This window comes from Streptomyces sp. NPDC017448, assembly GCF_044330565.1.
In the GTDB taxonomy this organism is placed as follows: domain Bacteria; phylum Actinomycetota; class Actinomycetes; order Streptomycetales; family Streptomycetaceae; genus Streptomyces.
The window spans coordinates 57672-109400 of the sequence record NZ_JBIRLM010000015.1 but is presented as its reverse complement, the minus strand read 5'-3'; the positions used below and the strand labels follow the sequence as shown (position 1 = coordinate 109400).

69 protein-coding genes and 1 tRNA gene (2 of these 70 running past the window's edge) are annotated in these 51729 nt (G+C 70.9%); 50 read left to right on the top strand and 20 right to left on the bottom strand.

Features of this window, described 5'->3' with window-relative positions; genetic code table 11:
- Window positions 1-174, top strand: partial view of a hypothetical protein gene (locus ACH4K1_RS23370; protein WP_398091229.1) — the final stretch only. 243 nt of this gene lie to the left of the window's left edge; 174 of the gene's 417 nt are visible here — the last part of the coding sequence; its start codon lies off the left edge, out of view; its stop codon occupies window positions 172-174.
- 176 nt (window positions 175-350) lie between these two features.
- Here the strand turns inward: ACH4K1_RS23370 and ACH4K1_RS23365 are convergent, their stop codons facing one another.
- From ACH4K1_RS23365 to ACH4K1_RS23355, 3 genes are all read right to left on the bottom strand, one after another.
- Window positions 351-884: a hypothetical protein gene (locus ACH4K1_RS23365; protein WP_398091228.1), complete on the bottom strand. Its 534-nt coding sequence runs from the start codon at window positions 882-884 to the stop codon at window positions 351-353.
- A gap of 60 nt (window positions 885-944) precedes the next feature.
- Window positions 945-1157 (bottom strand): hypothetical protein, encoded by a 213-nt coding sequence (locus ACH4K1_RS23360; RefSeq protein ID WP_398091226.1) that lies wholly within the window; start codon window positions 1155-1157, stop codon window positions 945-947.
- A gap of 90 nt (window positions 1158-1247) precedes the next feature.
- Window positions 1248-1511 (bottom strand): hypothetical protein, encoded by a 264-nt coding sequence (locus ACH4K1_RS23355; protein ID WP_398091224.1) that lies wholly within the window; start codon window positions 1509-1511, stop codon window positions 1248-1250.
- 144 nt (window positions 1512-1655) lie between these two features.
- On the opposite strand from ACH4K1_RS23355, the gene ACH4K1_RS23350 reads away from it, so the two are divergent.
- The 13 genes from ACH4K1_RS23350 to ACH4K1_RS23290 all read left to right on the top strand — a co-directional run bounded on the left by ACH4K1_RS23350 (window position 1656) and on the right by ACH4K1_RS23290 (window position 7560).
- Window positions 1656-2105 carry a hypothetical protein gene (locus ACH4K1_RS23350; RefSeq protein WP_398091223.1) on the top strand — a complete coding sequence of 150 codons (450 nt, stop codon included), beginning with the start codon at window positions 1656-1658 and terminating at the stop codon, window positions 2103-2105.
- Between the two features lie 129 nt (window positions 2106-2234).
- On the top strand, window positions 2235-3101 hold the full coding sequence (locus ACH4K1_RS23345) for a protein transporter Sec31 (protein WP_398091221.1): 867 nt from the start codon (window positions 2235-2237) through the stop codon (window positions 3099-3101).
- Window positions 3098-3679 (top strand): hypothetical protein, encoded by a 582-nt coding sequence (locus ACH4K1_RS23340; RefSeq protein ID WP_398091220.1) that lies wholly within the window; start codon window positions 3098-3100, stop codon window positions 3677-3679. Before ACH4K1_RS23345 ends, ACH4K1_RS23340 begins: the two co-directional genes overlap by 4 nt.
- Window positions 3676-4179, top strand: coding sequence for a hypothetical protein (locus ACH4K1_RS23335; protein WP_398091218.1), 504 nt, complete (start codon window positions 3676-3678; stop codon window positions 4177-4179). The genes ACH4K1_RS23340 and ACH4K1_RS23335 overlap by 4 nt, the downstream gene beginning before the upstream one ends.
- A complete protein-coding gene (locus ACH4K1_RS23330; protein WP_398091217.1) occupies window positions 4176-4793 on the top strand; it encodes a hypothetical protein in 618 nt (205 codons plus the stop codon). The genes ACH4K1_RS23335 and ACH4K1_RS23330 overlap by 4 nt, the downstream gene beginning before the upstream one ends.
- Window positions 4794-4868: 75 nt before the next feature.
- On the top strand, window positions 4869-5069 hold the full coding sequence (locus ACH4K1_RS23325) for a hypothetical protein (protein ID WP_398091215.1): 201 nt from the start codon (window positions 4869-4871) through the stop codon (window positions 5067-5069).
- A gap of 84 nt (window positions 5070-5153) precedes the next feature.
- Entirely contained in the window at window positions 5154-5276 is a 123-nt protein-coding gene (locus tag ACH4K1_RS23320; protein ID WP_398091214.1) for a hypothetical protein, read from the top strand.
- A gap of 4 nt (window positions 5277-5280) precedes the next feature.
- Window positions 5281-5703, top strand: a complete 423-nt coding sequence (locus tag ACH4K1_RS23315; RefSeq protein ID WP_398091213.1) for a hypothetical protein — start codon at window positions 5281-5283, stop codon at window positions 5701-5703.
- Window positions 5704-5711: 8 nt separating this feature from the next.
- Window positions 5712-5957, top strand: a complete 246-nt coding sequence (locus ACH4K1_RS23310; protein ID WP_398091211.1) for a hypothetical protein — start codon at window positions 5712-5714, stop codon at window positions 5955-5957.
- 108 nt (window positions 5958-6065) lie between these two features.
- Complete coding sequence (locus ACH4K1_RS23305) at window positions 6066-6488, top strand: DUF6221 family protein (RefSeq protein WP_398091210.1); 423 nt, start codon at window positions 6066-6068, stop codon at window positions 6486-6488.
- A 116-nt stretch (window positions 6489-6604) separates the two neighbouring features.
- Window positions 6605-6871, top strand: a complete 267-nt coding sequence (locus ACH4K1_RS23300) for a MerR family transcriptional regulator (RefSeq protein WP_398091208.1) — start codon at window positions 6605-6607, stop codon at window positions 6869-6871.
- 40 nt (window positions 6872-6911) lie between these two features.
- Entirely contained in the window at window positions 6912-7349 is a 438-nt protein-coding gene (locus tag ACH4K1_RS23295; protein ID WP_398091207.1) for a hypothetical protein, read from the top strand.
- Window positions 7350-7356: 7 nt separating this feature from the next.
- Complete coding sequence (locus ACH4K1_RS23290) at window positions 7357-7560, top strand: hypothetical protein (protein ID WP_398091206.1); 204 nt, start codon at window positions 7357-7359, stop codon at window positions 7558-7560.
- A gap of 89 nt (window positions 7561-7649) precedes the next feature.
- Here ACH4K1_RS23290 and ACH4K1_RS23285 read toward each other — a convergent pair whose 3' ends face one another.
- On the bottom strand, window positions 7650-8255 hold the full coding sequence (locus ACH4K1_RS23285; protein WP_398091205.1) for a hypothetical protein: 606 nt from the start codon (window positions 8253-8255) through the stop codon (window positions 7650-7652).
- Window positions 8256-8329: 74 nt separating this feature from the next.
- Entirely contained in the window at window positions 8330-8911 is a 582-nt protein-coding gene (locus ACH4K1_RS23280; protein WP_398091204.1) for a hypothetical protein, read from the bottom strand.
- Between the two features lie 80 nt (window positions 8912-8991).
- On the opposite strand from ACH4K1_RS23280, the gene ACH4K1_RS23275 reads away from it, so the two are divergent.
- The 23 genes from ACH4K1_RS23275 (at window position 8992) to ACH4K1_RS23165 (ending at window position 28922) form a co-directional block, all read left to right on the top strand.
- Window positions 8992-9318, top strand: a complete 327-nt coding sequence (locus tag ACH4K1_RS23275) for a hypothetical protein (protein WP_398091203.1) — start codon at window positions 8992-8994, stop codon at window positions 9316-9318.
- A 90-nt stretch (window positions 9319-9408) separates the two neighbouring features.
- A complete protein-coding gene (locus ACH4K1_RS23270) occupies window positions 9409-9954 on the top strand; it encodes a hypothetical protein (protein WP_398091201.1) in 546 nt (181 codons plus the stop codon).
- Window positions 9935-11440, top strand: a complete 1506-nt coding sequence (locus ACH4K1_RS23265) for a hypothetical protein (RefSeq protein WP_398091200.1) — start codon at window positions 9935-9937, stop codon at window positions 11438-11440. Before ACH4K1_RS23270 ends, ACH4K1_RS23265 begins: the two co-directional genes overlap by 20 nt.
- A complete protein-coding gene (locus ACH4K1_RS23260; protein ID WP_398091199.1) occupies window positions 11440-11631 on the top strand; it encodes a hypothetical protein in 192 nt (63 codons plus the stop codon). Before ACH4K1_RS23265 ends, ACH4K1_RS23260 begins: the two co-directional genes overlap by 1 nt.
- 20 nt (window positions 11632-11651) lie before the next feature.
- Complete coding sequence (locus ACH4K1_RS23255; protein ID WP_398091198.1) at window positions 11652-13238, top strand: phage portal protein; 1587 nt, start codon at window positions 11652-11654, stop codon at window positions 13236-13238.
- Entirely contained in the window at window positions 13235-14350 is a 1116-nt protein-coding gene (locus ACH4K1_RS23250; RefSeq protein ID WP_398091197.1) for a head maturation protease, ClpP-related, read from the top strand. Before ACH4K1_RS23255 ends, ACH4K1_RS23250 begins: the two co-directional genes overlap by 4 nt.
- Window positions 14347-15711 (top strand): phage major capsid protein, encoded by a 1365-nt coding sequence (locus ACH4K1_RS23245; RefSeq protein ID WP_398091196.1) that lies wholly within the window; start codon window positions 14347-14349, stop codon window positions 15709-15711. Before ACH4K1_RS23250 ends, ACH4K1_RS23245 begins: the two co-directional genes overlap by 4 nt.
- Window positions 15712-15813: 102 nt before the next feature.
- Window positions 15814-16251, top strand: a complete 438-nt coding sequence (locus ACH4K1_RS23240; RefSeq protein WP_398091195.1) for a hypothetical protein — start codon at window positions 15814-15816, stop codon at window positions 16249-16251.
- A gap of 107 nt (window positions 16252-16358) precedes the next feature.
- Entirely contained in the window at window positions 16359-16625 is a 267-nt protein-coding gene (locus ACH4K1_RS23235; protein WP_398091194.1) for a hypothetical protein, read from the top strand.
- Window positions 16625-16846 (top strand): hypothetical protein, encoded by a 222-nt coding sequence (locus ACH4K1_RS23230; protein ID WP_398091193.1) that lies wholly within the window; start codon window positions 16625-16627, stop codon window positions 16844-16846. The genes ACH4K1_RS23235 and ACH4K1_RS23230 overlap by 1 nt, the downstream gene beginning before the upstream one ends.
- Window positions 16847-16861: 15 nt before the next feature.
- Window positions 16862-17917, top strand: a complete 1056-nt coding sequence (locus ACH4K1_RS23225) for a hypothetical protein (protein ID WP_398091192.1) — start codon at window positions 16862-16864, stop codon at window positions 17915-17917.
- A 1-nt stretch (window position 17918) separates the two neighbouring features.
- Window positions 17919-18320 (top strand): hypothetical protein, encoded by a 402-nt coding sequence (locus ACH4K1_RS23220; protein WP_398091191.1) that lies wholly within the window; start codon window positions 17919-17921, stop codon window positions 18318-18320.
- Window positions 18317-18772 (top strand): hypothetical protein, encoded by a 456-nt coding sequence (locus tag ACH4K1_RS23215; RefSeq protein ID WP_398091190.1) that lies wholly within the window; start codon window positions 18317-18319, stop codon window positions 18770-18772. The genes ACH4K1_RS23220 and ACH4K1_RS23215 overlap by 4 nt, the downstream gene beginning before the upstream one ends.
- Complete coding sequence (locus ACH4K1_RS23210) at window positions 18769-19515, top strand: hypothetical protein (RefSeq protein ID WP_398091189.1); 747 nt, start codon at window positions 18769-18771, stop codon at window positions 19513-19515. Before ACH4K1_RS23215 ends, ACH4K1_RS23210 begins: the two co-directional genes overlap by 4 nt.
- Window positions 19515-19952 carry a hypothetical protein gene (locus tag ACH4K1_RS23205; protein ID WP_398091188.1) on the top strand — a complete coding sequence of 146 codons (438 nt, stop codon included), beginning with the start codon at window positions 19515-19517 and terminating at the stop codon, window positions 19950-19952. The genes ACH4K1_RS23210 and ACH4K1_RS23205 overlap by 1 nt, the downstream gene beginning before the upstream one ends.
- A gap of 4 nt (window positions 19953-19956) precedes the next feature.
- Window positions 19957-20370, top strand: a complete 414-nt coding sequence (locus tag ACH4K1_RS23200) for a hypothetical protein (protein WP_398091187.1) — start codon at window positions 19957-19959, stop codon at window positions 20368-20370.
- A 1-nt stretch (window position 20371) separates the two neighbouring features.
- Window positions 20372-20776, top strand: coding sequence for a hypothetical protein (locus tag ACH4K1_RS23195; protein ID WP_398091186.1), 405 nt, complete (start codon window positions 20372-20374; stop codon window positions 20774-20776).
- A gap of 146 nt (window positions 20777-20922) precedes the next feature.
- On the top strand, window positions 20923-23439 hold the full coding sequence (locus ACH4K1_RS23190) for a hypothetical protein (RefSeq protein ID WP_398091185.1): 2517 nt from the start codon (window positions 20923-20925) through the stop codon (window positions 23437-23439).
- A complete protein-coding gene (locus ACH4K1_RS23185; RefSeq protein WP_398091184.1) occupies window positions 23436-26753 on the top strand; it encodes a hypothetical protein in 3318 nt (1105 codons plus the stop codon). The genes ACH4K1_RS23190 and ACH4K1_RS23185 overlap by 4 nt, the downstream gene beginning before the upstream one ends.
- Window positions 26754-26763: 10 nt before the next feature.
- Entirely contained in the window at window positions 26764-27204 is a 441-nt protein-coding gene (locus ACH4K1_RS23180) for a hypothetical protein (protein WP_398091183.1), read from the top strand.
- Window positions 27205-27246: 42 nt separating this feature from the next.
- A complete protein-coding gene (locus ACH4K1_RS23175; RefSeq protein WP_398091181.1) occupies window positions 27247-28146 on the top strand; it encodes a peptidoglycan-binding protein in 900 nt (299 codons plus the stop codon).
- A gap of 47 nt (window positions 28147-28193) precedes the next feature.
- Window positions 28194-28553, top strand: coding sequence for a hypothetical protein (locus ACH4K1_RS23170; RefSeq protein ID WP_398091180.1), 360 nt, complete (start codon window positions 28194-28196; stop codon window positions 28551-28553).
- 21 nt (window positions 28554-28574) lie between these two features.
- A complete protein-coding gene (locus tag ACH4K1_RS23165) occupies window positions 28575-28922 on the top strand; it encodes a hypothetical protein (protein ID WP_398091179.1) in 348 nt (115 codons plus the stop codon).
- 694 nt (window positions 28923-29616) lie between these two features.
- On the opposite strand, the gene ACH4K1_RS23160 is transcribed toward ACH4K1_RS23165, so the two are convergent.
- On the bottom strand, window positions 29617-29841 hold the full coding sequence (locus ACH4K1_RS23160) for a hypothetical protein (RefSeq protein ID WP_398091178.1): 225 nt from the start codon (window positions 29839-29841) through the stop codon (window positions 29617-29619).
- 2 nt (window positions 29842-29843) lie between these two features.
- Window positions 29844-30065, bottom strand: a complete 222-nt coding sequence (locus tag ACH4K1_RS23155; RefSeq protein WP_398091177.1) for a hypothetical protein — start codon at window positions 30063-30065, stop codon at window positions 29844-29846.
- Window positions 30066-30178: 113 nt separating this feature from the next.
- On the opposite strand from ACH4K1_RS23155, the gene ACH4K1_RS23150 reads away from it, so the two are divergent.
- Together ACH4K1_RS23150 and ACH4K1_RS23145 are read left to right on the top strand one after the other, a co-directional pair.
- On the top strand, window positions 30179-30514 hold the full coding sequence (locus tag ACH4K1_RS23150; protein ID WP_398091176.1) for a DUF6011 domain-containing protein: 336 nt from the start codon (window positions 30179-30181) through the stop codon (window positions 30512-30514).
- Between the two features lie 19 nt (window positions 30515-30533).
- Window positions 30534-30863 carry a hypothetical protein gene (locus ACH4K1_RS23145; RefSeq protein WP_398091175.1) on the top strand — a complete coding sequence of 110 codons (330 nt, stop codon included), beginning with the start codon at window positions 30534-30536 and terminating at the stop codon, window positions 30861-30863.
- Window positions 30864-30925: 62 nt separating this feature from the next.
- Here the strand turns inward: ACH4K1_RS23145 and ACH4K1_RS23140 are convergent, their stop codons facing one another.
- Window positions 30926-31132 (bottom strand): hypothetical protein, encoded by a 207-nt coding sequence (locus tag ACH4K1_RS23140; RefSeq protein WP_398091174.1) that lies wholly within the window; start codon window positions 31130-31132, stop codon window positions 30926-30928.
- 133 nt (window positions 31133-31265) lie between these two features.
- Here ACH4K1_RS23140 and ACH4K1_RS23135 point away from each other — a divergent pair, with 133 nt between their 5' ends.
- The 6 genes from ACH4K1_RS23135 (at window position 31266) to ACH4K1_RS23110 (ending at window position 33745) form a co-directional block, all read left to right on the top strand.
- Complete coding sequence (locus tag ACH4K1_RS23135; protein WP_398091173.1) at window positions 31266-31475, top strand: hypothetical protein; 210 nt, start codon at window positions 31266-31268, stop codon at window positions 31473-31475.
- Window positions 31476-31477: 2 nt separating this feature from the next.
- Window positions 31478-32014, top strand: coding sequence for a DUF6879 family protein (locus ACH4K1_RS23130; protein ID WP_398091172.1), 537 nt, complete (start codon window positions 31478-31480; stop codon window positions 32012-32014).
- A complete protein-coding gene (locus tag ACH4K1_RS23125) occupies window positions 32011-32850 on the top strand; it encodes a helix-turn-helix domain-containing protein (protein ID WP_398091171.1) in 840 nt (279 codons plus the stop codon). The genes ACH4K1_RS23130 and ACH4K1_RS23125 overlap by 4 nt, the downstream gene beginning before the upstream one ends.
- Window positions 32851-32997: 147 nt before the next feature.
- Entirely contained in the window at window positions 32998-33177 is a 180-nt protein-coding gene (locus ACH4K1_RS23120; RefSeq protein ID WP_398091170.1) for a hypothetical protein, read from the top strand.
- Window positions 33174-33314: a hypothetical protein gene (locus ACH4K1_RS23115; RefSeq protein WP_398091169.1), complete on the top strand. Its 141-nt coding sequence runs from the start codon at window positions 33174-33176 to the stop codon at window positions 33312-33314. The genes ACH4K1_RS23120 and ACH4K1_RS23115 overlap by 4 nt, the downstream gene beginning before the upstream one ends.
- Before the next feature lie 131 nt (window positions 33315-33445).
- On the top strand, window positions 33446-33745 hold the full coding sequence (locus ACH4K1_RS23110; RefSeq protein WP_398091168.1) for a hypothetical protein: 300 nt from the start codon (window positions 33446-33448) through the stop codon (window positions 33743-33745).
- A gap of 7 nt (window positions 33746-33752) precedes the next feature.
- Here the strand turns inward: ACH4K1_RS23110 and ACH4K1_RS23105 are convergent, their stop codons facing one another.
- Complete coding sequence (locus ACH4K1_RS23105) at window positions 33753-33989, bottom strand: helix-turn-helix domain-containing protein (protein ID WP_398091167.1); 237 nt, start codon at window positions 33987-33989, stop codon at window positions 33753-33755.
- Window positions 33990-34491: 502 nt separating this feature from the next.
- Window positions 34492-34563, bottom strand: a tRNA-Val gene (locus ACH4K1_RS23100).
- Between the two features lie 337 nt (window positions 34564-34900).
- On the opposite strand from ACH4K1_RS23100, the gene ACH4K1_RS23095 reads away from it, so the two are divergent.
- From ACH4K1_RS23095 to ACH4K1_RS23085, 3 genes are all read left to right on the top strand, one after another.
- Window positions 34901-35713, top strand: a complete 813-nt coding sequence (locus ACH4K1_RS23095) for a DUF4097 family beta strand repeat-containing protein (RefSeq protein WP_398091166.1) — start codon at window positions 34901-34903, stop codon at window positions 35711-35713.
- A gap of 71 nt (window positions 35714-35784) precedes the next feature.
- The gene (locus ACH4K1_RS23090) at window positions 35785-37161 is read left to right on the top strand and encodes a hypothetical protein (RefSeq protein ID WP_398091165.1); all 1377 of its coding nucleotides are present in this window, start codon (window positions 35785-35787) and stop codon (window positions 37159-37161) included.
- Window positions 37162-37497: 336 nt separating this feature from the next.
- Window positions 37498-37716 (top strand): zinc ribbon domain-containing protein, encoded by a 219-nt coding sequence (locus tag ACH4K1_RS23085; RefSeq protein WP_030592937.1) that lies wholly within the window; start codon window positions 37498-37500, stop codon window positions 37714-37716.
- Window positions 37717-37760: 44 nt separating this feature from the next.
- Here the strand turns inward: ACH4K1_RS23085 and ACH4K1_RS23080 are convergent, their stop codons facing one another.
- The 4 genes from ACH4K1_RS23080 to ACH4K1_RS23065 all read right to left on the bottom strand — a co-directional run bounded on the left by ACH4K1_RS23080 (window position 37761) and on the right by ACH4K1_RS23065 (window position 43175).
- A complete protein-coding gene (locus ACH4K1_RS23080; protein ID WP_398091164.1) occupies window positions 37761-38420 on the bottom strand; it encodes an O-methyltransferase in 660 nt (219 codons plus the stop codon).
- Between the two features lie 27 nt (window positions 38421-38447).
- Window positions 38448-39242, bottom strand: a complete 795-nt coding sequence (locus ACH4K1_RS23075; RefSeq protein ID WP_398091340.1) for an HAD family hydrolase — start codon at window positions 39240-39242, stop codon at window positions 38448-38450.
- A 107-nt stretch (window positions 39243-39349) separates the two neighbouring features.
- Window positions 39350-41926 carry a phosphoribosyltransferase gene (locus ACH4K1_RS23070; protein WP_398091163.1) on the bottom strand — a complete coding sequence of 859 codons (2577 nt, stop codon included), beginning with the start codon at window positions 41924-41926 and terminating at the stop codon, window positions 39350-39352.
- 10 nt (window positions 41927-41936) lie between these two features.
- Window positions 41937-43175, bottom strand: coding sequence for an HpcH/HpaI aldolase/citrate lyase family protein (locus tag ACH4K1_RS23065; RefSeq protein ID WP_398091162.1), 1239 nt, complete (start codon window positions 43173-43175; stop codon window positions 41937-41939).
- A 212-nt stretch (window positions 43176-43387) separates the two neighbouring features.
- Between ACH4K1_RS23065 and ACH4K1_RS23060 the strand changes: the two genes are divergently transcribed.
- Window positions 43388-44275: a TerD family protein gene (locus ACH4K1_RS23060; protein ID WP_398091161.1), complete on the top strand. Its 888-nt coding sequence runs from the start codon at window positions 43388-43390 to the stop codon at window positions 44273-44275.
- A 145-nt stretch (window positions 44276-44420) separates the two neighbouring features.
- Here ACH4K1_RS23060 and ACH4K1_RS23055 read toward each other — a convergent pair whose 3' ends face one another.
- The 6 genes from ACH4K1_RS23055 to ACH4K1_RS23030 form a co-directional block, all read right to left on the bottom strand.
- Complete coding sequence (locus ACH4K1_RS23055; protein ID WP_398091160.1) at window positions 44421-45155, bottom strand: Tellurium resistance; 735 nt, start codon at window positions 45153-45155, stop codon at window positions 44421-44423.
- A gap of 142 nt (window positions 45156-45297) precedes the next feature.
- Window positions 45298-46446, bottom strand: a complete 1149-nt coding sequence (locus ACH4K1_RS23050; protein ID WP_398091159.1) for a DUF475 domain-containing protein — start codon at window positions 46444-46446, stop codon at window positions 45298-45300.
- A 71-nt stretch (window positions 46447-46517) separates the two neighbouring features.
- On the bottom strand, window positions 46518-47093 hold the full coding sequence (locus ACH4K1_RS23045) for a TerD family protein (RefSeq protein ID WP_007452411.1): 576 nt from the start codon (window positions 47091-47093) through the stop codon (window positions 46518-46520).
- 285 nt (window positions 47094-47378) lie between these two features.
- On the bottom strand, window positions 47379-47954 hold the full coding sequence (locus ACH4K1_RS23040; RefSeq protein ID WP_398091158.1) for a TerD family protein: 576 nt from the start codon (window positions 47952-47954) through the stop codon (window positions 47379-47381).
- Window positions 47955-48092: 138 nt separating this feature from the next.
- On the bottom strand, window positions 48093-48551 hold the full coding sequence (locus ACH4K1_RS23035; protein ID WP_228993415.1) for a peroxiredoxin: 459 nt from the start codon (window positions 48549-48551) through the stop codon (window positions 48093-48095).
- A 196-nt stretch (window positions 48552-48747) separates the two neighbouring features.
- Window positions 48748-49185, bottom strand: coding sequence for a DUF3052 domain-containing protein (locus ACH4K1_RS23030; protein ID WP_073769554.1), 438 nt, complete (start codon window positions 49183-49185; stop codon window positions 48748-48750).
- Window positions 49186-49681: 496 nt separating this feature from the next.
- Here ACH4K1_RS23030 and aceE point away from each other — a divergent pair, with 496 nt between their 5' ends.
- Window positions 49682-51729: the 5' portion of a pyruvate dehydrogenase (acetyl-transferring), homodimeric type gene (gene aceE, locus ACH4K1_RS23025; protein ID WP_398091157.1), read on the top strand. It continues 685 nt past the right edge of the window; 2048 of the gene's 2733 nt are visible here — the first part of the coding sequence; the start codon lies at window positions 49682-49684; its stop codon lies beyond the right edge, outside the window.

Below are 51729 nucleotides of genomic sequence, written 5' to 3'. Positions count from 1 at the left end.
GGGCACCAGGGCAGCCACGCCGACCAGCACGGCATGCGGTGGTGGCTGACCACCGGCCCGGTCGCCACCCACCCGTACCAGGGCGACGGCCACCTCCACCCCTGCACCCAACCCGGGCCCGGCATCTGCGGACGCCCCGAATACGACCACGACCCCATCACTACGGAGGCCTGACCCATGCACCCCACCGACCGCGCCCGCACCGTCTGGCTCCACGGCAAGCCCTACTGGTGGACCACCGAAGACGGACGCCTCGTCCTCCGGCCGGCCCACTGGCTCCTCACCGTCCCCGCCGACCCGCCCCCGGCGCCGGTGCTCGCCGACCTGGTGCAGTGGCTCGCCGCCCAGCCTCACGTCACGGGAACGACGACCGGCTCTTCCCGCCCAGCCCAGGAGACCTCAACCTCACGCGGGACGGGATGACCCCACGCGCCGATGATCAGGAACTCAACCGACTCATGGCCCCGGACTACCGCGTCCTCCGGCAGGCGGCGAGTGAGACCTGACGGGTGGTCGCCGACGGTGACGTGCACACCGGTGGCCACCTCATCCCCCTCGTTGCGCAGCACGAACAGGTTCTTCTGCTCTTGGTGCAAGGACCAGCTAACCGGCGCTGCGGCCGGTGAGACCTCCGGCCGCGCGCCAGGCTGGGACTGCGCGAGCGCCAGCCGTTCTACCATCTCCTCCAGCGCCAACGCCCGACGTTCCGCTGCTTCCGCCTGCCGGCTGGCTATCGCAGACGCTTCCTGCTGGAGAGTGTCCGTTCGAGCCTGAGCCGTCTTCTGCTGGCGGTGCTGGATGTAGGTGTAGAGGATCGCCCCGGCTGCTGGGATCAGTCCCATCCACGTGCCCAAGTCGCCCACTTCAAGGGCTTGATTCATCATGGCCGCGACCATAGACGAGGCAGCCCTGTGACGTGCGGAAAGCCGTGGATACGTGGGCGGTCAGGCCGCGTCCCATTCGTGGGCGCGGCCGCCCCGCCACTCCACCCACGCCGGATCGTCCAGCAGCAGATCCGGATCCAGCAGCCCCGCGTCCGCGAGGAACACGACCAGGTCGTGATCCGAGTGGGCCAGACCCAGGATCCGGCCGCGCACGGTGACGCGCCGGCCGCCCGTGGACGACGGCCGGTGCACGACGATCGGCGCGTGCTCCATACACTCAGGGTGCCGTGACTCGGCGGTCACGGCGGCCCGAGCAGCACGAAGCCCCCGGCCGCCATGGTCGGGGGCTTCGCCACGTGCGCGCTACTCGCCCGCCGGCGGATGCAGATCCGTTCGCCGCCCTGGGCGCAGCACCCGACTGGCGAAGTAGGGACGTGCCACCCGGTAGTCGACCGCCTTCGCCCGGCCGATCTGAACGACCGGTGGGAACGCCGGGTCCTCCCGGGCCAGCTGGGACACGCGCTGGTTGCTCATCCGCGGGACGACTCCGTCGGCAACCAGCCGTCGCGCGAGTTCACGGAACGACATCATCTCGGGCCCTCCTTCGTCGGCCTCGGGCGTGGGCATGGGCACCATTCTTCCTGACCTACTAGGCATTTGCCTAGGAAGTCGCTACGCTCGATCTGGCAACAACAAACGGCCCCGGCCGGCGCTGGAACGCCACATGGCCGGGGCCAGCCATCCCGCCTGACTCAACCAGGAGGAATGACCGTGTCCGACCCTACCGACCGCGCCCAGGCTGAAGAAGCCCTGTGCCGCGCGGCCACCGCCGACCAGGCGGCCACCGCCTCGCGCTTACTCCTCGACATCGCCGACCGGCTCACCACCACCCGGCCCGGCAGCCCGATCCTCCCTCCGCGCCGGCATGCCCTTGCCCTTCGGTACGCGACCGACGAGGCGGGGTTCGACACCCCGGCCAGCCACGCCCTGGAGCGGGCGCTGCTGCGGATGATGCCGGAGATCACCCGGCCCATCACCCGCGGCGAGTACGCCCTCCTGCTTCGTGCCCGCGCCGGCCGGACCACCCGGGCCGAGCGCGTCGCCGAGCTCCACCGCCAGGCCGCCGCCGACTACGCCGGGCGCGCCGCCTGCGAGGCCGAGGCCCGCAACGCAAGCGCCTTCGCCCGCGCGCACGGCAACGCCGCCGCTTCCGCCCGCTGAACCGCCCGGCCGGGCGCCACCGCGCGCCCGGCCGGCCCACGCCCCGGAGCACCTCATGCGCTTCCTGTACCTGCTCGTCTTCGTCTGGGCGGTCGCCTTTCCGACCTTCCTGATCGCGAGGGCCCTCGGATGACCCGCACCCGCACCGTCGAGCGCTCCCGCCTGGTGCCGCACACGATCGACGGCACCACCCACCTCGTCCTCGACCGGTACACGGAGGACGTGCCCCTTCCGCCGCGCGACTGGGACCGCCTCGTGCTGACCGGGGTCACCGCGGCCGCCGCCGTGATCGGCGTCGCCTCGATCGTCTGGTCGACCACGAGCATCGGTAGCCTCCTCGACCTCGTCGTCCCTCTCACCGCCGCCGCGTACGCCGCCGCCCTCGTCTTCGACCTCGTGTGGCTCTCCTGCATGGCCCTGGAGTGGCTGGCCCGCTACGACCAGGAGCGCGCTGTCCTCCCGCGCCGCGCCGGGTACGTCGCCCTCGGCATCGCCATGGGCGCGGTCGGCGCCCACGGCTGGATCTCCGGAGAGTTCGCGATCGGCTGCGTCGCCGCGGCCGTATCCGGCCTCGCGAAGGTGATGTGGACCGTCGTGCTGCGCCACCACGCCAAGCCCCTCGACAGCCACACCCAGCAGTGGGTCGACGCCGAGCGGGCGAAGGCCGGCGGACGTCTCGCGATGGTGTCCGTCCGCCGCGAGCTCACCCGCGCCGAGCAGGCCGTCGCCGCCGAGCGCGCCGCACTCTCCGGAGCCTCCGGAGAGACTCCGGAGGCCGGTCCGGATCATCCGGAGGATCGAGCCGAGCGTCCGGATGCCGAGGAAGCGCCAGCCGCTACCGGGCCGATGACCATTGCGGATGCCGTCCGGACGGCCGTCTCCAGCGGCATCACCGATCCGGACGCCGTCCTCCGCTACGTCCGGAAGGTCGCGGACGCCAACGCCAAGGAGAGCAGCGTCGAGCGGTACCTCCGGACCGTCCGGAGGCCCGCATGAACGCCCGCCAGCCGATCATCCCGACGCGGATCATCCCCGGGGGAGCGCCGCTCCCCGCCGGGCCGCCGCCGCCCGGCGCCGTACCCCCGTGGCGCGCCCCGGCCCCGGCCGCAGCTGCACCGCCGCCGCCTCCGCCCGCACCTCCGGCCGTCCCCGCCCCGCCGCTCCCGCCGCCCGAGCAGGTCTACGTCCACCACGTGAACGTCCACCTGGCCCCGGGCCCGTACTACGAGCCGATCGAGCCCACCCGGTGGGACCGCGTCTGCGCGTGGATGCGGACGATCGGCCGCCCCTGGCAGCTGATCCTCGCGCTCCTGGCCGCCCTCGTCCCGATCCCCGGCGTCGACCACTCCGCCGCGTCGATCTGGGCGTACACCGTCGGCGAAACCCGGGCCGAGTGGGGAGCCGCGTACGGCTACACCCTCGCCCTGGCCCCGTTGGCCTGGGTCGTCATGCGCACCGTCCGCCACGGCGGCACCCTGCGCCGCATCTGGGCCGGCACCGTCGCCGTGATCGGCCTGATCGCCTCCATCGACCTCTTCGACATCGTCACCCTGCTCACTGGAGTCACCCGATGAACGCCACCGGACTCAGCCTCGCGGGCGTCGCCGTCGCCCTCGTGATCATGTGGGCCAATTTCAGGCCCTGGTGGAAGGGCGGCCGCGACCCGAAAGCGCTCGTCCCCTACGGCGCCGGATGGCTCCTCGGCGCCCTCGCCACCGTGTGCGCCGGGGGCGCGCTCGGCTGGGGCGCAGCCGGGATCACCGGGCTGCTCTCCAAGGGCGGCGACACCGCCGTCGGCAGCCTCGTCGGCACCGGCCCCGCCGCCCTCGCCTCCACCCGCATGGGATCGCTCACCCCCGCCGGCGGCATCGTCGTCTGCATCGTCCTCGCCGTCGTGATCTTCCTGCACCGCGCGTCCGGGAAGCTCGACCGCCGGCGCATCATCGGAGGTGTCATCACCGGCGCCGTGCTCGGCGTCCTGCCCGGCATCGCCGCCCAGCTCGACTGGCTCCCCGAGACCGCGAACATGCTCGGCGCGTGGGGCGCGTCCCTCGGCAACAGGGGCGCGGCGTGAAGCGGGCTGCGGCCATCTGGGCCGCCCGCACCGTGACCGCGCAGCGCCTTGCCGCCGGCAGCAGCACCCTGGCCGCGGGGATCGGCTCCCGGGCCGCCGGCTGGATCCGGGCCGGCCGCCGCGACGACCTCACCGGCCTGGCCGCCGCCCTCGGCTGCATCGCCCGCGCCGTGCTCGTCGCCGCCGGGGCCTACCTGCTGTGGCGCATCATCCGCGCCGCCCCCGCACTGCTCTGGGCGCTCGTCCCGGCGTGGTGCTGGGCGGCCCTCCGCGCCGCCCCCCGAACGGCCGCCGACCCCGCCCCGGAGGAGGCTTCCGTCGAGCCCGAGCCGGACCCCCGCGAGGCGGTCCTCCAGATGCTCTACGAGGCCCTCGGCGACCGCCCCTCCATGTACCTCTCCGACCTCCTGAAGCACCTCCAGGAGAAGGGCCACGGGGCGGGCTGGTCAGTGGCCGATCTCCGGGCCCGCCTGGAGGCCCTCGGCATCCCCGTGGAGCAGCGGCTCCGAACCGGCGGCCGGGGGGCCAGCAGAGGGGTCGTCAAGGCGCAGCTGCCACCCCTCCCCGACCCCACCCCGCAGGAGACGTCTACCGCCCCGTCTACCGCCGCCTGACCTGCACATCTACCGCACCGTCTACCGCTATCTACCGGGGCGTCTCCCGCCCATCTACCACCACCAGGAGGACCCGTGACCGACTACGACGAGATGACCAACGCCGACGTGATGTCCGGAGAGGAGATGCGCGAGTACGACCAGGCCGCCGAAGCGCTGCTCGACGCGCAGGACGAAGAACGCTGGGCCGAGGAGGCCGCGGCAGCGGGGCAGCACGACCAGGAGCACGACGACGAGGAGCCGTACGAGGGCCTTACCGACGGCGAAGAACGCTGACCCACCCGCTGACTCCGGGGCGGCCGCATCACTGCCAGGCGACCGGCCGCCCCGGCCCCCATCCCACGAGACAGGACGCACAGCATGGCACTGGAGAAGCAGATCAACATTGGCGACCTCGCCGAGCGCAACAAGGCAAGTCAGCAGAAGCGGGCCGCCGAGAAAGCCGGATCCACCCCCACCGGCCAGCAGCAGACGGGACGATGACCGCATGCCCGACATCCAGCTCCCCGACGACATGGCCGCGTACGGCGGCATCCTCATGGACACCCGTCCCTGGCTCTACGCCGACACCGCCGCCGACGCCCTGCGCCGCCTCTCCCTGTGCACCGACACCGGTCACTCGGAGGGCTGGGAGCGCCCCGAGCACGGGTACCGCGTCACCGGCCACCTCGTCACGATGGCAGCGCGTCTCCCCGAGCTCCTCGGCGACATCGAGTACCTGATCGCCGTGGACGACCAGCGCATCGAGGCGACCGACGGCGCCGACACCCAGACGGAACTGACCGCGCTCTACGCCGAGATCAGGGCAGCGCAGGCCGTCGCGAAGGAGACCGTCGCGGCACTCGGCCGCGTCCACGCCCGCCTCGGCACCCTCAAGGAAAAGCCCACCGCTACGCCGAAGAAGGAATGATGGACAGCATGGGACCCACGCCCACCCGCGACATTCAGGCGGTCATGGAGGCCAGCGCCTATGTGCAGCACGGCTGCTTCACCGCATTCGGCGGCTCCCGCTCCACGTGCATCTGCCCCAAGGCTCCGTGCGGCGGCGTCGCGTACGACACCGAGGACTACGACTGCCCCGAGCACGGTATGAGAGACCCGCTCCAGTACCTGCACTGGGCATCCGAATGCCCGGGGCCCCGCACTGTCACACCCCCGCAGTAGCCTGCCCGCATCACACCCGCAGGATCGCGAGCTGGCTGCCGCGCTACGGGACCGAGGCCCCGGCCGTCACCACGACGACCGGGGCCTCACCCACGAGAGGATGACCCCATGGACGACCTCGTGCAGTTCCTCCGCGCCCGCTACGACGAGGACGCGGAGTTGGCCCGTCAAGCAGCTGAGGTCGGTCCGCTTGCTACCTGGGATTCGAGCCTAGACATCCTGCTGGGGGTGGCCCTGAAAAACCGGCGACGGTGGGCAGGCGCGGGCGGGGCGGACGCTCTCGATGGCGCAGCTGTGGCGCACGCCGCCCGCCACGACCCGGCCCGCGTTCTGGCCGAGGTCGAAGCCAAGCAGCGGATCATCGAGTGCCACGAGCCGTGGACAGCAGCCAACGGTGACATCATCTGCGGGCGCTGCGGCCGAGAGCACGTCGACGGCCGACCGGGCGGGCACTTCCCATGTCAGACTCTCCGACTGCTCGCCCTGCCGTACGCCGCCCACCCCGACTACCAGGACGCCTGGCGGCCGTAGAGCCCCGCCGCTGGACAAGATCGCAATTTAGCGCCACACTGCTGCCACCACCACACGTGTGTCCGCAGAGCCCCTGACCACCGGCCAGGGGCTTTTCCGTGCCCGGAGGGAGGCCCATGGACACCGAGCTCCTCACCACCGCTCAGGCCGCCGCCCACGCGACCCGGGCCCGGCGCTTCTTCAGCGCCGGCGCTGCCGTCATCCGCCCCTCGTCCATCCGCTACTGGGCCACCCGGGGCCACCTCACCCGCGCCGGACTCACCGACGACGGCCGGCCCCTCTACGACCTCGCCGACGTCGCCCGCGCCGAGCTCAAGACGCGCGCCCGCGCCCTCCGCCTCGTCGGCATCCCCGAAGCCGCCACATCGCCCCCACGTACGTGACACGCTTTCCCCTCATCTCAACTCCCTGGGGGGAACACCAATGCGCACCCGCACTACCGCCGCCGCACTCATCACGGCCAGCCTGGTCCTGACGGTCACCGCCTGCGGAACCACGCCCGAGCCGGACGTCCCGGCCGCCGGGCCCCAGCCCAGTACCAGCACGCTCAGCAAGGCCGACCGCGACGCAGCCCTAGCCGCCGCCGGCCTCCCGCCCCGCCCCGACGACGGCACCGCCGCCGCCTTCGTCAGGGCCCTCGACGGCATCAACACCGACATCGCCCACGGCAAGACCCCCAAGGCCGTCAGCCGAGGCATGGACACCTGCGGGGTCATCAAGCGGTTCCCCAACGACAAGGCCAAGCAGGTCGACCAGACCAACAAGCGGTGGAGCAGCCCCACCCACCCGGACGGCCACGGGCTCGCCACAGCCGAGAAGATCCTCGCCGTGAGCCACAAGCACCTCTGCCCCGACTTCTGAAGCACCCATGAGCGAGCCGCAGAAGACCTACCCGTGCTGCGCCATCCCCCTGTTCCTCCTACTGATCCTGGTGATCGCCGGGAGTTGCGCCGGAGGAGCAGACGACGCCGAGGAAACACCAGCCCCGACCGTCCCCACCATCAGAGACCCGGGGTACAGCGACAGCCTCTGCGAAGGCGACGACTACCTCATGTACGACGACTGCCAGTAAGCCGCCGGGGAGCGCCCGGCCAGATGCCCCCGCCGGATCGGGTCGGCGGGGGCGTCGACACGTGCAGAGCCTCCCGCCACGCATCGACGCTACTCGTCTTGCTCTGACCGAACCGCATCAACGTCACGCTGAAGTGCCTGCGCCTGAGATCGGTAGTCGTCCACACGTCGTCTGATGTTGTTGAGTTGGAGCGCCAGCGCATCACGGACGGCAGCATGCCTCTGTTTGCCGCGTCGCAGGTAGCCCAGTGTCTGCGTCATAGTCACGACTACAGGGACTACCGTGACGGCTCCGAAGCCGACCATGGTCGAGACGAGCAGGAAGACGGCCCACTCAGGACGGGGCCCAGGGTCGTCAGCGGCGAGCCAGCGCAGGGCCTCAAACTCCGACAGAAGTAGGACCGCAACGACTGCGGCCCAGAGAGGGTTCAGGAAGGAGGGCGGGAAGGTCTTCAGCCGCTCCACGCCGTCGTCGAGCCGCTCGCTCATTTCCTTGTTGAGCTCGATTATTTGATTCGGAGTCGGGTGCTCTCCGACCTTCTTCAGCAACTTCTCTCCCTCCGTAGCCGTCGACTCGAGGTATTGCGCGCTGGCCAGGTAGATCTTCATCATCTGGTGCACCTCAAGGGCGCCCACCAGCCAGATCACCGGCACTACGGCGGCTATCGTCGCGGCAAAGGGTTCAGTCATCTGCATGCGCCCAGTGTGTCGAGGCTTGCCGGGAGGAGCATCCGGTTTGGGAAAGCCCTGCCCGCCAGTAGCCAGCTTCGTCACTCCTCAGCGGCAGCCAGCACGCCATGTTCATCTCTGCGCCAGACGGCACCAGCCGCGTCCGTGAACTGGAGTACGGGCCGGTTGTTGTCCACCGTAGCCTCCTGCCAGCGAGGCGACTCGAACACAGCTGTTCGTTGAGGCCCGAGTACAGCCACCGGCACTCCACGCCTTCCACTGTCAGGAAGGTGTTGAGATTCAACCTCTACCGCGTTGGCCGCATCGTATGTATCACCGAACCTGACCTTGACGTCCTTTACAGGCTCGTCACTGCCGTTTGCGACCTTGACCCTCCAACGGTCGTAGCCAATCAAGCTGCCAGCGGAATCTCGCTCTCGGTAGCCACTCGTATCGAAGATCATCGTGACTTGCTTGGCCTGGGCCCAGCGGCGTGTCTCTTCGGCTGCGTGAAGTTCAGCACGTTCTAGAGCTAGGTTCTGGGATTGCTCCGCAATGAAGTGCTGTTGCTCACGGATCTGTTGGCGCTGGCTCCTGATGGTCAGACCAGCGAACAGAGCTGCGCCACCCGCGAAGACTGCGGCTATCCAAGTGGGGGCGTCTCCCCAGTCGACTGAACTCATGCGCGCGAGATTACTGCTGCGGCACCCGCACGTCCCAGCGGGCATGTCACGATTCGTTCCCAACCACATAGGGGGACACCATGCGCACCCGTACCGCCGCCGCGTCCATATTCCTGGCCGCCACCCTCACCGCCTGCTCCACCGGCACCAGCAGCCCGGAGCCAGCCACCACGACGTCGACCGCGCCGAAGGCCGATCAGGCCACCACGGTGCAGGCCTGCGTCGACGCCGTCGCCGAACTCCCCGCCGGCCCCGACGGATCCGTCCCCTCCGACCCGGTCCCCGCGGAGTGCGCCGACCTCTCCGACAGCGAGTACCTCGACGCGTACATGGACGGCATCAGCCAGGCCAACCGTGAGGGCGTCGCCGACCTGGAGCAGCAGATCGAGGACGCCGCCGAGCAGTGACTGTGGCGCCGGGGTGGCCCACTCACCTGCGTCTGAGCGCGCGTGTTGGGGTGGGCCATTGGCTACCCTGAGTTCGGAGGGAGGCCGCCAATGGCACACGATCAGCAGCCCGACGAGGACAATCGGCTTCGCGACGGGAAGGGCCGGTACACCCGCAGCATCGAGTCCGTACGCCGCGACGCCGCCGCTGCCGACCTCCGCTCCGAGCGCAAGAGCTACCAGCAGATCGCCGACGAACTGGGGTACAGCGACAAGGGCGAGGCGTGGCGCGGGGTGCAGCGCGCGAAGGCCGACGTCGCCCGAGAGCCCGTCACCAAGCTGATCCGGTCGGAGGCGGCGCAGCTCGACGACCTGTACGTGTCCGCCCTCGAAGTCCTGGAGCGAGACCACGTGATGGTGTCGCACGGGAAGATCGTGAAGGACGACGACGGCACCCCGCTCCTCGACGACGGGCCAAAGCTGGCCGCGATCCGGGAACTGCGCACGATCCGGGAGTCGTACCGGAAGCTGTTCGGCGCCGACGCCCCGTCCCGCGTGAGCGTGGACGCGCAGCAACTCGGCGCGGAAATCAGCGCCCTGTTCGACCGGGTGACGGACGACGACAGCGTGGCGGGCGATGACGGCACCGACGGCTGACCTGGAGCACCTGCGCCACCAGATTGACCAGCTGGTCCGCGCCGGAGACACCCGCCAACTGAAGGTCGTCCGTGACCAGCTGAAGACCCACATCGACCGCCGCGCCCTCGCCCGCCGGACGCAGCGGTACGGGGCGACGCCGGTGCGGTGGGTGCAGGAGCGCCTCCGGCAGACGGTGTGGTCGAAGCAGCGGGAGATCCTCCACGCCGTCCGCGACCACCGGCGCACCGCCGTACGGTCCGGGCACGGCGTCGGGAAGTCCTGGACGGCCGCGCTCGTCGCCTGCTGGTGGCTCGACACCCACCCGCCCGGCGAGGCGTTCGTCGTGTCGACCGCCCCGACGTTCTCCCAGGTGCGGGCGATCTTGTGGCGGTACATCCGTAAGCACCACCGCACCGGCAAGTTGGCCGGCCGCGTGAACCAGACCGAGTGGCTCATCGACGACGAGCTGGTCGGGTACGGGCGGAAGCCGGCGGACACCGACGAGGACGGGTTCCAGGGCATCCACGCCCGGTACGTTCTCGTGATCCTGGACGAGGCGTGCGGGATCCCCGAGCAGCTGTGGACTGCGGCCGACGCGCTGGCGACGGGCCCGGACTGCCGGATCCTTGCGATCGGCAACCCCGACAACCCGGCGTCCCACTTCCGGAAGGTGTGCACCCCGGGATCGGGCTGGCACCAGATGTCGATCAGCGCGTTCGACTCCCCGAACCTGACCGGCGAGACCATCCCCGAGGACATGGCGGCCGCGCTCGTGTCCCGGGAGTGGGTGGAGGAGAAGGCGAGGGACTGGGGCGTCGACAACCCCATCTACCGGGCCAAGGTTTTGGGCGAGTTCAGCACGGACGCGGCGAACCAGGTGGTCCGCCAGTCCGACATCGCGCGCTGCCGGGCCGCGACCGACCACCGGCCGCGCCCGGAGGAGTTGGAGCCCGTTGAGCTCGGTGTCGACGTCGGCGGCGGCGGGGACGAGACGGTGATCCGGGAGCGGCGCGGGCGCCGGGCCGGCCGGGAGTGGTCCGCGCACACGGACCGGCCGGAGGTGATCGCCCCGCTGATCCTCCGCGCGATCAAGGAGTCTGGCGCCACCGCGGTGAAGGTCGACAGCATCGGGATCGGCTTCGGCGTGATCGGCGAACTCCGCAACGCGGCCACCCGCGGCGAGCACACGGCGCACATCATCGGCGTGAACGTCGGCAGTGCCGCCTCCGAGCCCGACAAGTTCATCAACCTCCGCGCCGAGATCTGGTGGTCCCTCGGCCGCGGCCTGTCCGAAGCGGCCGGGTGGGACCTGGCGATGATGGACAACGCCGACACCACGGTGGCGCAGCTCCTCGAACCGCGTTGGGACACCGACCCCAAGGGGCGGATCCGGGTGGAGCCGAAGGACGAGATTCGTAAGCGGCTCGGGCGCAGCCCGGACAACGCCGATGCCCTGCTGCTCGCGTACTACTCCGCGGGCCGCCCCCGAGTGAGGTGGCTGTGATGCCGAAGAAGTTCCTGTCCGTGGTGGCCAGCAGCACCCCCATGTTGAAGAAGTTGCGGCCGACCGCCATGAACACCGCAGGATTCGCGCTAATCTCGGCTGGAAGCTGGAGCATTTTCGGTATGGGCGTCGGGTTGATCACCGGTGGTGTCCTCACCGTCGTCCTCCAGTGGTGGGTCGACAGCGACTGACGGGCAGCGAGGAGGGGGCCATGGGCAAGACACTCATCGGCTCCCTCACCGCCCTCGCACAGCGCACCGCCGTCGACACCCCCATCCCGTTCGTCAGCCGCGGCGCCCAGCGCGCCCTCCCCTTCATGCGACCGGCCGGCGTGGAAGCGCAGATGCGGGCCATGGGTTCGGTCGGCACCCTCTTCTCGATCGTCAACCGCACCAGCAACGCCACCGCCCAGGTCGACTGGAAGCTGTGGCGGAAGGCCAAGTCGGGCAAGAAGGAAGACCGCGTCGAGGTCACCTCGCACGCGGCACTGGACCTGTGGAACAAGCCCAACCCATTCATGCCGCGGCAGGAGTTCGTCGAGACGTTCCAGCAGCACGTCGACCTGGTCGGCGAAGGCTGGTGGGTCATCGCCAAGCACCCGGCGGTGAAGACCCTCCCGCTGGAACTGTGGCCGGTCCGCCCGGACCGCATGACCCCCGTCCCGTCGCAGGAACGGTTCCTCGCCGGGTACGTCTACACGTCGCCCGACGGGGAGCAGATCCCTCTCGAACTCGACGAGGTCATCCAGCTGCGGATGCCCAACCCGCTGGACCCGTACCGCGGGATGGGCCCGGTGCAGGCGATCCTCGCCGACCTCGACGCCACCCGGTACAGCGCGGAGTGGAACCGGAACTTCTTCCTGAACAGCGCGGAGCCCGGCGGGATCATCGAGGTCCCCACCCCGCTCAGCGACCCCGACTTCGACCAGCTGCGGGACCGGTGGAACGAGCAGCACCGGGGCGTCGCCAACGCGCACCGGGTCGCGATCCTGGAGCACGGCAAGTGGATCGACCGGAAGCTCAGCCAGAGGGACATGCAGTTCGCTGAACTCCGAGGTGTGTCCCGGACCGTGATCCGCGAGGCGTTCGGTATTCCCTCGTTCGCGCTCGGCGAGGTCACCGACGTCAACCGCGCCACCGCCGAGGCCAGCAAGGCATGGTTCGCGGAACAGCTCACCGTCCCGCGCCTGGAGCGCATCAAGGGCGCCCTCAACCACGACCTCCTCCCCCTCTTCGGCGCGACCGCGCAGGGCCTGGAGTTCGACTACGAGAACCCCGTGCCGCCGGACCCGGAGACCGAGGCCGCGCAGCTCGTCGCGAAGTCGACGGCAGCGCAGTCCCTCATCGAGGCCGGCGCGTACGGGCCAGAAGTCCTCGCCGCGATCGGGCTGCCCGCCATCGCGTTCGGTCAGCCCGGCGCGGACCCGAACCGTGAGCTCCTCATCAAGCTCGTGACCCGGGCGCCGCTCCTCGCCCCGACGATCCTGCCGATGCTCGGCTTCGACGTTCCCGCCGCCGGTGCCCCAGCCGTGGCCCCGTCCAACTCGTTCAGCGCCCTGGCCGCGCAGCTTCTCGACGGCGACGGCATCGAGGCGGCGATGCGGTGGGTGGTGGTCGCCGAGGACGACGACAACACCTGCGCCCCGTGCGCGGAGAACGCTGGCCGCCTCTACCGCAACCGGGAGCAGGCGTACAAGGACTACCCCGGCGGCGCGGGCTACGTGCGCTGCGTCGGCGCGGAGCACGGCAACGACTGCCGGTGCAAGGTCGTCAAGCGGCGCGCTGGAGGCGACACATGAGCGGAGACCCCATGCCCCTGATCGCGGCCGTCGCCCGGCCGGAACACCTGACCGCCCGTGCCCGGCCGCAGGCCCCGCGTGCCTGGTACGAGATCCGCAACGCCGCCGACGCGGATGAGGCGGAGCTCCTCATCTACGACGAGATCGGCGGCTGGTTCGGGAACACCCCCGGCGAGATCGTCGACGAGCTGCGCGCGGTCACCGCCCCACGGCTCCGCGTCCGCATCAACTCCCCTGGCGGGTCGGTGTTCGACGGGATCGCCATCGCCAACGCGATCCGCCTGCACCCCGCGAACGTCACCGTCCAGGTCGACGGCATCGCCGCCTCCGCCGCGTCCGTCATCGCGATGGCCGGCGACCGCATCGTGATGACCCCGCAGTCGCAGCTGATGATCCACGACGCGTCCGGCATGTGCTTCGGCAACGCGGCGGACATGACCGAGATGGCGGCGCTCCTCGACACCCAGTCCGACAACATCGCCGACGCCTACGCAGAGCGAGCAGGCGGCACCCGCGAGGAGTGGCGCGAGCGGATGCGCGCGGAGTCCTGGTACCTCGCCGCCGAAGCGGTGGCGGCCGGCCTCGCGGACGAGGTGCTGCCGTCCCGCAAGGCGGCTGAGGAGCCGGAGCCCGCGCTCACGAACACCTGGGACCTGTCGGTGTTCCGGTACGCCGGCCGTGAGGAAGCGCCCGCGCCCGCGACCGGCGGGGTCCTCGACTCCGAGGCGCTCGCCACCGTTGGCGAGGGGCCCGTGTGTGACGGCCCGACGCTGCCCGCCCGGCCTGTCCCTTCGCCTCCGCCCGCCCGGGTCGAGATCAAGGGCGAGCACGGCCCCGAGCTGACGTTCACCGCCGGGTCCGTCCTCACCCCCGAGATGGTCGCCCTGCTCCACGCCGCGACCGCGCCCGCCGAGCCGGAGGCCCCGGCCGTCGAGAACCACACCACCGAACCGGAGCCCACCGTGGCCCCGGCCAACGACCAGCCCGACCCCGCAGTGGCGCCCGCCGCAGCGGCTGACGAACCCGCGTGGGCCACAGCAGTGGCCCACCTGATGACTCCGCCGCCCAGCGCGGACGACGAGTTCACCCGCCTGAAGGAGGCACTGCTGTGACCACCACGATGACGATCCCGCGCACCAGCAACGAGCTCGCCGAGATGCTCGGCGACCCGGCGAAGCTTCAGGAGGTGATGGCCTCGAAGGAGACGCTGACGGAGTTCATCACCGCGTACGGGCAGGCGCAGCAGGGCGACGGCACCGAGCTCAACCGCATGGTGGCCGAGGAGACCCAGAAGGTCTTCGCGCAGATGCTCAAGGACAACGACATGCCGGGCGCGGGGAAGGACGCGATCCAGCGTCTCGACCTGGACCCGCAGGCGAAGCGCGGCGGGATGCTCACCTCCCACCGGCAGGGCACCGCCCACAACCCGACCGCCGCCGGAGCCGTCCTCGACAAGAGCTTCGCGAACAGCACCGAGTACATCCGGACGATCTGGCACCGCACGGACCCGACCGCCGAGATCGGCGAGAAGCTGGCGCTGCTCCGCAACGCCGCCTCGTCCGTGTCCCCGGCGGACGGCGGGTTCCTCGTCCCCGAGGTCCTGCGCTCCCAGCTCCTCCAGATCGCCCTGGAGAAGAGCATCGTCCGCCCGCTGGCCACGGTCATCCCGATGGACTCGGCCCGCGTCCCGATGCCGATCATCGACACCACGTCGAACCAGGGCAGCGTGTTCGGCGGGATGATCGCCTACTGGGGCGAGGAAGGCGCAGCCCTGGAGGACTCCAACCCGAAGTTCGGGCGGGTCGACCTCGACGCGAAGAAGCTCACGGGCCTGTCCGCCGTCCCCAACGAGCTGCTCCAGGACTCCATCGTCTCCTTCGCCGCACTCATCGAACGGCTGTGGCCGGAGGCCCTGTCCTTCTCCGAGGACCAGGCGTTCATGAGCGGGAACGGCGTCGGCAAGCCCCTCGGGTTCATGGGCGCGAAGAACAAGGCGGCCGTCGCCGTCACCCGCGGCACCGCCTCGACGATCACGTACGTCGACATCGTCAACATGTACGCCCGGATGCTCCCCTCGTCGCTGTCCAACGCGGTGTGGGTCTGCTCCCCCGACGCCCTGCCCCAGCTCCTCCAGATGAGCCTCGACGTCGGCACCGGCGGCAACAGCGTCTTCGTCGTCAACGCCAGCTCGGCCATGCCGATGAGCATCTTCGGCCGCCCGCTCATCATCAGCGAGAAGGCCGGACAGCTCGGCGCCCGCGGCGACATCGCGTTCGTCGACCTCGCCTACTACCTCGTCGGCGACCGCCAGACCATGACCGTCGACTCCAGCACCGACTTCAAGTTCGGCAGCGACAAGACCACCTTCCGCATCATCCAGCGCGTCGACGGCCGCCCGTGGCTCCAGTCCGCCATCACCCCCGCCAACGGCTCCAGCAACAAGCTGTCGCCGTTCGTCGAACTCGCAGCCTGACCCCACCCTCACCCGGCCGGCGGCGGCAGCCACGCCCCGCCGCCGGCCACCACCCGGGTCGGCAGTGTCGCCCCGACAGGTACCAGACGACAGGAGTAGCTCATGGCTCAGAAGGCCCTCGGCAGGGAGTTCAACGCGCTGGCCCTCGCCGACAACAAGTGGGTCAGCCTCTCGGACGCGGGCGGGGTGGCGTTCGTCTGCTACCTCGCGGCGGCGGCGGGCGACACCTACACCCTCACCCAGGCACGGGACGCGGCCGGGACCGGTGCGAAGGCGCTGGCCTCGATCACCGAGTACCACACCAGTACCGGGGACGGCACGGACGCCTGGACCCGCCGCACGCAGGCCGCGGCGTCGACGGTCGTGACGGCGGCGGCGGCCACCCAGAACGCGATGGTCGTCGAGGTTGAGGCCACCTCGCTCGACGACGGGTTCGGGTACGTGCGCCTGGCGTCGACCGGCGCCGGTGCGGTGACCGCGCTGACCCGCGACCTGGCTGTGCAGCGGGCCCCGGAGAACCTGCCCGCGATGGCGGTCTGACCGTGGCTCTGTGGGTGTGCCTGGGGTGCACGGCCGTGTATTCGGTCGGTGCGCCCCGGTGCCCGCAGTGCGGCAGCACGAACCGACGAGAGGAAGGCGAAGACGTCATGGCGAAGATCACCGTGCACGGCGGCGCGACGAACGCGGACGCGCCCGAGCTCGAGCCCGAGGGTGGTGAGGACGTATCAGCTGGGAGCAGCTCCGAGACACCGTCCGAGAAGGCATCGACCTCGCCGCGGAAGAACGCAGCCGACCGCCCGAAGCCTGCCCCCAAGACGGGGAACCGCTCCGGGAAGGACCAGACGGACAGCTCTACTGCCCGTGGGACGGATGGCGACCAGACGGAAGCTACGTCGGACGCCGGTAACAGCTGATGGCCAGGCCCAGGCCCACCCGGCTCCAGCTCGCGCAGGCCGCCTACGCGGCGTACGGCGGGGCGACCGGCGGACTGAACTTCCGCGGCGACCCGATGCCCGAGTGGGACGACCTCGGCGGCGTGATCCAGCACGCGTGGCTCACCGCCGTGCAGGAGGTGGAGCAGCTGCTGCTGTCCCCGCCGCCCGCGCCCCGCACGCCCGAGACCGACACCGACTGACCTGGAGGAGGTGACATGCAGACCCCCGTCTACGCCACCCGCGAGGACATCAAGGCCGCCCTCGACGTCAAGCAGACCGCCCGCGCCACCCGCGCCATCGACCGCGCCCTCGCCTCCGGATCCCGCGCCGTGGACGGGCTCTGCCGCCGCCGCTTCTACCCGGAGTTGGCGTCCCGATCGTGGGACTGGCCGAACGGGCAGCGGGCCCGGCCGTGGCGGCTGTGGCTCGACGAGAACGAACTGATCTCCGTCACCGAAGTCACCACCGGCGGGACCATCGTCCCGGCCGACGCCGTGTTCCTGGAACCGAACGCGTACGGCCCGCCGTACAACCAGGTCCAGCTCGACACCGCGAGCGCCACCGCTGGGTGGATCGGCGGCGACACCCACCAGCGAACCATCACCATCACCGGCCTGTACGGGTACCGGAACGACGAGACCCACCTCGGCGAGACCACCGCGACCATCGACGGCACGGCCACCACGGTCACGGTCGACGCCACCACATCGGCGGACACCGGCGTCGGCAGCGTCCTCCGCATCGACGACGAGCGGCTCCTCGTCACCGGCCGCACGCAGGTCGACACCGGGCAGACCCTCGCCGCCGACGTGGACGGCCAGGCGAAGACCACCGTCATCCCCGTCCAGGACGGCACGGAGTTCGCGGTCGACGAGACTGTCCTCCTCGACGGCGAGCAGCTCCTCATCGTCGACATCGCCGGGAACTCGCTGATCGTGCGCCGGGCGTGGGACGGGTCGACGCTCGCGCCGCACACCGCTGGTGCCGCCCTCTACGCCCCCCGGGCCCTGGTCGTCACCCGGGGCGCGCTCGGCACCACGGCGTCCGCCCACCCGTCCGGCAGCAACGTGCACCGGTGGGATCCGCCGGCGCTCGCGCACCAGCTGGCCCTGGCCGAGGCGATCAACGTCCTGCTCCAGGAGCAGGCCGGGTGGTTCCGTACGGCCTCCGGCGGCAGCACCTCCCGCGAAGCGACTCTCGAAGCGCTCAAGTCGCTGCGCACCCAGACGTATGACGCGCTCGGCCGCAAGGCCCGACTGCGGGGGGTCTGACGTGCCCGACATCCAGATCCGCCTGAACATGACCCGCAACGGGCCGATCCGCGACGGCCGGTTCCAGCGCGCGATCCGCCAGTACTCCGACGACCTCCAGTACGCGGTCGCGCTCCACGGCGAGGACCTGGTGCAGCGCCGCCTGCGGCAGGTGCTCCAGCACCCGACGGGCTACTTCCAGTCCCGTGTCGGCGTCGAGCGGGGCCGCGGCGGCTACGTGGTCACCGACGGCGGGGTCATCTACGGGCACTGGCTGGAGGGCACGGGCAGCCGGAACTTCCCGGTGACGAGGTTCCGCGGGTACAGCACGTTCCGCAGGGTGAAGCCGATGGTCGACCGTGACGCGAACCGGATCGGCATGGAGCTTCTGGCCCGGTACCAGTCGAGGGGGCTCCTGCGATGAGCCTGCCGATCACGGACATCACCGACCGCGTCGTGTCCCACGCCATGAGCTTGGGCCTGTTCGAGACGGTCAACGAGGCCGAGCCGAAGAACGCCCCCGGCAACGGGCTCACCTGCGCCGTCTGGGCAGAGCGGATCGGGTTCATCCGCTCATCCGGCCTGGCCTCCGGCAGCGCTCGCCTGGTGTTCACGGTGCGGATCTACTCCAGCATCAACTCGTCCCCGGACGAGGCGATCGACCCGGCGATGCTCAACGCCGTCGACCAGCTCTTCGGTGCCTACAGCGGGGACTTCACCCTCGGCGGCCTCGTGCGGCACGTCGACCTCCTCGGCGCGCACGGCGTCCCCCTGGAGGCCGTCGCCGGATACCTCCTCGTCGAAGGCGGCGAGTACCGCGTCATGACGATCGTGCTGCCCCTCATCGTCAACGACCTCTGGGAGGAAGCATCATGACCAAGCAGAGTGGTCTCGGCGACTACCTGTACATCGCCGGGTACGACGCCTCCGGCGACATCGGCGCGGTCAACCGCGTCGGCGGCGGGCCCGCCGTCCTCGACGTCACCGCGATCAACAAGCTGGCGATGGAGCGCATCGGCGGGGTGAGGGATGGCGGCATCGACTACACCGCCTTCTTCAACCCCGCCGTCGGCGGCACCCACGCGAAACTCGGCGCACTCCCCACCACCGACGTCCTCATGACCTACGTACGCGGCGCCACCCTCGGCGGCCCCGTCGCGAACTGCGTCGCCAAGCAGCTCAACCACGATGGCACCCGCGGCGACGACGGCGCGTTCACCTTTGCCGGCGCCACGCAGGGCAACGGGTACGGACTGGAGTGGTGCACCGGACTCACCGCCGGGAAGCGCACCGACACCACCGCCACCAACGGGGTGGGTGTCGACTTCGGGGTCGGCTCCACCGCGTTCGGCCTCCAGGCGTACCTGCACGTCTTCGCGCTCACCGGGACCAGCGTCACCGTCAAGCTCCAGCAGTCCTCCGACAACGGTGGGTCGGACGTCTGGACCGACGTCGTCGGCGGCACGTTCACCGCGGCGACCGGCGTCACCAGCCAGCGGATCGAGACCGCGCGCGGCCAGACGGTGGAGCGGTACCTCCGGGCCGTCACCACCGGTGTGTTCACCAACGCGGTGTTCGCGGTCGCCGTGAACCGCAACGAAGTGGAGACGAAGTTCTGATGCAGCCGCTGAACAGGGTGGACCGGCAGCTCCTTGCGCCGGGCGCCTACCAAACGTACAGCATCGCCCAGCCCTCGGACACCCTCGTCCGCACGGCGTGCGAGCAGGCCGGGTGCGTGGCGTACGCCCGGGGGTGGCAGTCGACGATCGATGAGTCGACCCCGCTCGGCCAGCAGCAGGCCGCGTACATCCGCGCGAAGTCGGGGCGGACGTTCCGGGAGCAGCGCACCGGCGCGGGCCTGACGGTCTTCACCTTCGAGGCCCGGCAGCGGTGCTTCACCGACCACCAGACCCGCCCCCAGCTCTTCGCCGTCCGGGACGGGGACTGGCGCGGCAACCCCACCGGCCGCGTCCGCCAGCACCAGCGCGCGGCGGACTGGGTGGAGGACTTCGGCGAGCACCAGCTCCGCCTGAGCGACCAGCAGCAGAAGGGATAGGGCCATGGCCAAGGAGAGCGGTCTGGGGTGGACCACGTGCAGCGTCGATGACGCGACGGGCGCCCCGCAGGACATCCGCAACGACGTCACGAACCTCCAGTTCGCGACGCCGCGCGCGGTGCAGGATGTCACCGGCATCGACAAGTCCGCGATGGAGCGACTCCTGTTGCTCGCGGACTTCTCGGTGACGCTGAACGGGGTCTTCAACGACGCGGCCGGCAAGAGCCACGCCGTCTTCAAGACGGTGCCGTCCACGTCGGTGGCCCGGACGGTGACGCTCGCCGTGTCCGGTCAGACCCTCACCAACGAGTGCGTGTTCACCGACTACCCGCTGACCCGGTCCGACTCGGGTGAGCTGACGTGGGCGGTGCCCGGCGTTCTGTCCGACGGCACGGTTCCGACCTGGACGGGGGCCTGACGTGGCGGGCTACAGGCACAAGGCGAAGAAGATCACGGTCAAGTTCGAGGAGCCGCATGAGTACGCCGGGTTCGAGGCGACGCTGCGTGGCCAGCACCTCGGCGGTTTCCTGAACCTCATCGGGATCGGCGAGGTCGACATGTCGAGCCTCGGCGACCAGCTGCGGGAGATGGGCCATGCGCTGATCTCCTGGAACCTGGAGGACGAGGAGACCGGCGAGCCCGTACCGGCCACGCCCGAGGCGGCCATGGCCCAGGACCAGGACCTGATGATGGCCCTGGCCAAGGGGTGGCTTGACGGGCTGCGCGGTATCCCGGCCCCTTTGGAGCCGAGCTCGACCGATGGGCCGCCGTCCCTGGAGGCAAATATCCCGATGGAACCACTGTCGGAAAGCCTCGCGAGCTGATCTACGCGGAGACCGTCCTCGGCCTGTGCGAGCGGTTCCACTGCCTGCCCAGCGCCCTCCTCGCCGAGGACGCCTCCCTGTACCGGCTGCTCCTCATCGAGCAGCGCGGCAACCCGAAACGACCCGACGAAGGGGGGTGACACCAGATGGCCGACGACGTGACGATCGTGGTCCGCGTCCGCGACGCCACCACCCAGGGCATCAGCGCCGTGAACCGGTCCCTCCGGCGGCTGGAGGACGGCACGAAGGACATGGACAAGTCCTTCGGCAGCTTGGTGGGTACGGCCGTCTCGCTCGCACCGGCGCTCCTCCCGATCGCCGCGTCCACCGCGCCGCTCGTCGCCGGGATGGGCGCGGCCACCATCGGGGTCGCAGCGTTCGGGGCGGCGATCATCCCGCAGATCCAGGCCATGTCCGAGGCCGCCGAGGCGGAGAAGAAGTACACCGACGCGGTGGAGAAGCACGGCGCGGCGTCGGCGGAGGCCGCGAAGGCGGAGGAGGCCTACCTCGACTCCATCGAGGACATGCCCCCGGCCACCCGGGAGGCGGCCGCATCCCTGTCGGTCCTGAAGGAGCAGTACGAGGACTGGTCGAACAGCCTGTCCGACGACACGATGCCCGTCGCGACGAAGGCGTTCGCGACGCTGGGCGCCCTGTTCCCGAAGATGACGCCGCTGGTCCAGGGCACATCACGTGAGCTGGAACGGTTCGTCACCATCGCCGCCGGGGGCGTTCAGTCGCAGGGCTTCGAGCGCTTCATGGACTCGTTCGCCGACTTCTCCACGGTGTCCCTCGCGAAGGCGAACTCCGGCCTGGTGCAGTTCACCCGCACCCTCGACACCGGCGAAGTCGGCGGGGGCGTCGCCGAGTTCATGCAGTACGCCCGTGAGTCCGGGCCCCTCGTCGGCGAGACCCTCATGAACCTCGTCGAAGCCCTCTCCAACCTTCTCATCGCCTCAGCGGACACCGGCGTTGGGCTGCTCACCCTGATCAACGCGTTTGCCGGGCTCGTCGCCTCCGTCCCCCCGGAAGTCCTCACCCGCCTCCTCCAGCTGGCGCTCGCCTTCAAGGCGGTGAAGATGGCGGCGGCAGGCATGGCCGTGGCCGGGGCGGCGATGGCTGCGGTCCGGGTACAGGTCACCGCCGCCGGGGTCGCGGCGGTCGGGGCTGGCACCCGGATGGGCATGCTGACGGCCGCGTTCGCCGCCCTGTCGCGCGGAGCGAAACTCGCGGTCGCCGCCACCGGGGTTGGGCTCCTCGTCATCACGCTGATGGAGCTGTCGGACATCGGGAAGTCGACCCCACCGAACATCGACAAGATGACCAGCAGCCTCGGCCAGTTCGCCCAGTCGGGCAAGGCCGCAGGCGAGATGACCAGGGTCTTCGGCAAGGATCTGGACGGCCTCATGTCCAGCCTCAGCGTCCTGGCCGGGGCGGGCGTCAGCGCGGATGAGTTCTTCAAGCGGTTCGACGAGAACCCGATCGACCTCAAGGAAGCGAAGCAGGAGATCAAGGCGCTCGACGAGAGCCTCGCCTCCCTCGTGTCCGGCGGCAAAGCCGACCTGGCCGCCGCTGGCCTGGACCGCATCAAGACCATGATGGTCGAGGCCGGGTACTCCACCGCGGGGCTAAAGACGGCGCTCACCGAGTACGACGAAGCCCTCGCGAACGCCGCCTTCGAGCAGCAGCTCATCGCGGACAGCATGGGCGTGTTCGGCGAGCAGTCCCTCCAGGTGCAGGCCAAGCTCGATGCGCAGAAGCGGTCGGCGGACGGCCTCGCCCAGTCGATCAACGCCCTGTCGAACCAGTACATCCAGGCCCGCGGTGGGATCCGCGGCATGGAGGCGGCGATCGACGCGGCCGACGAGGCGATGCAGAAGAACGGGAAGACCCTCGACATCACCACGGAGAAGGGCCGCGCGAACCAGGAGGCGCTCGACAACCTGGCGACTGCGACGATGAAGGCCGCCGAGGCGGCCCGGGCGAACCATGCGCCGTGGGAGACCGTCAACGGGATCTACGACCGGGGCCGCACGAAGCTCATCGCGTCCGCGCAGGCCATGGGCATGACGGAGAACCAGGCCAGGAAGCTCGCGGCCCAGATCCTGAAGACCCCGGACAAAACAGCCCGCCTCAGGGGCAACATGGAGGACCTCCAGCAGAAGTTGAACGCGGCGAAGGCCAAGCTCAAGAGCGTCCCGGACTCCCGGCAGGCGAAGATCCGGGGCAACATCTACCAGCTGGAGCAGGCCATCGCGGAGGCCCGCCGCGAACTCAACGCGATCAACGGCAAGACGGCGCACACCTACGTGATCACCCACATGCAGGCCCGCAAGGAAGGCGCCCACGGCACGCAGCTCGGCTACGCGCACGGCGGTGTCATCGGCGCAGCAGCAGGCGGCCCCCGCTCCCGGATGACGCTCGTGGGCGAGCAAGGCCCCGAATTGGTCGACCTGGCCCCGGGGTCGCGCGTGCGGTCGAACCCCGACACGAAGCGGCTGCTGGCCGGCGGGCACGCAGGCGGTAGCGGGCAGCCGATCGTGGTGCAGCTCGCCCTCGACGGCCGGGCCCTGGCCGAGGTTCTCATCGACCCGCTGCGCGGCCAGATCCAGACCCTGTCCGGCGGCAACGTCCAGGCCGCCCTCGGCCAAGGGAGGGGATGACCATGCCGGTACCCGAGGCGCGCGTGCAGATCCAGGTCGACGGCGAGTGGGTCGACGTCACCGACGACGTGAAGGGCGGGGCCGAGCTGGTCCACACCCGGGGCCGGTCCGGGGAGGGCGCCCGCGTGGACCGGGCGTCCGTGAACTTGACGCTCAAGTCGCCCGACAGTCGCTACTACCCGCGGCACCCGATGTCCCCGTACTACGGGCGGCTCGGCCGGAACACCCCGATGCGGCATCAGGCCGGCGGCAGCCCGGTCACCCTCCGCGTCGGGGACACCCCGGCCGGGAGGCTGGCCACCCCGGACCACAGCAGCCTCGACATCACCAGCGACCTTGACCTGCGGGTCGATGTGGCAGCCGATACGTGGCCCACGACCGGGGACCCCCAAGAAGTCATGGCGAAGTGGCAGTCCACGGGCAACCAGCGGTCGTGGCTGCTGACGCTCTGGCGCTCCAGGATCCTGCTGTACTGGTCGGTGGACGGCACGGCCACCACCTCGAAGTCATCGGTAGCGATTCCGGCACGGCCAGGGCAGCGCGTTGCGATCCGCGCCACCCTCGACGTGAACAACGGGGCAGGCGGCCACACGGTGACCTTCTACACCGCCCCGACGATCGCGGGCCCGTGGACGGGTCTCGGGGCGCCGGCCGTCACCACCGGCACGACGAGCCTATTCAGCGGGTCCGCGCCGGTGGAGATCGGTGACGACAGCGGAAGCGCGTTTGCTCCCCTCGCGGGCACCGTCTTCGCAGCGGAGATCCGCAACGGAATCAACGGCGCCGTCGTCGCGAACCCGGACCTCACCGCCCAGGCCGCTGGCACGACCGCCTTCACCGACGCCGCTGGCCGCACGTGGTCGGTGTCCGGCGGCGCGGAGATCACCGCGCACCGGGCCCGGGCTGTGGTCGAGGTCCCGACGTGGGCTCCCCGTTGGACGGTGGGCGGTGCCGACATGGACGTGGCGCTCCAGGGCGCGGGCATCTTGCGCCGACTGTCCCAGGGCGCGAAGGCGTTGGAGTCGACGCTGCGCCGCCGGATCCCGTCGTACGGGCCGCTGGCCTACTGGCCGATGGAGGACCAGTCGGGTGCGACAGCCGCGTACTCACCGATCGAGGGGGTGGCTCCCCTCCGGGTGACGAAGGCCGCCTTCGGGCAGGATGCATCGCTGGCCGGGTCTTCGGCGCTGCCGACGATCGAGGCGGGCGGCCGGATGGTGGGCGCCGTTCCTGCCCCCGTGGGCAACTCAACACAGTGGTCGGTCCACATGGTCTACACCCTGGACGGCGCACCACCAGCATCGAACGGCGAGTTCCTGGCGTGGCGCACCTCGGGCACGATCCGCCGGTGGCGGCTTCTCCAACGCACCGGCATCGGCACGATCGAGGGCTACGACGCAGCCGGTGATCTCGTCATCAACCAGCCTGTATCCGTGGACGACGAGGACGTCCTGGCGGGCTGGAACCGCTACCGATTCCGGGTCTCACAGACTGGCGGCACCGTCTCCTGGCGCCTGTCGTGGATCAACATCAACGGGGACGTGGGCGGTTTCGGCGGTACGTACTCGGGCACGGTGGGCCGCGTCACCCAGATCGAGACGACGATCGGGGCGTCCGTCGATGGCCTGCGCGTTGGCCATATCGCCGTGTTCCCCGTCGAGCTGACCGATGCGTACACACTGGCTGACCACGGGTTCACCGGCGAGTCTGCTGGCGCGCGAGTGCTGCGCCTGGCGGCCGAAGAAGGGTTGTCGATCAGCCTCTACGGCAAGCCGGACGACACGGTGGCCATGGGCCCGCAGCGCCCGGATACCCTCCTGAACCTGCTGTACGAGTGCGAGGCGTCCGACGGCGGAATCCTGTACGAGGACCGGGAGCGGCTGGGCCTCGTGTACCGGACTCGGACCACGCTGTACAACCAGGAGCCCGTCCTGACGTTGGCGTACTCCCAGATCGTTCAGCCGTTCGAACCGGTTGACGACGACGCCCACATCCGGAACGACGTCACCCGGTCCCGTGCTGGCGGGAGTTCCGTACGGCTGGTCCGGGAGTCCGGGCCGCTCTCCGTGGCCCCGCCGCCCGCCGGAGTCGGTACGTACGACGAGGCTGTGGAGCTGTCGGTGGCGGCCGACCACCAGCTCGACGACATCACGGCATGGGCGCTGCATCTGGGGACGTGGGATGAGGCCCGGTACAAGCAGGTCCGCATCCTGCTGCACAAGCACCCCGAGCTGATCAAGGCAGCGTCCGCCCTGGACGTCGGCGACTTGGTCCGGATCACGGACCTGCCCGCGTACCTGCCGCCGGGCCCGGTGGACCTGCTGGTGGAGGGCTACCGGGAGACGCTGAGCAACCTGTCCTGGGAGCTGATCCTCAACTGCTCGCCCGCCGGCCCGTGGCAGGTGGGCGTGGTGGAGGATCCGGTGCGGGGCCGGGCGGACACCGACGGCACCGAGCTGGCCGCGCCGGTGTCGGCCACCGCGCCGATGTGGCCGATCACGGTGACGGCCGGACCCGACTGGATCACCACCGCGGAGCACCCGTCCCAGTTCCCCTTCGACGTGACGGCCGGCGGGGAGCAGGTGACCGTGACCGCGATCACCGGCGTGGCCGAGGATTCATTCGGGCGGACCGTGGCGGCCGGGTGGGGCACGGCGGACAGCGGGCAGCCCTGGACGACTGACGGGGGCGCCCCCGCCGATTACGCCGTGGCGGCCGGCACCGGCCGGCACATCATGAACACGACCAACACCATCCGGGTGGCCACCACGCCGGTCGCGACTCCGGACGTGGACCTCCGCGTCGACTGGGCGCTGTCCGCCCTACCCGTCGGCGACAGCGCCTATGTGTTCCCCGCCCTGCGAGTCACTGACTTGACCCACATGTACTTCGGGCGGATCCAGATCGCCGCAAGCGGGGCGATGACTCTGACGCTGCGCCGTCGGAACGGACCGGAGGTGCAGCTCGGGTCGCCGCTCGTCACTGGGCTGACCTATGTCCCCGGCACCTGGTACACGGTGCGCCTGGCCGCGTCCGGCAGCACCCTCAGCATGAAGCTCTGGGCGCGCGACACAGCCGAACCTGCCGGGTGGCAGCTGTCGGTCGTCGACACCGAACTGACGGCCGCAGGCTCTGTGGGGGTCCGCAGCCTCCTCGGCTCCGCGGCAAGTAACCCGCCGCTCACCCTCCAGGTCGACAACCTTCACTGCGGCCCACAGGCGATGACGGTCACCCGGTCCGTCAACGGCATCACCAAACCGCACGCCGCCGGGACGCCGCTGTCCCTCACCCACCCGATGCGCGCAGCACTCTGAAGGGAGCACCATGCCGATCCTCGCGGGCCAGATCGTCACCGCCGGGCAGCTCAACCGGATGCAGCCCCGGGTGGAAGCCGCCGGTGCCAGTGCGGCCCTCACTGCCACCACCACCTACGAGCTGATCCCCGGGTGCAGCATCCCCCTGACCACCCAGGCCCCGGGTGCCACCTACTCCGCCATCGCCGTGTTCGACTGCTCGGTCACCACCGCCCACGCCACCAACCTCATGGTCGGCCGCCTGGTAGTCGACGGCTCTCCGCAGAACGGCCTGGCGATCCACGCCATGGACACCCTCGACCGCGACACCGTGACGATGGTGTGGTCGGGGACTCTCCCTGCCGCAGGAAGCCACACCCTTCACCTGGAAGGCGTCATCAACGCGGCCGGGGGTGCGGGCCTCTTCCACATCAATAGCCGGTTCACCGTCACGCTCACAGAAGTCGTCTGATCTGTCTGACAACCCCGCGGCACACCACATCTGGAGACTCCCATGGCCACACCGCTCACCGCCGACAAGCTGCTCAAAGCCCTGCGCGACGAAGGGCTCAACGTCGTCGAGCACCGGAGCTGGCGCACCAACAACCGCAACCACAAAGGGCCGTGGGGCCCGACGCACGGGGTGATGATCCACCACACCGTGTCCGCCGGGACCGTGTCCTCCGTCGAGCTCTGCTACAACGGCCACTCCCGCCTGCCGGGCCCGCTCTGCCACGGCGTCATCGCGAAGGACGGGACCGTCTACCTCGTGGGGAACGGGCGGGCCAACCACGCCGGGCTCGGCGACGACGACGTCCTCCGCGCGGTGATTGCTGAGCGGGACCTCCCGCCGGACAACGAGGCCACCACCGACGGCAACCGGCACTTCTACGGGTTCGAGGCCGTCAACCTCGGCGACGGGAAGGACCCCTGGCCCGAGGCGCAGCTGCTGGCGATCGAGCGGGCGGCCGCCGCGATCTGCCGAGCGCACGGCTGGTCGGAGCGGTCCGTGCTCGGGCACCTGGAGTGGCAGCCGGGCAAGATCGACCCGCGCGGGTTCGGGATGGACTGGATGCGGGGCCGGATCGGCGACCGGCTGGGCGGGGAGCCGGAGCGCCCGCCGACCCCGCCGACCCAGCCGCCGGCCGCGAAGCCCTCGAAGCCGAAGTACGAGCCGTTCCCGGGGGCCGCGTTCTTCAGGGCCGGGCGCCGCAGCGCGATCGTCACGGCGATGGGCAAGCGACTCGTCTCCGAGGGCTGCGGCCGGTACCAGGTCGGCCCGGGGCCCCGATGGTCGGAGGCGGACCGGATGTCGTACGCCGCCTGGCAGCGCAAGTGCGGGTACTCCGGCGCCGCCGCCGACGGCATCCCCGGGAAGAGCAGTTGGGACCGGCTCCGCGTGCCCAACGTCTGACCCACCCGGGCCAGGCACTCTCACCTCACAGAAACGGAACCCTCACCATGAAGACCATCTTCGGGCGCGAGCCCGCCCTCTGGCTCAACAGCCTGGCCGCGACCCTCGGCCTGGTCGTCACCTTCAACGTCGGCCTCTCGGTGGAGCAGGCGGGGTGGATCGTGGCCACCGCCACCGCCATCCTCGGCGCGATCGCCGCCGCCCTCACCCGCCCGATCGCCGTGCAGGCGTTCACCGCACTCGTCGCGACCGTCGCCTCCGCAGTCTCCGCGTTCGGCTTCGAAGTCGCCCCGACCACCACGGCCGCCGTCAACGGTGTCGTGCTCGCCGCCCTGATGTTCATCACCCGCGGACAGGTCACCCCCATCACCCCGCCGCCGGCCCCGGCCCGACCGACCAGCGTTTGACCAGAGCGAGTGGAGTAGCACGTGCCTGATGAGCCGACTCTCGGCGAGGTGATGCGCCGCCTCGAAGACGTCCGTACGGACTTGAAGGACGACCTCCGGGAGATGGGGACTCGACTCGACAGCAAGGTGTCTCTGGAGCGGTACCAGCTGGAGCAGCTCGCGAAAGATGAGGCGCTCCGGCAGGTGGCCGAGCGGGTCCGGGGCATCGAGGAGGCGCGGGAGCAGGCGGCGGAGCGGCGGCGAGCGGACGAGCAGCGTGCGGCTGACCGGCGCGCCGCCGACCGCCGACTCATCTTCACCGCGTTGGTTGCCCCGGTCCTGCTCCTGATCCTGACGGTGTACCTCAGCGCGAAAGGAGCTGCGGCGTGAGCGGCGTGAGGCGACACAAGAGCCCCGGTGCCGACCGGCGGCGCAGTGATGTGGTGTTCGGCCTCGTCGCCGCTGCGGTGCTGCTGGGGTTTGGGGCCCTGGTGGTGATGGTCCAGGGCCTGGCGGCTGAGTTGCGTACGGCGAACCTTGCCCGGGATCAGCTGGCGCAGCAGGTGGAGCGGCTCGGCGGGACGCCGGTGGCGGGTCCGCCGGGGTCGCGCGGGGAGCAGGGCGTGTCGGTGGTCGGGCCGCGGGGCCCGCAGGGTGCGACGGGCCCGACTGGGCCGGCGGGTCGGGCCGGGCCGTCGGGTTCGCCGGGGGCGGGCGGAGAGCCTGGGGCGGACGGGGCGCCCGGCCCGGCAGTCACGGGCGCCCCTGGACGCGACGGCGTAGACGGCGCGGACGGGGCCCACGGGGCGGACGGCGCTCCTGGTGAGCGCGGTGAGAAGGGCGAGCAGGGTGACCCGGGCGAGCGCGGGCCAGCGGGTCCTCCCGGCCCCGACTGCCCGACGGGGTACTCGTTGCAGCCGCCGCCGGGTGATCCGGACGGGTTGATGTGCCGCCGTGATGGGGCTCCCGCGCCGTCAGATCCTGATCCGTCGCCGCTGGCTCTGGATCCGTTCCGCCGCCAGTACCCGTGAGCTATGCCGAAGCCCCCTTCCGCCAGGTGCGGGAGGGGGCTTTCGTACGTCCTCTACGGCCTGACTTCCCAGACTTCGGCCACGGCACCGTCGTAGTCCCGCACTTCGAAGCGGCCGGTCGGAACCGCAACGGCTTCCCACACACCTTCGGGCGACGTGAAGCCCGGCGGGGGGCCAGCAGGCATGCTCGCGCGGTCGTACCACCGGCCGTCTTCCTTCGCGGGGAGGAAGCCCGGCGGGAGGTCGGCGGCCGGGCGGATCACGATGTAGTCCGTCACGCTCACCCGTCCTGCGCTGCGGTCTCGTCTGCCTTCTTCTTGAGGCGACGCACGTACTCCCTCGTCCACCCGGTGATGCGGGCGACGGTCGCCTGGTTGCCGCGCTCCTCGCCCTGCTGGAGGGCGGCCACGGCTTCGGCCTGGAGGTCTTCGCGCGCGGCTTCAAGCGCTTGCTCTGCCTCGCGGTACCGCTGGGCTGAGAGTTCGAGTCGGGCTGTGTCCATGGCCCCACCCTCCCACAAGCTAGGCCAACTCTCTATGCCTACCCCGTTGACAATAGCCAACCGAGTAGGCCAACATAGGTCTCACAAGGAAGCGCACCGACCGGGGAGACCAGATGAACGCCACCGCAGCACACACCAACTGCCTCCGCTGCGGTCGCCACCTCACCTCCGCCCGCTCCCAGTCCACCGGCTACGGCCCCAAGTGCGCCCGCCACATCCGCACCGCCACCACCGACACCACCGGCTACAAGGCCCACCAGATCACCTCCGCCCGCGAGCTCATCGAGGACGCCGCGATCATCCCCCTCCGCGGCCAGGTCTTCACCGCCGTCTCCACCGACGGCACCGAGACCTACCTGACCCACCCGTCGAACTGCACCTGCCCCGCCGGCCTGAAGTCCGGCCGCTGCTACCACCAGCTCGCCGCCCGCCTGCTGCTCGCCGCCTGACCCCGTGAGGGAGACCCCCGTGTTCACCATCCACCTCATCGCCTACACCACCGCCACCGAGACCGGCGTCGCCCGCGTCGGCACCGATCACGCCACCCCCACCCACAACGAGATGACCACCGGCATCCCCGGCCTGCTCACCTGGCTCGACCTCGGCCGCGAGCCGCAGTACACCCTCCGCTACGAGAACCGCACCGGCCCGGTGGAGAAGACGGTGGGCGCCGCCGGGGTGGAGACGGTCGGTCGGGTGCTGATGCGCCTGGCCGACCGGGACGAGGTGTGGAACATCGAGTGCTTCGACGCGGAGGGGTACGAGGTGACGTTCGCGTTCGCTGTGTTCACCTCCTGAGCAACGCAACAGCGCCCCGCCCCGGCTTCGGCCGGCGGCGGGGCGCTCTCGTGCATCCGGGGTCAGGCGTCGTCCTGCTCGGGGTGCCGGACGATCTTCTTCACCGCCTGCTCGACCTTGTACCGGCTCTGCCCGGTCGCAGCCGCATGCTCGGTGTACGCCTGCTGCACTGCGGCGGCAGTCTCCACGGTCAGCGCGCCCGCCTGCTGCTCCGCCCACGCGGTGCGCTCCAGGGCGATCAGAGATTCAGGGATGTCGATATCAGTCACGGCCGGAATCGTACGGCCTCCCGGGCGCAGCACGGTTGTGCGCCTGATCGGTGGCGTGTTTCTTGATCGCCGGGCTACGGTCGGTCACACCCCGGCCACACACGGCCGGACCCACAACCGGGAGGGGACGCACATGGCCCGCACACTGCGGATGCTCGGCACCAACTCGAAGACCGGCGAATGCCCCACCCTCTACGAGGACGCCGAGACCGGAGAGATCCTCGTCCAGGGGTACACCGTCACCGACCCCGAGGTCCTCGCGCAGATGGCCAACCCGCTGGAGGGCGAGTCGCTGGTCGTCGTCGACCGCGCGCTCCTCGTCAACTTCGCCCCGAGGGACTGATAGTGCAGCACGTCGTACCCGCCGCCCGGATACTCGACTTCTTCCGCGACGGCTTCGAGCACACCGCATGGCGGCTGGAGACCCGCCGGGAGTACGCCGCCGACCAGGGCACCGAGGAGTACCAGCAGTTCCTCCGGGGCGTCATGCCGCCGCACGATGACGGGGGTCCGTGGTTCACGAACGCGCGGGCGCAGACGGCAGACGGGCGGCGCATCGAGCGCGTCCGCCTGGTCGACGAGCCTCCGACGGACAACCAGCGGTACCTGTTGGCGACGACGCCGGCCAACCTGGCTGCTGGGGAGGACATCCGCTACCTGTTCCGGTCGGCGGCGGCCGCGCTCAACCTCGCGGACGAAGGGGACTTCTGGCTGTTCGACTCCCGCGTCCTGGCCCGCTTCAACTGGACTGACCCGGCCCGGCGGATGGAGTTGACCACCGACCCGGAGCAGGTTCTCCGGGCCTGCCAGGTCCGCGACGCGGCATGGCACTACGCCGTCCCGTACGCGGAGTTCATCAGCCGGGTACCGTCCCCTATGTGAGCACCGACTTCCAGCGGGCCCGGGTCCTCCTCGGTGTGCGGCTCCGCGAGCTGCGCACCGAGGCCGGGCTGACCGTCCGCGACTTCGCCGCCCGCTGCGGATGGGCCCCGTCGAAGATCTCAAAGCTGGAGAACGGCAAGCAGACCGCGACCGTCGCCGACCTCACCGCGTGGGCGGCGGCGGCCGGGCAGCCGGAGTGCGCCGCCGAGCTTCACGGCCGCCTCTCCGGGCTGGAGTCGACGTACCGGTCCTGGCGCCGCCAGCTCGCGGGCGGCCACCGCGCCGTGCAGGACGCACTCGGCGCCCAGCACGAGAGGACCACCGTGTTCCGCGGATTCAGCGCCGCCGTCATCCCCGGCGTGTTCCAGACCCCCGAGTACGCGCGCAGCGTCCTCTCCCGGTACGCCGAACTGCACGGCGTGACCCGCGACATCGAAGCCGCGGTCACTTCCCGGATGCGCCGGCAGGAGGGGTTGTACCGCTCGGGGCGCCAGTACCGAGTGCTCGTCGCGGAGGCCGCCCTCCACGCGCGGATCTGTACGCGTGCTGTCCTCGCGGACCAGCTGGACCGGCTGATGTCCGTGAACGGCCTGAGCAGCGTAGAGCTGGGCGTCATCCCGCTCACCGCCGACGTACGGATCGGCATCGGCGACGACTTCTGGATCCACGACGACCGCCTCGTCATCGCCGAGACGTGGCACACGGAGATGTGGCTCGACGCGGCCGACGACATCGCCCTGTACGCAAAGGTCTGGGACGGGCTGGCCAACGGGGCGGTGACGGGACGCGCCGCGCACGCCGTCATCGCGCGGGCCCGAGCCGCGATCGGCTTCTGAGAAACCCGGCGCAACACCGGTTCCCGCAGGAGAAACACCGAGAAACATCCCGGCATCGGAGAAACAGCTTTCTCTACGGTCTGAGGGACTACTCCGACGACCCGGGAGGCGGCCGTGCCCGTACGCGAGTTACCACCGGTCAGCGACATGCTCGACCAGCAACAACGCGGTCTGGCCTGCGTCTGGTGCCGGGGCTGGTTCACCACCGGCCTGAGCACCGACCTCGGCCAGCAGCGCGTCGTCCCCACCGCGGGCGCCGCGTACCTGTGGTTCCCGCGCGAGTGCCTCGACAGGACAGCGTGCGCCAAGCGGGAAGCAGCCTGGTGACCGCCGAGCGCACCGCCCCGGACCACGCCTACCGCACACTCCTCGGGCACACCACCACGTGCCCGAACTGCCGAGCAGGCGGGGCCCCCTGCGCGACCGCCACCCAACTCATGCGGGCCTGGCGGCGCAACCGCTAAGACTTCCGCCCCGGCCGCTCACTCCCTGGCAGGACCGCGACCGGGACGGGCCACCACCCATCCCAGCAGGACGGAGGCACCACCATGCGTACCACCGACACCCGCCCCAGCACACCCCCCGGGCGGCGCCCATGACGACCGCCACGGTGTCGCCGACCGCCGTCACCACCTGCGAAGCCTGCTGGGTCGAACCGGTCGCAGGCGTACGCGTCACCGCCGCCGGCGCGGATCTCCTCTGCCGCCCCTGCGCGGTCGGCGGCTACCCGCGGCGCGTCGACCTGTTCCCCCCGCTCGGGATCTACGGGCTGACGGAGCGCCGGATCGAGGCGGGCCGGCACGGAGCCGGGTCGCCGCAGACTCCGCCGGACCAGGGGCCGCCCCTGCCGCACCCCCCGCCGGTGCCGTCGCCGCCGGGCACCCCGCCGGTGTAGCCGCGGCCTACTCGACGAGTTCAGAAAGCGGGACGCCGATGGCGTCGGCAATGCGGATGAGCGAGTCGAGAAGGGCGCTCGCGTGCCCCTGCTCGATCCGGTTGTACGTGGCCCGGTCCATCCCGATGCGGAGCGCGACCTGCTCCTGGGTGTACCCGGCAGCCAGCCGGGTAATGCGGATGCGGTCTCCGACGGCCCGGCGGCGGGCGATGACCCAGTCGGGCGGCGGTACGGAGCGTGGCACTCCACCACGTTCAGCCGATCAAGATCCAATGTATGTAGGGCAGAACCTACACTGAGCAGCCACGTCCGCCCGTACGGATGTGGCATCGAAGCGGTGCAAGGGCGTTCGCGTGTCCGCCCTATTGCGCCGTTAGACGTCATGACTCAGTCAAGACGTCCCGCCCCGCGCCCATCAGGGTGCGGGGCGGTCTACGTTGGACAGCAGAAGGCCCCCGCCGAATGTCACGGCGGGGGCCTCGCTCCTGTGGGCCGGGCCTCCCCGCCCGAGTCCCACAGGTATCCGGACGGCGCGTGTCAGGCGCGTGTGGGGAGTCACGCCTGCCCCGTCCGTGTCTGCACTCTACGTGCCAGGGGCACGCAGATCACCCCTCGGATGGGTGACGGCCGTGGGCCGCCTCCCCGTGGGGATGTGGACTTGTAGTGGACTTTCGGCATGAGGAGACCCCCCGGCCGGGGCCGGTCGGGGGGTCAAAAACAGGCTCTCACCTGCGATTTATCCTCGGTGGGCGCGGACGGTTTCGAACCGCCGACATCTGCTTTGTAAGAGCAGCGCTCTACCCCTGAGCTACGCACCCGTGGATGAGGCCACAGCCTACATGGACCAGGGCCGCTGCTCATAAACCGTTCCGGGCGGGCCGACGGCGGCGCGGGGGGGGGGGGGGGGGGGGCGCGGCGGGGGCGGGCGCCCCGGGGGAAACCCCCCCCCCCCGCCCCCCCCCCCCCCCCGCCCGGGCGGCCCGCGCCCCCCCCCCCCCCCCCCCCCCGGGGCCCCGGCCGCCCGGGGGTTAACCCCACCCCGAGACGGTAGCGGGCCGGATCCCGACGGGGGACGGTGGTGCATACGGTTGTGGGGCACCGGCAGGAACGTCCGGTGGCGCTGTCCGGCACAACGTAACTGGGGGACCGATCACCGTGGACATCTTGACGAGCTCACCGACCCGTACGCGTTCCAGGGCGCGCCTCGGGGCCGCCGGGCGGACCCTTGTCCTCGGGGGCGGAGTGGCGTTGCTGACGCTGGCTCTCACCGCGTGTGGGGGTACGGACGTGGACGGGGCCCCCGTCGAGCGCAAGTCGTTCGCTCTGGAAGGGAAGACGCTGACCATCAACGCCGAGAACGGTGTCGTGGACCTCGTGCCGGCCGACGTGGAGCAGGTCGAGGTGGAGCGGCAGCTCGACGGGTGGGTGGTCCTCGGCAGCGGGCCCGACGCCGTCTGGAAGATGGAGGGCGGCACCCTCACACTCCGGGTGAAGTGCGATGGCTTCATCAACAACTGCGACTCCCGGCACCGGGTGAAGGTGCCGCGCGGGGTCGCGGTGACCGCCGCCTCGGACAACGGGACGGTCGCCGCCACCGGCTTCGACAGCGCTCTGGACCTCTCGTCCGACAACGGCGAGATCCACGTCCGGGATGCGAGCGGGGCGCTCACGTTGAAGAGCGACAACGGGGAGATCCGGGCCGAGCGGATAACCGGGTCCTCCGTGATCGCCCGCGCCGACAGCGGGGAGATCCGGCTCGGCTTCGCCTCCGTGCCCGATCGCGTGGACACGGTGAGTGACAACGGGGGCATCACCATCGATCTGCCGCCGGGCGGGCAGACATACGCGGTGGACGCCTCCGCCGACAACGGGGACGTCTCCATCGACGTGCCGCGCGGCGAGGACGGCGCCCATGTGGTGAAGGCGCGCAGCGACAACGGGCACATCACCGTGCGAAGAGCGAACTAACCGGCCCGTGTGTTCGTCCTTACCTGGTGGGAGAATGTACCGGGCAGGGCGAATCGGCACGGGAGAGGGATGTGACGGCGACCAACGCGCGGCCGAAGGCAGGAGCGGGTGCGAGGGCCGCCGTCGGGAGCGGCCGGCCCGTGCTGACGTTGATGTTGCTGCCCCTGGCCCTCTTCGCCGCAGTACTGCCCGCAGCCTTCGCCGGCGGCGGTACGCGTCGGTGGTTCGGCGGGCGCGGGGAGAACCAGCGGGCCGAGGCCCAGGCAGCGAAGGACGCCGCGGCCGAGGCGTTCTACGAGCTGGACACCGCCCAGCGCGATCTCAAGATCTCCATCGAGACCATCAACGCCGTGGACAGCTCTGCGCGCGGCCGGAAGGCCGCCGAGGACTTCGACGCGCTCGGCCGGCGCATCGACGAGGCCAGCCGCATCTACATCACCGCGGTCGACAGCCATGACCTGGACCGGGACGATCTAGAGCCCTCCGTCGCCGCCAAGGCCCGCACCGAGCTGACCCGGGCCAAGGACGACCTCGTACGGGTCAAGGGCGAGCTGGACCGGTTCGCCCAGGGGCTCGGACCTCTGCTGGGCAGCGCGGAGACCCAGCTCGCCCGGCTCGCCCCCGCTGTCGAACGGGCCCGGCAGGCGCTCCTTGCTGCGAGCAACGCCCTCGATTCCGTGCGGGCAGCGGGTCTGCGCGCCGACGATCTGGCCGCTCGGCTCGCCGCGCTCGCCCCAGAGCTGACCAAGCTGAACCAGGGCGCGGGGCAGCACGGCGTCCAGGAGACCCTGCGGCGGGCCGATGTGGTGCTGCGTGATGCGGAGGCCGTGCGCACCGAGGCGGAGCGGCTGCCCGAGCGGGCGGCCGAGATCGACCGGCGGCTGGTGTCCCTGCGGACCCGCGCCCAGGCGCTGACGACCCGGGCGGGCTCGGTGGAGCCGGTGCTCAGCGAGTTGCGGCGGCGTTTCTCCGCCGCCTGCTGGCAGGACCTCCAGCCGGTCCCGGAGCAGGCCGCCGTGAACGTGCGGCAGGCCGAGGACAAGCTCGCCGAGGCGGCCAGGGCGCGCGAGGAACAGCGTTGGGCGGATGCCATATCCCGGCTGTCGACGGTCCGCGCCCTGCTCAACGCGACGGATGAGGCGGTGTCCGCCGCCGGAGACCGGTTGCAGCAGCTGAACGCCGTGGCGAAGGACCCGCGGCAGGAGATCGAGCGGACCCGGTTCGCGGTGCGGGACGCCCAGCGCCTCGCCATGGCCGGCCGGCACACGCCCGACCCCCGGCACGCCCGGCCGCTCGACGATTCCGTCGCCCGACTGGAGCGGGCGGTCGCCGGGCTCGAAGGGCGCCACCCCGACTACTGGCACTTCCTGACCGAGACGGAGGCCGTGCGACAGACCGCCGCCCGGGTCGTCTCCGACATCCGTGAGGAGCGCGGCGCGGGCACCTGAGGCCTTCTCCTTCCCCCTCCCCCCTTTGCCTTGCCCTCCCCTTCCCCTCCTTTGCCTTGCCCTCCCCCTTTGCCTCTCTCCTCCTCCCTCCCCGGGCGGGCGTCCGAGTAGCTGAGCACCGGCCCGGGATCTCACGTGGTCTCTGCGGTGTCGGGGGCGGGGCCAGGAGGTGGTGGCAGAGGCCGGACCAAGGGGCGCGGGCAGAGGCCGGACCAGGGGGGGCGGGCAGTGGCGGGGCCAGCGGGCGCGGGCAGGAGCCGGGCCAGTAAGCGTGGCCCGGGGGGCGTGGGGGCTGGGGGCGTGGTCTCCGGGGAGGGTTGGCTCTAGCCTGTGCTCATGCCTCGTTACGAATTCCGGTGCCGCACCTGCGGAGACACGTTCGAAGTCAGCCGTCCCATGGCCCAGTCCTCCGATCCGGCCTCCTGCCCCGCAGGCCACGACGACACCGTCAAACTGCTGTCCGCCGTGGCTGTGGGCGGCGCCGCCGGGTCCGCCCCCGCACCCTCGGGCGGCGGCGGGGGCGGGGGCTGCTGCGGGGGCGGGTGCTGCGGCTGACCTCCAGGGGGGCGGGGGCCCGGCGGGCGCCCGTCGAGCGTTCGCTACTTCTTGCGGGACAGCGTCAGGCCGTCCGAGACCGTCAGCATGACGCTGTCCATCCGCGGGTCGGCTTTCACGTGGTCGTTGAACTCCTGGATCGCCGCGGCAGGACCGGTCGCCTCCGGGTCCGTGACCTCGCCGTGGAAGAGCACGTTGTCCGCGGCGATGACCCCGCCCTGCCGCATCCGGGGCACCAGCTCCTCCCAGTACGCGATGTAGCCGCCCTTGTCCGCGTCCAGGTAGGCGAAGTCGATGTGCGGCTCGTCGGGCATCGCGCGCAGCGTGTCCAGGGCCGGGGCGATCCGGAGGTCGATCCGGTCCGCGACGCCCGCCCTCTCCCATGCCTCCCGGCCGTAGGCCGTCCACTCCTGCGAGATGTCACAGGCGATCAGCGTGCCGTCGGCGGGCAGCGCCCGGGCCATCGCCAGGGCGCTGAACCCGGTGAACGTACCGACCTCCACCACGTGCCGTGCGCCGACCAGCCGGACCAGGAAGGCGAGGAGCGGGGCCTGCTCCTCGGCCGACTGCATGCCCGCGTGGTTGGGGAACCGTGTGTACGTGGTCTCCACCAGCTCCCGCTGGACCGGGTCCAGCGGCGGGTTGTGGGCCAGCATGTACGCGTACAGCTCGGCCGTGATCGTGGTGTCGTTGCCCTTGGTCATGCCCCCAGCCTTCCCCGATTCGCGCCCTCACGCAGCGGAAGCCGCCAGGAACCTGCGCAGGATCTCCTCCCCCGCCGCACCGCCGCGCTCCTCCAGCGCCGTCACGTGCGGGGCCTGCCAGCCCTCGTCGGCCAGTTCGCCGTGGCCGGGACGCCAGCCGAGATCGGCGGCGAGCAGCAGGTCGGCGTCGAGGAGGGAGTCCCCGGCGGCGAACGTGCGCGTGGCGCCGGTACGGCGCGCGACCTCGCGCATCGCGGCGCTCTTGGTGAGCGGTGCGGGCACGGCGTAGACCTTGCGGCCCTGGAGGGAGACGGTCCAGCCGCGCGGCCGGGCCCAGACGGCCAGTTCCTTCACCCACTCCTCGGGGAGGAGGGAGCGTTCGACGACGAGGTAGGCGAAGAGGTTCTCGGCGACCCGTTCCTTGAGCAGCCAGGCGGGGTCGGCGGTCGTGGCGAGGTGGGCGCGGATCTCGGTCAGCGGCGCGCACTCGGCCGCGATCCGGTTCTCCACCTGCCGCTGCCACTCGGGGTCGGAGACGCCGTCGACCAGGATGTGGCCGCCGTTGGCACAGATCGCGTACCGGGGGGCGGGGGCCGGAAGGTGGATGCGCCCGTACTGCTCGCGGGTGCGGGTGGTGGTCGGCACGAAGACGGTGGAGGCCGCCACCTCGGTGAGCAGGGCGGCGGCCGTCTCCGTCAGGTACGACAGGGGCTTGTGGCCGTACACCTCGACGCACAGGAGCCGGGGGGCCTCCGCGTCGGGCATGGCCAGGTCCAGCGAGGCCGCCGAGTAGATCAACGTGCGGTCGAGATCGCTCGCCACCAGGGTCGTCGGGGCGGCCTGAGCGGCCGAGGCGCCCGAGGCGGCCTGAGGGGCCCGCGCGTCCCAGGCGGTCGGCGTCGGCGGGGCGGTCGTGCTCGCGTCCGTGCTCATGCGCCCTTCACCGCCGTGCCGTCCGCGCCCGTCGCGCCGCGCGTGAACCGGGGGTGGATCAGACCGACACAGCTGTACGGGAGGTCGTCGACCTCCTCGACGGGCACGCCGCGCTGGTCGGCCAGCAGCCGGATGTGCTCCAGGTCCGGGCCCGCGCCGCGCCGGGCGAGGATCTTCCAGGGGACGCGGCGGAGCAGCACCCGGGTGGTCTCGCCGACGCCCGGCTTGACCAGGTTGACGTCGTGGATGCCGTACTCCTCGCTGATCCGCTCGACCGCCGCCCACCCCTCCCAGGTCGGGGCGCGGTCGGCGGCCAGCAGTTCCTTCGTCGCGTCGTCGACCTCGGCCGCCACCTCGTCGAACCGTGCGGCGACCGTGTCGAGGAAGTGGCCGGAGACGTCGGAGGCGGCCAGCTCGCGGTAGAACTTCGCGCCGTGGAAGTCGTCCGGGCCGACCAGGTCGGCGCGGAGCACCGTACGGGAGACGAGGCCGGAGACGGTGGAGTTGAGGCAGGCGGAGGGGATGAGGAAGTCCTCGCGGGTGCCGTACGTCCGCACGCAGCCGCCCGGGTCGGCGAGCACCGCGATCTCCGGGTCGAAGCCCGCCGGGCCGCCCGACGCCTCGAACGCGTCGATGGCCGCCGCCAGTTCGCGGGTGATCGCGCCCTTCCCCGTCCAGCCGTCGACGAACACCACGTCGGCCGGGTCGTGGTGGGCGGCCAGCCAGCGCAGGGCGGTGGCGTCGATGCCCCGGCCCCGGACGATGGAGATGGCGTAGTGCGGCAGCTCCACGCCGTGCCGGTGCCGGGCCCAGCGGCGCATCAGCACGCCGACCGGGGTTCCGGCGCGGGCGAGCGAGACGAGGACGGGGCGCGGGCCGCGTTCGGCGAGGACCGTCTCGGTGACGGTGCCGACCGCGCGGGCGATCCGGGCGGCGGAGGTCTCCAGGGCCGCGGAGAACAGCTCTTGGTAGGCGGGGGTCGGCTGGTACTCGACGGGCAGCGACTCCGCGTAGTGCGCGCCGCCGCTCTGGATCGCCTCCTCGCGTTCCTCGGTGGGCGCCTCCAGCTCGGTGTCCGAGAGGTCCTGGAGCAGCCAGCCGACCTCGTCCGGCGCGTAACTGGAGAAGTCGGGGCCTCGGAGGGGCTCGGGCAGCACGGCGGGCTCCTGGTGGGGGGCGGGGGCGGGGCGGGGCAGGTACGAGGGCACGACCGCGAGGAGGAGCCGGCCGGTGTGTTCGGCGAGCCGGGCCAGCAGCCCGTCGGGGGCGTGCAGTTCGGGGGTGTCGGCGGTGGAGTCGACGACGGCGACCACCGCGTCGAACCCGGCGCCGGCCACGTTGTACGCGTACCGGTCGCCGGGGCCGTCCGCCGGGTCGTCGTGGGCCGGGAAGACGAGCCGGGTGCGTATCGCGTAGCCGGGGTCGTCGACGGCGAGGACGGGCGAGCGGGTGGTGGTGGAGTAGCGGACCTCGGCGGCGTCGCCCAGGACCTCTTCCAGAGCGGTGCCGAGCCGCAGCGGGGCGTACATCAGCTCCTCGAAGCCGAGGACGAGGATTCGGCGGGGGCCCCGGCCCTGTCCCAGGCCGGGGACACGTTCCTGGTCACGGCCCTGGTCCCGGGCTCGGTCCCCGTGCCGGTCCGGCGCGTCGGCGTCCAGGGCGGCCGCGATCCGTTCCGCCATGGCCGGGAGCGCTGCTTCCAGGGCCGCCCGGTGGGCCGGGGTGAAGCCGTGCCGGCCGCCGTCGGGGACGCCTGCCGGCCAGTCGAGGTCGACGCGGGTGACGGCGGCGGGGACCGGTACGGAGGGCGGCACGGAGGCGGGGGCCCGCGCCTCCTCCTCCGCGACCAGGGCCTGGCCGCGTTCCAGCACGCCGTCCGGCAGGGTCACCGTCCCGGCGCCGCGGGTCACCAGGTCGACGCGGGCGCCGATCTCGGCGGCGAAGGCGGTCAGCCGGTCGCGGTCGCCGGCCGAGCGCATGTCGACCAGGGCGACGATGACGTACCGCTCGCGCGGATGCAGGGCGTGCAGCGTGCGGATGGTGTTCAGGACCGTGTTGCCGGTGGAGAACTCGTCGTCGACCAGGACCAGCACCGAAGCCGTCCCGCCGCCCGCCAGCAGGTCGCGGTCCTCCGGCAGCAGCAGGTGCGAGGTGGCGTGGGAGTGGGACTCCTCGAAGCCGCCCGCCGGCTCGACCCCCGCCACCGGGCGCCGGGTGGAGTGCAGGTACGGGGCGTCCCGCAGGCCGTCCGCCACGGCGTGGCCGAGACCGGTGGCCGTCTCCGCGTACCCGAGGACCACCGCGCGGCGCGCCTCCCGGGCGCCGAGCAGCGCCCGTACCCGCTCGCCCAGCTCGTACCCGGCCCCGTGGACGACGGAGGGCCGCTGCGGGACGTGCTTGCCCAGCACGTTGGAGACCAGCAGGTGCGCCCGCTTGGGGTTCCGGCGCAGGGCCAGGCCCAGCAGTTCCCGGAGCTCCCCGTCGCCTTCGAGGGCGACGCCCAACCGTTCGGCCACCCAGTTGCCCGACCACACCACGTCCACGGTCTCTTCTCTCGTCGCGCGCTCGCTCATCGACGCGCGCTCAGTTCGTCAGGCCGGCGGCCAGCAGGTCCACGAAGCCGACGCCTTCCCTCGCCACACCGAACGCCTCGGCCCGCAGCAGCGTGCGCTCGGCCCAGGCCCGGTGGGGCTTCACCTCGTTCATCTTGTTCGTGTACGCCGAACGCAGCACGCCGCCGCCACCGCGCTCGGGGCTCAGGATGTCCTGGGCGTCGGTGTACTGCTCGTGGCTGACCACGGACAGGGCGTGGACCGGCGCCACGTGCGACGGATGGATGCAGGTCTTGCCGAGCAGCCCGTTGGCGCGGTCGAGCTCGATCTCCCGGAGCAGCCCGTCGAGGTCGTGCTCGATCAGCGCCGTACGCAGTTCCTCGGCCCGGCCCTCCAGGAAGGGGCTGCGGCGCAGCTGGGGCTTGAACATGCGCTCCTGGCGGCGGAAGTACTCCCAGACCGGGCCGGTGATCGTGAACCCGGAGCCGTCCGCCCGGCCGAGCACGTTGACCACGTCGGCGATCACCGAGGCGACGATGTGGACGTCGTACGCCGTCATGTCGGGGGCGCGGCGCAGCCCGTACGCCGAGCAGAAGTCGGTGACGCCGAGCCGCAGTGCGAGGACCCGGTCCCGGTATTTGTCGACGGTGCGGGCGATGCCCCGGAGGATGTCGGCGCGCGTCTCCAGGTGGAGCAGTTCGGGGGATTCGAGGACCGGCATGGCGAAGAGTCGCCGGCCGCACGCCGCTTCGGCCTCGGCGAGCGCTTCCAGGAAGGGGCGTCCCCGCTCCTCGGTGAATTTGGGAAGTACGAAACCGGACAACATGCGGACCGAACCACCGAGGCGGCGCACGAGGTCGGTGATCTGATCCGGTTCCCGTACGCGGATGAAGAGGAGCGGTACGCCGGGGCCGGTCGCGCCGGTGGCGCCGTCCGGGCCCCGCTCGTCGGACTCCGTCGCTCCGCTTCCGGGCGCCCCTGCCGCCTCCCGGGCGGCGAGGTCGGTGAACTGCCTGATCAGATTGGCTTCGGCCCCGGTCACCTCGGCGTCGTCGATCGAGTCCTCCAGGCACAGCACCATGGAGACGACGCCACGGGCGGCCTGCTTCAGCACGTCGTCCGCGAGTGACGGGCGGGTGGCCGGGGAGTAGAGCGTGGCCCCCAGGGCGATGGAGAGCATGCGGGCCGGGGAGTCGGCGGTGAAGACGCGGGGCTCCCTGTGGAACAGGCCCTGGCGGACAGTGGGCGATATATGCCCGAAATGACGCATCCTTTTCCCCCGAACTGCCTGACCGACCGAACAACACATGGCCGGTAATAGTACGTATGGACGGGTGTCAACAGTTCCCCGTGTACATGAATTTCCGGTTACCCGCCTCTTGTCCACCTCACCCTCGCGGTAGGGTCACGCCCTGTCCGCGCCGCCGCCGGGCACGGCGGTGCCGCCCCCCGCGTTGTCCGCACGGGCCCCCAGCAGGCAGGATGACGGTCATGACGCACACGATGCTGAAGGGCTCGAACGTCCCCGTCGATGCCGCGGCCGTCCGGGCCGTGCTGCGCTGGACCCCGGGCCCCGGGGTTCCCGACGTGGACGCCTCCGCCCTGCTCCTCGGTGCGTCGGGCCGGGTGCGCTCCGACGAGGACTTCGTCTTCTACAACCAGCCCCGGCACCCCTCCGGCCTGGTCCGGCGGCTGCCGAAGCGCAGCGTCCCGGAAGGGCTGACGGACACGGTCGAGGCGGACCTCGGCGCGCTCGACGCCTCGGTGGACCAGGTGGTCATCGCGGCCTCCTCCGACGGAGCGGCCTTCGAGCAGGTCGCGGATCTGCGGGTCCTGCTGTTCGACGCCGCGTTCGCCGACGGTGAACCGCTGGCCGTGTTCGACGTCCGGGCGGAGACCGGGGAGGAGACGGCGATCATCTGCGGCGAGCTCTACCGCCGCGGCGAGGGGTGGAAATTCCGCGCGGTCGGTCAGGGGTACCCCTCCGGCCTGATCGGTCTGGCCACCGCCTTCGGCATCTCGGTGGACGACTCGGAGGCGGCCGACGGGGCGCAGGATCCGGCGGGACCGGGGCCGCTCCCGGCCGCCGTGCCGCCGCCCCCGGCCGTGCCGCCGGAGATCCCCCCGGCTCCCCCGTCCGCCGGAACGGGCCCCGACACGCAGGCCACGGTCCACCACCAGCCCTCGTACGGCTATCCGCCCCCCGCCCCGCATCCCGCGGCCGCCGGGGCCCACCAGCCGGCGTACGGCTATCCGCAGCCCGCCGAGCCGCCCGCGTACGGCTATCCGCAGCCGGCGGCAGCCGCCGCGCACGCGCCAGACCCCCATTTCGTGCTGCCTCCACAAGGTCCGCAGTTCATCCGCTCCTGAGCGTGCCGGGGCCCGGTCCTGAGCGTGCCGGGGCCCGGTCCCGAGCGTGTCGGGGGCTGGCCCCGAGCCTGTTCGGGCCCGGGCCAGGGGCCCGCGCCGGGGGACGGGCGGGCCCGCCCTGCCGCGGGTCCGGTCCGGGCCCGGCTCAGGTGCGGGTCTTGTAGCCCCGGCCCCATTGCATGCCGTAGCCGTACAGCCGGTCCAGCTCCGACTGGAAGCCGTACACGAACTTCACCTCGCGGCGCACGATCAGCTCGTTCTTCACGTTCTCCACGGTGAACACCGCGCAGGAGCGGGCCTGCGGCGCGCGTTCGTCCAGTTCGATCTCGATGCGCGGGCCGTTGCCCGGGTAGAGCGTGACCTTGGCGTGCGTACGGTCGAAGGCCGGCGTCCGGTCGTAGATGTAGACGAAGAACAGCAGCCGCTTGATCTGGTCGCGCTGGTCGAGGTTGACGTAGACGGTCTCGCCCGAGGGCGCGCCGAACCGGTCGTCGCCGCTGAGCCGGACGTACGGCGGGCCGTTGAGGTCGCCGATGAGGCCGCCCAGCGGCTGCACGACCCCCTTGGTGCCGTCCGCCAGCTCGTACATGCAGCCGAGGTCCAGGTCGACGTTGACGACGCCCTGGGTGTGCGCCTGGACCACTTCGGGCTGGAAGAACTGGAGGGGGTTCCGCAGCCGACCGCTCCGGCGCGAGCGGCCCTCGATGTCCGAGGTCCGCATCCGCCAGGAGAGGTTGACCCGCAGGTTGCCCGAGAGGGCGCCCTGTTTGTTGAGCGAGACCGTGGCGTTGCGTTTGGACAGCACGATGGCGCTCGACGTCGAGTTGCCCGCGTCGAACTGCGCCGCACGCCCCGGCCACAGGCCGTCGAAGAATCCCATGCCAACCCCCACCCTGTTCGCGCCGCCCGCACGCGCGCCCCGACACCACCGCGGGGCGGCCACCGGGCCGGATCCGGGAGATCCCGGAGAGCCGTCGCCGTGTGGGCCGCCCCGCAGAGAGCGTTCCTCAATCCCTACCGGGTCACACCCCGGCGGACACCTCTGACTTGTTTCCCGGGCCGCCCTCGCCGGACTCCGCGGCGAGCGCGCGGTTGCGCTTGACCGAGGACCAGAAGGAGAGGGCGATCAGGATCACCCCGACCGAGCCGGTGATCAGCTCGTTGATCTCGTACTGGATGGTGATCAGCAGGATGACGGAGAGCGCGCCGATGGCGTAGTGCGCGCCGTGCTCCAGGTAGACGTAGTCGTCGAGCGTGCCCTCGCGCACCAGGTAGACGGTGAGCGAACGGACGTACATGGCGCCGATGCCGAGGCCGAGGGCCATCAGCACGATCTCGTTGGTGATGGCGAAGGCGCCGATGACGCCGTCGAACGAGAACGAGGCGTCCAGGACTTCCAGGTAGAGGAAGAGGAAGAACGCGGCCTTTCCGGCGAGGGCGACCCCGGTGACGGGCTTGCCCTTCTTCTTGGCCTCTTCCTCGGCCTCGTGCTCGCGCTCCTCCTCCTCTTCGAGCTTGCCCTCGAAGAAGCCGGAGAGCCCGCCGACGATCAGGTAGGTAATCAGGCCGGCGATGCCGGAGAGCATGACCGTGGACGCCTTGTCGGCGTGCCCGCCGCCGTGCTGGTGGGCGTGGGTCGCGAAGGTCAGGGCGGAGATCAGGAGGACGATCAGCGCCACGCAGACCGAGAGCATGTCGACCTTGCCGAGCTTGGCGAGCGGACGCTCGATCCAGCGCAGCCAGTGGATGTCCCGGTCCTCGTCGAAGATGAAGTCGAGAAAGATCATGATCAGGAACATGCCGCCGAAGGCGGCGATCGACGGATGGGCGTCCGTGACCAGTTCCTTGTACTTGTCCGGGTCGTTGAAGGACAGGTCGATGGCCTCGATCGGTCCGAGCTGCGCGCTCACGGCCACGATCACGACGGGGAACACCAGTCGCATGCCGAAGACGGCGATGAGAATGCCGATGGTCAGGAAGATCTTCTGCCAGAAGGCGTTCATCTTCTTCAGGATCCCGGCATTGATCACCGCGTTGTCGAAGGACAGCGAGATCTCCAGGACGGACAGGATCGCGACGATGCCGAAGGCATGCCACCCCCCGTAGATGACCGCTGCGACCAGGCCGAGCGCGGTGACCGCGAACGACCAGCCGAAGGTTTTCAGAACCACTGGCTACCCCATCGTGTTATGTAAACGGGTCTCCCCCGGTGTCTCGGGGCTCCCCCGCGCCGTGCGCGGCTTTATGAAACGTTGACGCCGAAGTCTAGAGCGATGCCTCGCAGACCCGACGCATACCCCTGTCCGACCGCACGGAACTTCCACTCGCCGTTGTACCGGTAGAGCTCGCCGAAGATCATCGCGGTCTCCGTCGAAGCGTCCTCGCTCAGGTCGTAGCGGGCCAGCTCCTGGCCGTCGGCCTGGTTGACCACCCGGATGAAGGCGTTGCTGACCTGTCCGAACGCCTGGCCCCGGTTGTCCGCGTCGTGGATCGAGACCGGGAAGACGATCTTGTCGCAGTGGGCGGGGACCTGGTCCAGGCGGACGATGACGGACTCGTCGTCGCCGTCGCCCTCGCCCGTCAGGTTGTCCCCGGTGTGCTCGACGGAGCCGTCCGGGCTGGTCAGGTTGTTGTAGAAGACGAACCACTCGTCACCGAGGACCCGGCCCGACTGGCACAGCAGCGCGCTGGCGTCGAGGTCGAAGTCGGCCCCCGTGGTGGAGCGTGCGTCCCAGCCGAGCCCGACCAGCACCTGGGTGAGGTTGGGTGCGACCTTGGAGAGGGAGACGTTGCCTCCCTTGGCGAGCGTGACGCCCATGTGTGTCCTCCCCGAGTCGTGAAAAACGCTGCCGGGGGGGGGGGGGGGGCGGGGGGCGGGGGGCCCCCCCCCCCGGGGGGGGGGCCCCCCCGGGGGGCCCCCCCCGCCCCCCCCCCGCCCCCCCCCGGGCCGCCGGGGGGGGCGGGGCCCCCCTGGGGGGCCCCCCCCCTTGGGAAAAACCCGCGGGCGGGGCTGTCCCCCCCCGGGGGGGGGGGGGCCAACCGCGCCCGGTGGCGGGGCGCCCGGCAGGTCGGAACCGGCCGGACGCCCCCTGGCGCCAGAACGTCAGACGTTGACGCCGAAGTCCTGGGCGATGCCGCGCAGACCGGAGGCGTACCCCTGGCCGATGGCGCGGAACTTCCACTCGGCGCCGTTGCGGTAGAGCTCGCCGAAGACCATCGCGGTCTCCGTCGAGGCGTCCTCGCTCAGGTCGTAGCGGGCCAGCTCGGTGTTGTCGGCCTGGTTGACCACGCGGATGTACGCGTTGCGGACCTGGCCGAAGCTCTGCTGGCGGCTCTCGGCCTCGTAGATCGAGACCGGGAAGACGATCTTGTCGACGTCGGCCGGGACACCCGCGAGGTTCACCTTGATGACCTCGTCGTCGCCCTCGCCCTCACCGGTGAGGTTGTCGCCGGTGTGCTCGACGGAGCCGTCGGGGCTCTTGAGGTTGTTGAAGAAGACGAAGTTGCCGTCGATGGCGACCTTGCCCTCGGTGTTCGTCAGCAGGGCGCTGGCGTCGAGGTCGAAGTCACCCCCGGTGGTGGTGCGGGCGTCCCAGCCCAGACCCACGATGACCGCGGTCAGGTTGGGCGCGGCCTTGGTCAGCGAGACGTTGCCGCCCTTGCTGAGGCTGACTCCCACGAGTCCTCCAGTAGTTTTCTCAGGGGCCGGCAGACACCAGCGTCCCCGTCGTTCGTTGGCATCGGATCAACGATTGGATCCTAGTGACCGGTTCCCGGCCAAAACAGGCTTTTGACCGAGCGTCGCCAGGAGATCGCCTCAGAGCGCTTCGAGCGCCTTGACGTACTCGTTCAGGTCGCGGGCGTCCGGGAGGCCGTTGACGACGCTCCAGCGGACGACGCCCTCCTTGTCGATGACGAAGGTGCCGCGCACCGCGCAGCCCTTGTCCTCGTCGAAAACGCCGTAGGCCCGCGAGGTCTCCCCGTGCGGCCAGAAGTCGGAGAGCAGCGGGTACTCCAGGCCCTCCTGCTCGGCGAAGACGCGCAGGGTGTGGATGGAGTCGTTGGAGACCGCGAGGAGCTGGGCGCCCTCGTCCTCGAAGCGGGGCAGCTCGTCGCGGAGTGCGCACAGCTCGCCGGTGCAGACGCCGGTGAAGGCGAACGGGTAGAACACCAGCACCACGTTCTTCTCGCCGCGGAACTCCGACAGTCGCACGGTCCGGCCGTGGTTGTCCTTGAGCTCGAAATCAGGGGCCTGGCTGCCGACCTCGATCGTCATGGAACACGCATCCCTTCGCCGTTTCTCCGCACCCCGGGCCGGTCCGTCCGGGTGCTCCCACCCTACGCACGGGCCTCCGCCCGGACGCCGAGGGCCCGGGGCCCGCGGGGGGGGCGGCCCGCCCCCGCGCGTGCGAAGGCCCCCGCGGGCACGGTGTGCGTGCCTACGGGGGCCCCACGGTGGTGCGAGAAGCGGCTCAGCGCTTGGCCTTGGCCCCCTTCGGGGTGGCCAGACGGCTGCCCGTCCAGTCCTTGCCCGCGCTGATGCTCTTGGTCTGGGCGAGCCCGGCCGTCTGGGCGGCCTCGTTGATGTCGCTCGGTTCGACGTATCCGTCACGGCCGGTCTTCGGCGTCATCAGCCAGACCATCCCGCCGTCCTCGATCAGACCGATGGCATCCACCAGCGCGTCCGTAAGGTCGCCGTCCTCGTCGCGGAACCAGAGCAGAACGACGTCGGCGACGTCGTCGTACTCCTCGTCGACGAGTTCCTGGCCGGTAGTGGCCTCAATGCCCTCACGGAGCTCCAGCTCGACGTCTTCGTCGTAGCCGATCTCCTGGACCACCTGTCCGGGCTCGAACCCCAGGCGTGCAGCCGGGTTGGTCCGCTCCTCCGCGTGGTCCGCGGTCGCGCTCACGGGTTGCCTCCTGATCATGTCTTCGGAAAATGCTGTGGCCACGCGCGTGCGCGGGGCGTAGGCCGTAGTCCACACGGGCCCGGCGAATCGCGCAAGTACCCGGCGTGCGAGACCGCCTATACGGTGACGTTCCCTGCCACGTCAGCGCAAGTTCCGGCATGTCTCTCGGGCGGCTTCACCGGGTCTCCCCGGCTCTCTCCATCCGTTTACGTCCTTCCTCAGCTTATGCCGTTTCGATCCGCCAATCGGATTCGAACAGCCTTTGGGAACGCTTGGACGCCTTGGGCGTAAGGTTGCGGTTTGCCCGTACCCAGCCGCGTACCGCTCATACTCGTGCCCCGTCGGGGAGTTTTCGCAACCTCGGGGTTACCTCACGGTAGAGATGACGTCCGGGCCCTCGCGGTAGCACGATGGAGGCGGCGCGCACTCAGTTGTCCCGGGGGTACGTTCCCCGTAACAGACCCCGTAGAGCACCACCGAACAGCGAAGGAACAGTGTGGCTTCCGGATCCGATCGCAACCCGATCATCATTGGCGGCCTTCCGAGCCAGGTCCCGGATTTCGATCCCGAAGAGACCCAGGAATGGCTTGACTCCCTCGACGCCGCCGTCGACGAGCGCGGCCGGGAGAGGGCCCGCTACCTGATGCTCCGGCTCATCGAGCGCGCGCGGGAGAAGCGCGTGGCGGTGCCGGAGATGCGCAGCACGGACTACGTGAACACGATCGCCACGAAGGACGAGCCGTTCTTCCCCGGTGACGAGGAGATCGAGCGCAAGGTCCTCAACGCGACCCGCTGGAACGCGGCCGTGATGGTCTCGCGGGCGCAGCGGCCGGGGATCGGCGTCGGCGGCCACATCGCCACCTTCGCCTCCTCCGCCTCGCTGTACGACGTGGGCTTCAACCACTTCTTCCGGGGCAAGGACCAGGGCGACGGCGGCGACCAGATCTTCTTCCAGGGGCACGCGTCCCCGGGGATCTACGCCCGCGCGTTCCTGCTGGACCGGCTGAGCGAGGCGCAGCTCGACGCGTTCCGCCAGGAGAAGTCGAAGGCCCCGAACGGGCTGTCCAGCTACCCGCACCCGCGGCTCATGCCGGACTTCTGGGAGTTCCCGACCGTGTCGATGGGGCTCGGCCCGCTCGGCGCGATCTACCAGGCGCGGATGAACCGCTACATGGAGGCGCGCGGGATCGCCGACACCTCCAAGTCGCACGTCTGGGCCTACCTGGGCGACGGCGAGATGGACGAGCCGGAGTCGCTGGGCCAGCTCTCCATCGCGGCCCGCGAGGGGTTGGACAACCTGACCTTCGTGGTCAACTGCAACCTCCAGCGCCTCGACGGCCCGGTGCGCGGCAACGGCAAGATCATCCAGGAGCTGGAGTCGCAGTTCCGGGGCGCCGGCTGGAACGTCATCAAGCTGGTCTGGGACCGTTCCTGGGATCCGCTGCTGGCGCAGGACCGCACGGGCATCCTGGTCAACAAGCTGAACACCACGCCGGACGGCCAGTTCCAGACGTACGCCACGGAGACCGGCGCGTACATCCGCGAGCACTTCTTCGGCGACGACCCGCGGCTGCGGGACATGGTCAAGGACATGACCGACCAGCAGATCCTGCACCTGGGCCGCGGCGGCCACGACCACCGCAAGGTCTACGCGGCCTACGCGGCGGCCAAGGCGCACAAGGGCCAGCCGACGGTCATCCTGGCGCAGACGGTCAAGGGCTGGACGCTGGGGCCGAACTTCGAGGGCCGCAACGCGACCCACCAGATGAAGAAGCTCACGGTCGAGGACCTCAAGCGCTTCCGGGACCGCCTGCACATCCCGATCACGGACAAGCAGCTGGACGAGGGCTACCCGCCCTACTACCACCCGGGCCGCGACTCGGAGGAGATCCAGTACATGCACGACCGCCGCCAGAGTCTGGGCGGTTACGTCCCGACCCGGGTGGTACGTGCGAAGCCTCTGCCGCAGCCCGACGACAAGACGTACGCGGCCGCGAAGAAGGGCTCGGGTTCGCAGTCGATCGCCACCACCATGGCGTTCGTCCGCATCCTGAAGGACCTCATGCGGGACAAGGAGATCGGCAAGCGTTTCGTGCTGATCGCCCCCGACGAGTACCGCACCTTCGGCATGGACGCGTTCTTCCCGAGTGCGAAGATCTACAACCCGCTGGGTCAGCAGTACGAGGCGGTCGACCGCGATCTGCTGCTCGCGTACAAGGAGTCCCCCACCGGTCAGATGCTGCACGACGGCATCTCCGAGGCGGGGTGCACGGCCTCGCTGATCGCGGCCGGTTCGGCGTACGCCACGCACGGCGAACCGCTGATCCCGGTGTACGTCTTCTACTCGATGTTCGGGTTCCAGCGCACCGGTGACCAGTTCTGGCAGATGGCCGACCAGCTCTCGCGCGGTTTCGTGCTGGGCGCGACCGCCGGCCGCACGACGCTGACCGGTGAGGGCCTCCAGCACGCGGACGGCCACTCCCAGCTGCTCGCCTCGACCAACCCGGGCTGCGTCGCGTACGACCCGGCGTACGGGTTCGAGAT

What these genes read in the sequence shown, in the direction of transcription:
- ACH4K1_RS23235 (WP_398091194.1), top strand. Translation starts at nt 16,359, where the DNA reads ATGGCGAAGATCACCGTGCACGGCGGCGCGACGAACGCGGACGCGCCC.
- ACH4K1_RS23055 (WP_398091160.1), bottom strand. Translation starts at nt 45,155, where the DNA reads ATGGGATTCTTCGACGGCCTGTGGCCGGGGCGTGCGGCGCAGTTCGAC.
- ACH4K1_RS23060 (WP_398091161.1), top strand. Translation starts at nt 43,388, where the DNA reads ATGACGGTCATGACGCACACGATGCTGAAGGGCTCGAACGTCCCCGTC.
- ACH4K1_RS23190 (WP_398091185.1), top strand. Translation starts at nt 20,923, where the DNA reads ATGGCCGACGACGTGACGATCGTGGTCCGCGTCCGCGACGCCACCACC.
- ACH4K1_RS23170 (WP_398091180.1), top strand. Translation starts at nt 28,194, where the DNA reads ATGAAGACCATCTTCGGGCGCGAGCCCGCCCTCTGGCTCAACAGCCTG.
- ACH4K1_RS23225 (WP_398091192.1), top strand. Translation starts at nt 16,862, where the DNA reads ATGCAGACCCCCGTCTACGCCACCCGCGAGGACATCAAGGCCGCCCTC.
- ACH4K1_RS23045 (WP_007452411.1), bottom strand. Translation starts at nt 47,093, where the DNA reads ATGGGCGTCACGCTCGCCAAGGGAGGCAACGTCTCCCTCTCCAAGGTC.
- ACH4K1_RS23180 (WP_398091183.1), top strand. Translation starts at nt 26,764, where the DNA reads ATGCCGATCCTCGCGGGCCAGATCGTCACCGCCGGGCAGCTCAACCGG.
- ACH4K1_RS23335 (WP_398091218.1), top strand. Translation starts at nt 3,676, where the DNA reads ATGAACGCCACCGGACTCAGCCTCGCGGGCGTCGCCGTCGCCCTCGTG.
- ACH4K1_RS23285 (WP_398091205.1), bottom strand. Translation starts at nt 8,255, where the DNA reads ATGCAGATGACTGAACCCTTTGCCGCGACGATAGCCGCCGTAGTGCCG.
- ACH4K1_RS23185 (WP_398091184.1), top strand. Translation starts at nt 23,436, where the DNA reads ATGACCATGCCGGTACCCGAGGCGCGCGTGCAGATCCAGGTCGACGGC.
- ACH4K1_RS23280 (WP_398091204.1), bottom strand. Translation starts at nt 8,911, where the DNA reads ATGAGTTCAGTCGACTGGGGAGACGCCCCCACTTGGATAGCCGCAGTC.
- ACH4K1_RS23120 (WP_398091170.1), top strand. Translation starts at nt 32,998, where the DNA reads ATGCTCGACCAGCAACAACGCGGTCTGGCCTGCGTCTGGTGCCGGGGC.
- ACH4K1_RS23305 (WP_398091210.1), top strand. Translation starts at nt 6,066, where the DNA reads ATGGACGACCTCGTGCAGTTCCTCCGCGCCCGCTACGACGAGGACGCG.
- ACH4K1_RS23135 (WP_398091173.1), top strand. Translation starts at nt 31,266, where the DNA reads ATGGCCCGCACACTGCGGATGCTCGGCACCAACTCGAAGACCGGCGAA.
- ACH4K1_RS23300 (WP_398091208.1), top strand. Translation starts at nt 6,605, where the DNA reads ATGGACACCGAGCTCCTCACCACCGCTCAGGCCGCCGCCCACGCGACC.
- ACH4K1_RS23360 (WP_398091226.1), bottom strand. Translation starts at nt 1,157, where the DNA reads ATGGAGCACGCGCCGATCGTCGTGCACCGGCCGTCGTCCACGGGCGGC.
- ACH4K1_RS23355 (WP_398091224.1), bottom strand. Translation starts at nt 1,511, where the DNA reads ATGCCCACGCCCGAGGCCGACGAAGGAGGGCCCGAGATGATGTCGTTC.
- ACH4K1_RS23320 (WP_398091214.1), top strand. Translation starts at nt 5,154, where the DNA reads ATGGCACTGGAGAAGCAGATCAACATTGGCGACCTCGCCGAGCGCAAC.
- ACH4K1_RS23210 (WP_398091189.1), top strand. Translation starts at nt 18,769, where the DNA reads ATGACCAAGCAGAGTGGTCTCGGCGACTACCTGTACATCGCCGGGTAC.
- ACH4K1_RS23365 (WP_398091228.1), bottom strand. Translation starts at nt 884, where the DNA reads ATGATGAATCAAGCCCTTGAAGTGGGCGACTTGGGCACGTGGATGGGA.
- ACH4K1_RS23070 (WP_398091163.1), bottom strand. Translation starts at nt 41,926, where the DNA reads ATGAGCGAGCGCGCGACGAGAGAAGAGACCGTGGACGTGGTGTGGTCG.
- ACH4K1_RS23200 (WP_398091187.1), top strand. Translation starts at nt 19,957, where the DNA reads ATGGCCAAGGAGAGCGGTCTGGGGTGGACCACGTGCAGCGTCGATGAC.
- ACH4K1_RS23240 (WP_398091195.1), top strand. Translation starts at nt 15,814, where the DNA reads ATGGCTCAGAAGGCCCTCGGCAGGGAGTTCAACGCGCTGGCCCTCGCC.
- ACH4K1_RS23345 (WP_398091221.1), top strand. Translation starts at nt 2,235, where the DNA reads ATGACCCGCACCCGCACCGTCGAGCGCTCCCGCCTGGTGCCGCACACG.
- ACH4K1_RS23085 (WP_030592937.1), top strand. Translation starts at nt 37,498, where the DNA reads ATGCCTCGTTACGAATTCCGGTGCCGCACCTGCGGAGACACGTTCGAA.
- ACH4K1_RS23270 (WP_398091201.1), top strand. Translation starts at nt 9,409, where the DNA reads ATGGCACACGATCAGCAGCCCGACGAGGACAATCGGCTTCGCGACGGG.
- ACH4K1_RS23175 (WP_398091181.1), top strand. Translation starts at nt 27,247, where the DNA reads ATGGCCACACCGCTCACCGCCGACAAGCTGCTCAAAGCCCTGCGCGAC.
- ACH4K1_RS23260 (WP_398091199.1), top strand. Translation starts at nt 11,440, where the DNA reads ATGCCGAAGAAGTTCCTGTCCGTGGTGGCCAGCAGCACCCCCATGTTG.
- ACH4K1_RS23080 (WP_398091164.1), bottom strand. Translation starts at nt 38,420, where the DNA reads ATGACCAAGGGCAACGACACCACGATCACGGCCGAGCTGTACGCGTAC.
- ACH4K1_RS23205 (WP_398091188.1), top strand. Translation starts at nt 19,515, where the DNA reads ATGCAGCCGCTGAACAGGGTGGACCGGCAGCTCCTTGCGCCGGGCGCC.
- ACH4K1_RS23295 (WP_398091207.1), top strand. Translation starts at nt 6,912, where the DNA reads ATGCGCACCCGCACTACCGCCGCCGCACTCATCACGGCCAGCCTGGTC.
- ACH4K1_RS23155 (WP_398091177.1), bottom strand. Translation starts at nt 30,065, where the DNA reads ATGGACACAGCCCGACTCGAACTCTCAGCCCAGCGGTACCGCGAGGCA.
- ACH4K1_RS23315 (WP_398091213.1), top strand. Translation starts at nt 5,281, where the DNA reads ATGCCCGACATCCAGCTCCCCGACGACATGGCCGCGTACGGCGGCATC.
- ACH4K1_RS23110 (WP_398091168.1), top strand. Translation starts at nt 33,446, where the DNA reads ATGACGACCGCCACGGTGTCGCCGACCGCCGTCACCACCTGCGAAGCC.
- ACH4K1_RS23340 (WP_398091220.1), top strand. Translation starts at nt 3,098, where the DNA reads ATGAACGCCCGCCAGCCGATCATCCCGACGCGGATCATCCCCGGGGGA.
- ACH4K1_RS23215 (WP_398091190.1), top strand. Translation starts at nt 18,317, where the DNA reads ATGAGCCTGCCGATCACGGACATCACCGACCGCGTCGTGTCCCACGCC.
- ACH4K1_RS23150 (WP_398091176.1), top strand. Translation starts at nt 30,179, where the DNA reads ATGAACGCCACCGCAGCACACACCAACTGCCTCCGCTGCGGTCGCCAC.
- ACH4K1_RS23310 (WP_398091211.1), top strand. Translation starts at nt 5,712, where the DNA reads ATGGGACCCACGCCCACCCGCGACATTCAGGCGGTCATGGAGGCCAGC.
- ACH4K1_RS23230 (WP_398091193.1), top strand. Translation starts at nt 16,625, where the DNA reads ATGGCCAGGCCCAGGCCCACCCGGCTCCAGCTCGCGCAGGCCGCCTAC.
- ACH4K1_RS23290 (WP_398091206.1), top strand. Translation starts at nt 7,357, where the DNA reads ATGAGCGAGCCGCAGAAGACCTACCCGTGCTGCGCCATCCCCCTGTTC.
- ACH4K1_RS23265 (WP_398091200.1), top strand. Translation starts at nt 9,935, where the DNA reads ATGACGGCACCGACGGCTGACCTGGAGCACCTGCGCCACCAGATTGAC.
- ACH4K1_RS23065 (WP_398091162.1), bottom strand. Translation starts at nt 43,175, where the DNA reads ATGCGTCATTTCGGGCATATATCGCCCACTGTCCGCCAGGGCCTGTTC.
- ACH4K1_RS23255 (WP_398091198.1), top strand. Translation starts at nt 11,652, where the DNA reads ATGGGCAAGACACTCATCGGCTCCCTCACCGCCCTCGCACAGCGCACC.
- ACH4K1_RS23035 (WP_228993415.1), bottom strand. Translation starts at nt 48,551, where the DNA reads ATGACGATCGAGGTCGGCAGCCAGGCCCCTGATTTCGAGCTCAAGGAC.
- ACH4K1_RS23275 (WP_398091203.1), top strand. Translation starts at nt 8,992, where the DNA reads ATGCGCACCCGTACCGCCGCCGCGTCCATATTCCTGGCCGCCACCCTC.
- ACH4K1_RS23250 (WP_398091197.1), top strand. Translation starts at nt 13,235, where the DNA reads ATGAGCGGAGACCCCATGCCCCTGATCGCGGCCGTCGCCCGGCCGGAA.